At 50.1% G+C, this 57671-nt stretch carries 53 protein-coding genes (1 of these 53 running past the window's edge); 24 read left to right on the forward strand and 29 right to left on the reverse strand.

What is annotated here, in order from left to right:
• Positions 1 to 181: 181 nt before the first annotated feature.
• Positions 182 to 1465 carry a DUF2130 domain-containing protein gene (locus QLH52_RS04390; RefSeq protein WP_319960679.1) on the reverse strand — a complete coding sequence of 428 codons (1284 nt, stop codon included), beginning with the start codon at positions 1463 to 1465 and terminating at the stop codon, positions 182 to 184.
• 127 nt (positions 1466 to 1592) lie between these two features.
• Positions 1593 to 3185 (reverse strand): SulP family inorganic anion transporter, encoded by a 1593-nt coding sequence (locus tag QLH52_RS04395; RefSeq protein WP_319960680.1) that lies wholly within the window; start codon positions 3183 to 3185, stop codon positions 1593 to 1595.
• A 336-nt stretch (positions 3186 to 3521) separates the two neighbouring features.
• Here QLH52_RS04395 and pgaB point away from each other — a divergent pair, with 336 nt between their 5' ends.
• The 16 genes from pgaB (at position 3522) to QLH52_RS04475 (ending at position 19576) form a co-directional block, all read left to right on the forward strand.
• Complete coding sequence (pgaB, locus tag QLH52_RS04400) at positions 3522 to 5441, forward strand: poly-beta-1,6-N-acetyl-D-glucosamine N-deacetylase PgaB (protein ID WP_319960681.1); 1920 nt, start codon at positions 3522 to 3524, stop codon at positions 5439 to 5441.
• 7 nt (positions 5442 to 5448) lie between these two features.
• On the forward strand, positions 5449 to 6795 hold the full coding sequence (gene pgaC / locus QLH52_RS04405; protein ID WP_205450394.1) for a poly-beta-1,6-N-acetyl-D-glucosamine synthase: 1347 nt from the start codon (positions 5449 to 5451) through the stop codon (positions 6793 to 6795).
• A complete protein-coding gene (gene pgaD / locus QLH52_RS04410; RefSeq protein WP_033156520.1) occupies positions 6792 to 7226 on the forward strand; it encodes a poly-beta-1,6-N-acetyl-D-glucosamine biosynthesis protein PgaD in 435 nt (144 codons plus the stop codon). The genes pgaC and pgaD overlap by 4 nt, the downstream gene beginning before the upstream one ends.
• A gap of 81 nt (positions 7227 to 7307) precedes the next feature.
• Positions 7308 to 7832, forward strand: coding sequence for a glycine cleavage system transcriptional repressor (locus tag QLH52_RS04415; protein WP_033156519.1), 525 nt, complete (start codon positions 7308 to 7310; stop codon positions 7830 to 7832).
• A 4-nt stretch (positions 7833 to 7836) separates the two neighbouring features.
• Positions 7837 to 8310 (forward strand): peroxiredoxin, encoded by a 474-nt coding sequence (locus QLH52_RS04420; RefSeq protein ID WP_319960682.1) that lies wholly within the window; start codon positions 7837 to 7839, stop codon positions 8308 to 8310.
• Between the two features lie 188 nt (positions 8311 to 8498).
• Positions 8499 to 8738 (forward strand): OadG family protein, encoded by a 240-nt coding sequence (locus QLH52_RS04425; RefSeq protein WP_033156517.1) that lies wholly within the window; start codon positions 8499 to 8501, stop codon positions 8736 to 8738.
• 53 nt (positions 8739 to 8791) lie between these two features.
• Entirely contained in the window at positions 8792 to 10597 is a 1806-nt protein-coding gene (oadA, locus tag QLH52_RS04430) for a sodium-extruding oxaloacetate decarboxylase subunit alpha (RefSeq protein WP_319960683.1), read from the forward strand.
• A 142-nt stretch (positions 10598 to 10739) separates the two neighbouring features.
• Positions 10740 to 11867, forward strand: coding sequence for a sodium ion-translocating decarboxylase subunit beta (locus QLH52_RS04435; RefSeq protein ID WP_033156515.1), 1128 nt, complete (start codon positions 10740 to 10742; stop codon positions 11865 to 11867).
• 25 nt (positions 11868 to 11892) lie between these two features.
• On the forward strand, positions 11893 to 13134 hold the full coding sequence (locus QLH52_RS04440) for a glycosyltransferase (protein ID WP_319960684.1): 1242 nt from the start codon (positions 11893 to 11895) through the stop codon (positions 13132 to 13134).
• A gap of 30 nt (positions 13135 to 13164) precedes the next feature.
• Positions 13165 to 14235, forward strand: coding sequence for a glycosyltransferase (locus tag QLH52_RS04445; protein ID WP_319960685.1), 1071 nt, complete (start codon positions 13165 to 13167; stop codon positions 14233 to 14235).
• Positions 14235 to 15119: a glycosyltransferase family 2 protein gene (locus QLH52_RS04450; protein ID WP_319960686.1), complete on the forward strand. Its 885-nt coding sequence runs from the start codon at positions 14235 to 14237 to the stop codon at positions 15117 to 15119. The genes QLH52_RS04445 and QLH52_RS04450 overlap by 1 nt, the downstream gene beginning before the upstream one ends.
• A 15-nt stretch (positions 15120 to 15134) precedes the next feature.
• A complete protein-coding gene (locus QLH52_RS04455; protein ID WP_319960687.1) occupies positions 15135 to 16490 on the forward strand; it encodes a flippase in 1356 nt (451 codons plus the stop codon).
• A 43-nt stretch (positions 16491 to 16533) separates the two neighbouring features.
• Positions 16534 to 17148, forward strand: coding sequence for a hypothetical protein (locus QLH52_RS04460; protein WP_319960688.1), 615 nt, complete (start codon positions 16534 to 16536; stop codon positions 17146 to 17148).
• On the forward strand, positions 17142 to 17900 hold the full coding sequence (locus QLH52_RS04465) for a DUF268 domain-containing protein (RefSeq protein WP_319960689.1): 759 nt from the start codon (positions 17142 to 17144) through the stop codon (positions 17898 to 17900). The genes QLH52_RS04460 and QLH52_RS04465 overlap by 7 nt, the downstream gene beginning before the upstream one ends.
• On the forward strand, positions 17901 to 18701 hold the full coding sequence (locus QLH52_RS04470; protein ID WP_319960690.1) for an FkbM family methyltransferase: 801 nt from the start codon (positions 17901 to 17903) through the stop codon (positions 18699 to 18701).
• 8 nt (positions 18702 to 18709) lie between these two features.
• On the forward strand, positions 18710 to 19576 hold the full coding sequence (locus tag QLH52_RS04475) for an alpha-1,2-fucosyltransferase (RefSeq protein WP_319960691.1): 867 nt from the start codon (positions 18710 to 18712) through the stop codon (positions 19574 to 19576).
• A gap of 80 nt (positions 19577 to 19656) precedes the next feature.
• Here the strand turns inward: QLH52_RS04475 and QLH52_RS04480 are convergent, their stop codons facing one another.
• The 11 genes from QLH52_RS04480 to QLH52_RS04530 form a co-directional block, all read right to left on the reverse strand.
• Entirely contained in the window at positions 19657 to 20814 is a 1158-nt protein-coding gene (locus QLH52_RS04480; protein ID WP_319960692.1) for a glycosyltransferase family protein, read from the reverse strand.
• Between the two features lie 54 nt (positions 20815 to 20868).
• A complete protein-coding gene (locus QLH52_RS04485) occupies positions 20869 to 21642 on the reverse strand; it encodes a class I SAM-dependent DNA methyltransferase (RefSeq protein WP_319960693.1) in 774 nt (257 codons plus the stop codon).
• Positions 21639 to 22748 carry a DegT/DnrJ/EryC1/StrS family aminotransferase gene (locus tag QLH52_RS04490; protein WP_319960694.1) on the reverse strand — a complete coding sequence of 370 codons (1110 nt, stop codon included), beginning with the start codon at positions 22746 to 22748 and terminating at the stop codon, positions 21639 to 21641. The genes QLH52_RS04485 and QLH52_RS04490 overlap by 4 nt, the downstream gene beginning before the upstream one ends.
• Positions 22749 to 23186, reverse strand: a complete 438-nt coding sequence (locus QLH52_RS04495) for a cupin domain-containing protein (protein WP_319960695.1) — start codon at positions 23184 to 23186, stop codon at positions 22749 to 22751. It abuts the gene before it with no gap.
• Entirely contained in the window at positions 23183 to 24094 is a 912-nt protein-coding gene (locus QLH52_RS04500) for a glycosyltransferase (RefSeq protein WP_319960696.1), read from the reverse strand. The genes QLH52_RS04495 and QLH52_RS04500 overlap by 4 nt, the downstream gene beginning before the upstream one ends.
• Positions 24095 to 24184: 90 nt before the next feature.
• Positions 24185 to 26350 (reverse strand): YgiQ family radical SAM protein, encoded by a 2166-nt coding sequence (locus tag QLH52_RS04505; protein WP_319960697.1) that lies wholly within the window; start codon positions 26348 to 26350, stop codon positions 24185 to 24187.
• On the reverse strand, positions 26347 to 27150 hold the full coding sequence (locus QLH52_RS04510) for a spermine/spermidine synthase domain-containing protein (RefSeq protein WP_101053023.1): 804 nt from the start codon (positions 27148 to 27150) through the stop codon (positions 26347 to 26349). The genes QLH52_RS04505 and QLH52_RS04510 overlap by 4 nt, the downstream gene beginning before the upstream one ends.
• A 209-nt stretch (positions 27151 to 27359) precedes the next feature.
• Positions 27360 to 27980 carry a glutathione S-transferase family protein gene (locus QLH52_RS04515; protein WP_319960698.1) on the reverse strand — a complete coding sequence of 207 codons (621 nt, stop codon included), beginning with the start codon at positions 27978 to 27980 and terminating at the stop codon, positions 27360 to 27362.
• A 26-nt stretch (positions 27981 to 28006) separates the two neighbouring features.
• Positions 28007 to 28468, reverse strand: a complete 462-nt coding sequence (locus QLH52_RS04520; RefSeq protein ID WP_101053027.1) for an amine oxidase — start codon at positions 28466 to 28468, stop codon at positions 28007 to 28009.
• 15 nt (positions 28469 to 28483) lie between these two features.
• Complete coding sequence (locus QLH52_RS04525) at positions 28484 to 29596, reverse strand: flavin monoamine oxidase family protein (protein ID WP_240618039.1); 1113 nt, start codon at positions 29594 to 29596, stop codon at positions 28484 to 28486.
• Positions 29572 to 30534, reverse strand: a complete 963-nt coding sequence (locus QLH52_RS04530; protein ID WP_319960699.1) for a hypothetical protein — start codon at positions 30532 to 30534, stop codon at positions 29572 to 29574. Before QLH52_RS04530 ends, QLH52_RS04525 begins: the two co-directional genes overlap by 25 nt.
• A 228-nt stretch (positions 30535 to 30762) precedes the next feature.
• Between QLH52_RS04530 and QLH52_RS04535 the strand changes: the two genes are divergently transcribed.
• The 4 genes from QLH52_RS04535 (at position 30763) to QLH52_RS04550 (ending at position 34452) form a co-directional block, all read left to right on the forward strand.
• Positions 30763 to 31161: a hypothetical protein gene (locus QLH52_RS04535; RefSeq protein WP_101053029.1), complete on the forward strand. Its 399-nt coding sequence runs from the start codon at positions 30763 to 30765 to the stop codon at positions 31159 to 31161.
• A gap of 308 nt (positions 31162 to 31469) precedes the next feature.
• On the forward strand, positions 31470 to 31856 hold the full coding sequence (locus QLH52_RS04540; protein ID WP_033156500.1) for a hypothetical protein: 387 nt from the start codon (positions 31470 to 31472) through the stop codon (positions 31854 to 31856).
• A 113-nt stretch (positions 31857 to 31969) separates the two neighbouring features.
• Positions 31970 to 32620, forward strand: a complete 651-nt coding sequence (locus QLH52_RS04545) for a DUF2760 domain-containing protein (RefSeq protein ID WP_319960700.1) — start codon at positions 31970 to 31972, stop codon at positions 32618 to 32620.
• On the forward strand, positions 32617 to 34452 hold the full coding sequence (locus QLH52_RS04550) for an Hsp70 family protein (protein ID WP_319960701.1): 1836 nt from the start codon (positions 32617 to 32619) through the stop codon (positions 34450 to 34452). Before QLH52_RS04545 ends, QLH52_RS04550 begins: the two co-directional genes overlap by 4 nt.
• A 115-nt stretch (positions 34453 to 34567) precedes the next feature.
• On the opposite strand, the gene QLH52_RS04555 is transcribed toward QLH52_RS04550, so the two are convergent.
• The 5 genes from QLH52_RS04555 to QLH52_RS04575 all read right to left on the reverse strand — a co-directional run bounded on the left by QLH52_RS04555 (position 34568) and on the right by QLH52_RS04575 (position 40632).
• Entirely contained in the window at positions 34568 to 35503 is a 936-nt protein-coding gene (locus QLH52_RS04555; RefSeq protein WP_319960702.1) for a YiaD family glycine zipper/OmpA-like lipoprotein, read from the reverse strand.
• 266 nt (positions 35504 to 35769) lie between these two features.
• Positions 35770 to 37059, reverse strand: coding sequence for a PepSY-associated TM helix domain-containing protein (locus tag QLH52_RS04560; protein ID WP_319960703.1), 1290 nt, complete (start codon positions 37057 to 37059; stop codon positions 35770 to 35772).
• Between the two features lie 217 nt (positions 37060 to 37276).
• On the reverse strand, positions 37277 to 39670 hold the full coding sequence (locus QLH52_RS04565; RefSeq protein WP_319960704.1) for a TonB-dependent siderophore receptor: 2394 nt from the start codon (positions 39668 to 39670) through the stop codon (positions 37277 to 37279).
• 399 nt (positions 39671 to 40069) lie between these two features.
• On the reverse strand, positions 40070 to 40351 hold the full coding sequence (locus QLH52_RS04570; RefSeq protein WP_319960705.1) for a type II toxin-antitoxin system RelE/ParE family toxin: 282 nt from the start codon (positions 40349 to 40351) through the stop codon (positions 40070 to 40072).
• Positions 40348 to 40632, reverse strand: a complete 285-nt coding sequence (locus tag QLH52_RS04575; RefSeq protein ID WP_319960706.1) for a type II toxin-antitoxin system Phd/YefM family antitoxin — start codon at positions 40630 to 40632, stop codon at positions 40348 to 40350. The genes QLH52_RS04570 and QLH52_RS04575 overlap by 4 nt, the downstream gene beginning before the upstream one ends.
• Before the next feature lie 111 nt (positions 40633 to 40743).
• Here QLH52_RS04575 and QLH52_RS04580 point away from each other — a divergent pair, with 111 nt between their 5' ends.
• Positions 40744 to 40977: an ATP-binding cassette domain-containing protein gene (locus tag QLH52_RS04580; protein WP_319960707.1), complete on the forward strand. Its 234-nt coding sequence runs from the start codon at positions 40744 to 40746 to the stop codon at positions 40975 to 40977.
• Positions 40978 to 41281: 304 nt separating this feature from the next.
• Here the strand turns inward: QLH52_RS04580 and QLH52_RS04585 are convergent, their stop codons facing one another.
• The 6 genes from QLH52_RS04585 to QLH52_RS04610 all read right to left on the reverse strand — a co-directional run bounded on the left by QLH52_RS04585 (position 41282) and on the right by QLH52_RS04610 (position 48503).
• Positions 41282 to 42259, reverse strand: coding sequence for a FecR family protein (locus tag QLH52_RS04585; RefSeq protein WP_319960708.1), 978 nt, complete (start codon positions 42257 to 42259; stop codon positions 41282 to 41284).
• 58 nt (positions 42260 to 42317) lie between these two features.
• Positions 42318 to 42863, reverse strand: coding sequence for an RNA polymerase sigma factor (locus QLH52_RS04590; protein WP_319960709.1), 546 nt, complete (start codon positions 42861 to 42863; stop codon positions 42318 to 42320).
• Positions 42864 to 43042: 179 nt separating this feature from the next.
• Positions 43043 to 44290: a PepSY-associated TM helix domain-containing protein gene (locus QLH52_RS04595; RefSeq protein ID WP_319960710.1), complete on the reverse strand. Its 1248-nt coding sequence runs from the start codon at positions 44288 to 44290 to the stop codon at positions 43043 to 43045.
• Positions 44287 to 46731 (reverse strand): TonB-dependent siderophore receptor, encoded by a 2445-nt coding sequence (locus tag QLH52_RS04600; RefSeq protein WP_319960711.1) that lies wholly within the window; start codon positions 46729 to 46731, stop codon positions 44287 to 44289. Before QLH52_RS04600 ends, QLH52_RS04595 begins: the two co-directional genes overlap by 4 nt.
• A gap of 197 nt (positions 46732 to 46928) precedes the next feature.
• Complete coding sequence (locus tag QLH52_RS04605; RefSeq protein ID WP_319960712.1) at positions 46929 to 47891, reverse strand: FecR family protein; 963 nt, start codon at positions 47889 to 47891, stop codon at positions 46929 to 46931.
• An 84-nt stretch (positions 47892 to 47975) separates the two neighbouring features.
• On the reverse strand, positions 47976 to 48503 hold the full coding sequence (locus QLH52_RS04610) for an RNA polymerase sigma factor (protein ID WP_319960713.1): 528 nt from the start codon (positions 48501 to 48503) through the stop codon (positions 47976 to 47978).
• A 267-nt stretch (positions 48504 to 48770) separates the two neighbouring features.
• Between QLH52_RS04610 and QLH52_RS04615 the strand changes: the two genes are divergently transcribed.
• Positions 48771 to 49892 carry a sensor domain-containing diguanylate cyclase gene (locus QLH52_RS04615; protein ID WP_319960714.1) on the forward strand — a complete coding sequence of 374 codons (1122 nt, stop codon included), beginning with the start codon at positions 48771 to 48773 and terminating at the stop codon, positions 49890 to 49892.
• Here the strand turns inward: QLH52_RS04615 and galE are convergent.
• The 5 genes from galE to QLH52_RS04640 form a co-directional block, all read right to left on the reverse strand.
• Positions 49889 to 50935 carry a UDP-glucose 4-epimerase GalE gene (galE, locus tag QLH52_RS04620; protein ID WP_319960715.1) on the reverse strand — a complete coding sequence of 349 codons (1047 nt, stop codon included), beginning with the start codon at positions 50933 to 50935 and terminating at the stop codon, positions 49889 to 49891. The genes QLH52_RS04615 and galE overlap by 4 nt on opposite strands.
• Before the next feature lie 15 nt (positions 50936 to 50950).
• On the reverse strand, positions 50951 to 51808 hold the full coding sequence (gene ttcA / locus QLH52_RS04625) for a tRNA 2-thiocytidine(32) synthetase TtcA (protein ID WP_319960716.1): 858 nt from the start codon (positions 51806 to 51808) through the stop codon (positions 50951 to 50953).
• A 46-nt stretch (positions 51809 to 51854) separates the two neighbouring features.
• Complete coding sequence (gene fabB / locus QLH52_RS04630) at positions 51855 to 53075, reverse strand: beta-ketoacyl-ACP synthase I (protein ID WP_319960717.1); 1221 nt, start codon at positions 53073 to 53075, stop codon at positions 51855 to 51857.
• A gap of 10 nt (positions 53076 to 53085) precedes the next feature.
• On the reverse strand, positions 53086 to 53601 hold the full coding sequence (gene fabA / locus QLH52_RS04635) for a 3-hydroxyacyl-[acyl-carrier-protein] dehydratase FabA (protein ID WP_033156420.1): 516 nt from the start codon (positions 53599 to 53601) through the stop codon (positions 53086 to 53088).
• A 76-nt stretch (positions 53602 to 53677) separates the two neighbouring features.
• Positions 53678 to 55594, reverse strand: a complete 1917-nt coding sequence (locus QLH52_RS04640; RefSeq protein WP_319960718.1) for a transglycosylase SLT domain-containing protein — start codon at positions 55592 to 55594, stop codon at positions 53678 to 53680.
• A gap of 103 nt (positions 55595 to 55697) precedes the next feature.
• On the opposite strand from QLH52_RS04640, the gene QLH52_RS04645 reads away from it, so the two are divergent.
• The gene (locus QLH52_RS04645) at positions 55698 to 57494 is read left to right on the forward strand and encodes an ABC transporter ATP-binding protein (protein WP_319960719.1); all 1797 of its coding nucleotides are present in this window, start codon (positions 55698 to 55700) and stop codon (positions 57492 to 57494) included.
• On the forward strand, positions 57494 to 57671 hold the 5' end (the start) of the coding sequence (locus QLH52_RS04650) for a PHP domain-containing protein (protein WP_319960720.1). The gene runs 653 nt beyond the window's last position; only the first 178 of its 831 coding nucleotides appear in the window; it begins with the start codon at positions 57494 to 57496; the stop codon falls past the right edge of the window. Before QLH52_RS04645 ends, QLH52_RS04650 begins: the two co-directional genes overlap by 1 nt.

Consider the following 57671-nt stretch of genomic DNA (forward strand, 5'->3'; position numbering starts at 1 on the left):
CTTCCAAATCAGCGGTTTGTACTTCTTCTTCGGCCCAATTGCTCATCGCTGTTCTCCATCATCTATATGCCTCATGCCTCCTGGTAGTTTAGTCGTTGGGAGACTTGTGTATAACGATGAGAGCCGGAGCTTGGGAACCAGACAAAACCAGACCGACCAGTTCGACCGTCGGGTTGATAGCTCAGTCCAACTCATCATCCATTCCAAGCGCCCGCATTTCCAAGCCCTCGATCTCTTGCAAGGATTTGCCTGCAATGCCCTGTAAGTCGCCGTACATGCCGACCGTGGCGTTCATCACCCGCTCGATTTGCGCTTCGCGCTTGGCCCATTGTTTGGTGATGGCCTTGCGCTCCTTGTCCAAGTCTTCCTGCATCGTCGAGAAGGCTTCGACGATGGCTTCGACCCGTTGCCGAAAGCGCGGGCCGGTTAAATATTCGTAGACCAAAGCAGTTTTGCCGTGCTGGCCTTCGGCGGCGAGGCGGGCCAAACCGATTTCCAGCAGGGTGTGGCGCAAGATGGTGGCGACCGGTAGGGCGGCGCGGGGGCTGGTGACCCAAACGCCGTCGATGACGTCGAAGGTTTCCACTTCCTTGGGCAAGGCATGGCTGACGATGACCGCCAATTCGGCTTTGGCGGCGCGCTGGTCTTCGCGCAGCTTCACTAACCAGCCGTCGCTCCAGTTTTTGGTGCGCTTGGATTCCCACAAGATGTTGCCGGCCGGGGTGCCGTTCGGGCCGTTGACCCGTTGCAACACGTCGCCGCCGAATTCGCCCTTGGCAACGGGTTCGATACTGTCGAACGGAAATTTGGCGCGCAGCAGGTTTTCCAATTCCAGTTCCTGGACTTCGCCTTGCAGTTGCTGCGAGCCTTGTTCGGCTTTTTGTTTCAGTTCCTCGATTTTTTGCTGCATCGAGGCGATGGTTTGGTCCTTTTCCATCACCCGCAGTTTCAGGCCTTCCTCGGCTTCGCGTTTAGCTTGGCTGCGCACTTCAGCCAGATTGGTTTGCACGCGCTTTTCGATGGTCAGGTCCAGCTCGCGTTTGGCGTCGTCCAGTTCGCGCTGCTTTTTGATCAGCTTGGCTTGGGCTTGCTGGGCTTCGGCCAGTTTGGCGTCGCGGACTTTCAAGACTTCGTTTAACTCCGCCAGTTCCCTGCTTTTATGCTCCAGTTCGGCGGCGGCAGCTTGTTTTGCTTTGCGGGTTTCTTCCTCAATGACCCGCTGGCGCTCGGCTTGCAGTTGCTTGGCAACTTGCTCTGCGACTTGATCGTCCAGGCCGCGCTTGGCTTCGGCCAGCTGTTTTTCCTGATCTTTGATGCCCTGTTCGCGCAAGGCAATCGCTTGGTCTTTCTGTTGTAGCTGCTGCTCAAACTGTTTACGGGTGGCAGCAATTAGCGGCGCGGCCAGCGATTCGGTCAACGGTACTTGCGTGCTGCAATTGGGGCAGGTGATGGTGGCTTCGGTCATGTTTAGGGGCTTTATATAGAGATTCAGGATATGCAGGTATTGGCGTCAGACACACTTGGCATTTTGACCCCGGCATCCGTGCCGGGTGAGGATTTACTGCGTTTGATGGATGGGCGCAAGCCGATATTTATCTGCGCTGTCTAGCGGCTAAAGCATGGTCGCCCAAGGATTCCAAGTCGGCCAGCCCATGAATTTCGCAGCGTCCGCCGCGAGCGATGTAGTCTTCTCGGTAATGGGCGATAAACTCCATCACGGTGTGGTCGATCAAGTCGGCGGCGCTTAAATCGAAGATCACGGTTTGGCCGTCGGCCAAGTTGGCGACCTGGCTTTTTAGCGCCAGAAAATTGGAGAACAAAGCAGCGCCGCTGACTTTAACAATCCAGCTGTTTGGTCCGTTGGCTTGCAGTTTAAAAGATATAGACAGTAAGTTGCCCAAGGGCACGCCGCGGCCGATGTGTAGCAACAATTTGGCGGCGATGCCGATCAGCACGCCGACCAATAGATTGCTGGCCAGAATCGCGCTTATGGTAATCACGAACAAAGCCAGTTGTTCCTTGCCCAAGTCCATGCTTTTGGCAAAGGCTTGCGGCGAAGCCAAGCGATAGCCGGTATAAACCAGCAGCGCGGCCAACGAGGCTAAGGGTATTGTCGAGATCAAGTCCGGAAACAGCACCACAAACAGCAAGACGAAGCCGCCGTGGAAGAAATTAGCCCAGCTGCTGCGGCCGCCGGCGTCGATGTTGGCTGAGCTGCGGACGATTTCGGCAATCATCGGCAAGCCGCCGATCATGCCGGACACCACGTTGCCGATACCGACCGCGCGCAACTCCTTATTCAAGTCGGAATAACGTTTTTCCGGGTCGAGTTTATCGACGGCGGCGGCGCTGAGCAGGCTTTCCAGGCTGCCCACCAGGCAGATTGAAATCACGCTTTCCCAAAACGCCAAGGCGCTCAGTTTGCTGAAATCCGGCAGGTAAAAACTGGCCAACAGACTGTCCGGGAAAGTCACCAGAAAGTGCGATGCAAACAAAACATCTTTAGGAACGATGAACGCTTCGCCCGGCTGCAATTGGTCGAGCTGGAATAGATGGCCCAGCAGGATGCCGGAGGCGATGACGATAATCGGCGCCGGAATCTTGCGCAGTAAGGGCAGCTGGATTTGCGGCCAGCCGATCAGCACCACAATGCCTGCCAATGCGATCAAGCCGATTTGTGGCATGAAGTAAATCAGGCTATGCGGCAAAGCCACGATGCCGGACAGGATGCTGGCACCTTGGCTTTGCACGCCGGCCATCACCGGTAATTGTTTGCTAATGATGATAATGCCAATCGCCGCCAGCATGCCGTGTACTACCGAGGCCGGGAAAAACGCCGCCAAGCGGCCGGCTTTGAAGTAACCCAGCACGGTTTGCAGGGCGCCGGCGATGACGATGGCCGCCAAGGTGTAGCGGTAGCCGGCCATTGCATCGCCGTCGCCGAGGGTTTGCACCGAGGTCAGAATCACTACGATCAAGCCGGCCGCCGGGCCGGTAATAGTGAGTTGCGCGCCGCCGATGCGCGATACCAGCAAGCCACCGACGATGGCGGAAATGATGCCGGCCATCGGTGGAAAGCCGGAGGCGACGGCGATACCCAGGCACAAGGGCAAGGCGATCAGGAATACCAAAAAGCCGGCGGTAAGGTCTTGCCGCCAAGGATTTGCTAGCGAGGGTTTTTGCATGAATTCTCCGGGTAGGTCGCATGGCCCGATACGCACGCAGTTAAACGGGCAATGAATTGGATGAGGTTTTTATTCAATCATAACCAGTTTTTTCCGAACGTTATGAAGTTTGTGGGCGGATGCCCGTTCCGGCTTTTTGTTACGGGTATGGCTAAGCGGGTATTGAAGGCCGCAGTGGCAGGTTGGTTTTAACGTTTGCCTAGGCCTGCGACAGTGTGTCGCACGGACAAATAAAACGGGCCTAGCCTGATGATTCGGGTAAAATGCGCCGGCCAATTCTGGTCTTTTTTAACACTGAGAACCAGCTGTTTCCAGTTTCTTTTCCCGCTTAAATTAATGAATATGCACATTGTTGCTCGCGTAATTTTTGTCTTTTTCTGTTTGTTGTCAGGGCCCTTGCTGGCCGCCGATTCGGGTAACTCCAGCTTTCTGGTATTAAATTATCACGACATTCTCGAAGAAGAAGAGCGGGTGCCGCCATTTGATCGCATCGCAGTCAATAAAGACCATTTGGCCGATCATTTTGCCTGGTTGAAGCAGAACAACTACCACGTTATCAGCGTCCAGGATTTGCTGGATTGCATGAAGGGCGACAAGGTGTTGCCGACTAAAGCCGTGATGTTGACCTTTGACGACGGCTACCTGAGTTTTTATACCCGGGCCATGCCCTTGCTGAAAAAATACAAGTATCCGGCCACCTTGGCGGTAGTCGGTTCTTGGCTGGAGCAGCAGAATGTGCCCGGCGTTAAACCGTTAATGACGCCTGCGCAGATTCGCGAAGTGGCGGAAAGCGGTCTGGTCGAGATTGCCTCGCACACCTATGATTTACACCACGGCATCGTCGCCAATCCGCAAGGCAATCAACAAAGCGCGGTGACTTCGCGTTTGTACAGCAACGAGTACGATGAATACGAGAAAGACGAGGACTATCGCAAACGGATTTTCCAGGAAGTGGATAAAAGCTCTGAGCGCTTGTTTCAGATTTTGGGCAAGCGGCCGCGGGTGATGGTGTGGCCTTACGGCGAATATAACGCCATCGCGCTGGAAGCAACGAAATTGGCGGGCATGCGTCTGACCATGGGCCTGAACGACGGCGCCAATACCCTGGCCGATGCGTATGTGATGAAGCGGATGATGATCACCGACGACGTCAACGCCAAACAGTTCGGTGAAATCGTCAAAAATCAGCGCGTGGGCCAGGAATTGCGGGTCGCGCACGTGGATATGGATTACATCTACGACGATGACGAGGAACAGACCGAGAAGAATTTGGCCCTAGTGGTAGAGAGAATTAAAGCCAGCGGCGCCAATACCGTTTATCTGCAAGCCTATTCCGACCCGGACGGCGACGGTAATGCCGACAAGCTGTATTTCCCTAACCGGCATTTGCCGGTACGCCGGGACATGTTCAATCATGTGACCTTGCAATTGCGCACGCGGGCAGGCGTGAGAGTGTATGCCTGGATGCCGATCATGGCCTATAAAGCCGATGTGCCGCTGAAATGGTACGTGAAAGAATGGCGCGACGGCGAACCGCAGTTGTCCCGACATATCTACACCCGTTTGTCGCCGTTTAACCCGGAAGCCCGGCAGTTTGTCGGCGAAATTTACGAAGACCTGGCGAAACATTGCGACTTTAACGGCATTCTGTTTCACGACGACGGGATTTTGTCGGATTTTGAAGACGTCTCGCCGTTGGCGATGGACTTCAGTCGCAATGTCTGGGGCATGCCGGCCGAGTTCGACAAGATCCACGCATCCAGCGAGTTACGCTTGCGTTGGGCGCAGCATAAAACCGAGTTGATTGGTCAGTTCACCGATTATTTGACCGACAAGGTCCGGTTCTACCGGCCTTACATCAAAACTGCCCGCAATTTTTACTCCTTGCCGCTGTTAAAGCCTTATAGCGAAGAATGGTATGCGCAGTCTTTCCCGGCGTTTTTAAAGCACTATGATTATGTGGCGGTGGAAGCGATGCCTTTCATGGAAGAGGCGGAAAATCCCAAACAATGGTTGATAGAGTTGGTGGAAAAGACCGCGCAATATCCGGACGGATTGGACAAGATGGTGTTCGAATTGCAGGCGGTTAATTGGAAAACCAAGCAGGATATTGCGATGCCGGTGTTTACCGAGCAATTCGAGTTATTGAAAAAACACGGCGCCAAGCATATCGGTTATTACCCGGATAATGTGTTTAACGATCAGCCGAAGTTGGCCGAGCTGAAAAAATTCTTCCCGGTTTCGAGAAAGGATTAAACGATACATGGAAAACTTGCTAGATCAAGCCTGGGTGCAGCAGTTTATCGACTGGTGGTTGATCACCCTGGAATATTTGCAGGAAGTGCCGTGGTGGCAGTTCAACGAATGGCTGTCGCGCTTTGTGTTTTATTATCCGTTGCTGATGGCCTATGTCTGGATGTTGGGCGGCATGATTTATTACGTGCGTTGGGAGCGGAATCGCGGCAATGTGTTGTCCGATCTGCCGCAGTTACCCGAATATCCCTCCGTGTCGATTCTGATCCCTTGCTATAACGAGGGCGAGAATGTCCGGGAGACCATCGAATATCTGCTGCATCAGGAATATCCCAACTACGAAATTATTGCGATCAACGACGGCAGCAAAGACAACACGCTGGAAATTTTGCACGAGCTGGCCGACCAGCACCCACAAATTCGAGTGGTCAATTTAGCCAGCAATCAAGGCAAGGCGGTGGGTTTGCGCACCGCAGCATTATTAGCCAATAGCGAAATTTTGATCGGCATTGACGGTGACGCCTTGCTGGCGCCGAATGCGACGGCCTGGATCGTTCGGCATTTTCTGGAAGATCCGCATGTCGGCGCGGTGACCGGTAATCCGCGTATCCGCAATCGTTCTACCTTGCTGGGTAAAATTCAGGTCGGGGAGTTTTCCGCCATCGTCGGCATGATCAAGCGTGCGCAGCGTTCTTATGGGCATGTATTTACCATTTCCGGAGTGATTGCCGGTTTCCGGAAAACTGCCTTGCACGATGTGGGCTATTGGAGTCCGGACATGGTGACCGAGGACATCGACATTAGCTGGAAACTGCAATTGGCCGGCTGGGCTATCCGTTTTGAGCCCAATGCCTTGTGTTGGGTGTTGATGCCGGAAACGCTAAACGGCTTGTGGAAACAGCGCAGCCGCTGGGCGCAAGGTGGAGTTGAGGTCTTGCTGCGTTATTTCCGGCCGCTGTTTAGCTGGCGTTCCCGTGGTATGTGGCCGCTGTATCTGGAATGCTGCATCAGTTTGACCTGGGCGTTTCTGGTGGTGGCGATGCTGGCGCTGGTGCCGATCGAGTGGCTTAGCAGCGAACCGCAGGAGGCGCTGGAAGATTTATCGCCGCATTGGACCAGTATGTTGTTATGCGTCACCTGTTTGATTCAGTTTGCCGTCAGTTTAACTATCGATTCCAGTTACGAGCGTAAGAGCGGCGGCTCCGCGCAGCATTACTATTGGATGATTTGGTATCCGATTGTCTATTGGCTAATCAATGTCGGGACCACGATTAACGGCTGCATCAAGGCCTTGCGCAAAAAGCGCGGCCAGCGGGCGGTGTGGGTAACCTTGGATAGAGGCTTGAGGCAAAAATGAAAGACATCATCATCAACCAACCGCATCTACAAAGTTTCCGGCAAAAATGCGGTTCGGCGTTTATGTCGGTATTGAGTTGGGTGCTTTGGTTGTATTTTTTGTGGCCCCTGTTTACGCTCGGCGCCTGGTTGATGGGTTTGAAAAGCCTGTCCGACGAGATCCGCTGGTTCGGGGGTTATAAAACGCTGTTGGAATTGTTGCAGTTGTACGGCGAGATCGTGGTGATCATTGCCGGCATCTGGTTGTTTTGGACTTTGTATTTGTCCTGGTTGCATGCCAGCGTCGCTCCGAAGCGGACCGCGCCTGTCACTGATCAACAGTTGGCGGTGGCGTTTAAGGTCGATGAAGCCTTGGTATTGAAGGCTCGGGCCGGCAAAAAAGTAACCGTGCACTTCGATAATCACGCGGTGATTACCGAGATAGATTCATAGTAGTCCGGATTGCTGGGTTGTGGTTCTGCTTTTCGCGGCGTTGATGTTACACTGCGCTAGGCGTATTCAAGGACTTACATTATGCAACTTGCAATCACAGTGTTGGGCGGCAAGTCCAACGGTTTTATCGCGGAAATCCTCTCGGCCCTGAGTGCCTGTCAATGCAGTGTCGTGGAACTGCGCACGTCCAACCTGACCCAAATCACTGCGGCTTATCTGCTGATAGCCGGCAATTGGAATCATATCGCCAAGCTGGAAGGTATGCTGGAAGCGATAAAAGTTCGATTCGAAATTCAGATGAGTTTTTTACGGCCGGATGAAATCCCGCCAGTATTGGAGGGGGTGCCTTACACATTGGAAACCATTTCCATGGATAAAAATGACGTGCTGTTCGCGGTGACATCGTTTTTATTGGACAGGGGCATTTCTATCGAAGAAGTGACTGCCAGCCGCCATCAAGCGGCGTTTTTTAACACGCCGGTGTTCTCCACCAAATATGTATTGCTGGTACCGCCGGAAGTGCGCATTTTATCGTTGCGTGAAGAGTTTCTGGATTTTTGCGACAGCTTGAACATCGACGCTATTCTCGAACCCATTAAAAGGTGATCTGATGACTTTAGCTACTCTCGGCTCCGCCGTTCCCGATTTTGAAATTGCCGCCACCGGCGAAAAAACCGTCAAACTGAGCGACTATCGCGGCAAAAAAGTCGTTTTATATTTCTATCCCAAGGACAACACCCCCGGCTGTACCCAGGAAGGTCAAGGCTTTAGGGATAATATCGAACGGTTTAATCAATTAAATGCCGTTATCCTCGGTGTATCCCGCGACAGCGTGAAAATGCACGAGGGATTTAAATGTAAACAAGAGTTTCCGTTTGATTTGTTATCCGATCAGGACGAGAGCCTTTGCAATTTATTCGATGTCATCAAAATGAAAAACATGTACGGCAAGCAAGTGCGTGGCATAGAGCGTAGCACTTTCCTGATCGACGAAGCGGGTGTGTTGGTCAAGGAGTGGCGCAAGGTGCAGGTCAAAACCCACATTGCCGAAGTGTTGGATTATTTGCAATTGGCTGCTGAATAAATCGGCGCCAATCCATCCTCATTGATGAGGCTATTCAGTTAGCGTCAGACTACTTAAGACGACAGTCTAATAATCTTGTTTTGCCTTACGCCGGCTAGGGCAATTAAACCCTGCGCCCCGCTCAGGATTGTTTAATCCGGCGGTTTTGGCGATAATGAACACAGTTTTTAATCATTTGGACGAAACACATGAACGAAATGCTGTCCTCAGGGATTGAGCTGATGTTGATAGGCATGGGTATGGTCTACGCATTTTTGGCCATGTTGATCGTGGCTATCAATGTGATGTCCCGGCTGGTACGCCGCTACTTTCCGGAAATGCCTGCCAAGTTTTCGGATCAACCTGTCGTGGCAGGCAACGATAAAGCCGTCATCGCTGCTATTACCGCAGCTGTTCATCAGTACCGCAAAAAACATAAACACGGATAATCATACCCAAAAGGTAGCAGTGCTCGGCCCAAAAACGTCATTAGGAGAAAAGAGTGGAAAAGGTAAATAAGCCCCTGGGAATTACTGAGGTGGTATTACGTGACGCCCATCAGTCAATTCTGGCGACCCGGCTACGTATCGAAGACATGCTGCCAATTTGCGAGCAGCTTGATCAAATCGGTTACTGGTCTATCGAATCCTGGGGGGGCGCCACCTTTGATGCGTGTATTCGCTATTTGGGCGAAGATCCTTGGGAGCGTTTACGGCTGTTAAAAAAAGCCATGCCCAATACCCCGCAACAAATGCTGTTCCGCGGGCAAAATATTTTGGGCTACCGGCACTATGCTGACGATGTGGTCGATAAATTTGTCGAGCGTTGCGTGGTCAACGGTATAGACGTATTTCGGATTTTCGATGCGATGAACGATATGCGCAATATCGACCGCGCCATCAGAGCCGTGCTACATACCGATGCCCATGCCCAAGGCACTATTTCCTACACCACCAGTCCGGTACATACGATCAAGAAATGGGTTGAGCAGGGCAAGCAAATTGAGGACATGGGTGCGCACTCTATCTGTATCAAGGACATGGCCGGTTTGTTGACGCCTTACGATGCTTACGAGCTGATCAGCAAACTAAAAAAAGCCGTGGCGATTCCAATCCATATGCAATGCCACGCTACCACCGGTTTAAGTGTCGGTACATACATCAAGGCTGTCGAGGCCGGTGTCGATAATGTCGATACCGCCATCTCGTCGTTGAGCATGACCTATGGTCACAGCCCCACCGAAACCATGGTGGCGGCGTTGGCCGGGCAAAAGCGGGATACCGGTCTGGATTTAACCAAGCTGGAAAAGATCGCTGCTTATTTTAGAGAAGTACGCAAGAAATACGCGCAATTCGAAGGCAGCCTGAAAGGCGTGGATGGCCGGATTTTGGTCTCGCAAGTGCCGGGCGGTATGTTAACCAATATGGAAAGCCAATTGCGGGAACAGGGCGCTGCGGATCGTTTTGACGCGGTGCTGCAGGAAATTCCGTTAGTGCGTAAAGACCTGGGTTACATCCCGCTGGTCACGCCCACTTCGCAAATTGTCGGCACTCAGGCGGTGTTAAACGTGCTGTCCGGGGAACGCTACAAAACGATTAGCAAGGAAACCGCCGGTGTATTGAAAGGCGAATACGGCGCAACGCCAGCCCCAGTCGATAAAGAATTGCAGGCGCGCGTGCTGAACGGCGCCGAGCCTATCACATGCCGACCGGCGGATTTGCTGGAAGCCGAGATGGACAAACTGGTCGCCGAAGTAAAAGCCAAAGCCGCGGCAGAAGGTGTGAAACTGGCCGATAGCGTTGAAGAAGATGCGCTTATTGATGGCTTGTTTGCGCAAGTCGGCTGGAAATTCATTCAAAACCGCGGTAACCCGGAGGCTTTTGAACCTAAACCGGGAGCAGAGAGCGCGACAGCGTCAGTGCCCGCCGTTACCCAGAAAGCCGTGGTCGCAGAGACCTACACTGTTAACGTCGACGGCAAAAACTATCACGTAGCGGTGGCTTCCGGCGGTGCCGACTTAGTCGTTAAACCGGTTACAGTACAGTCCGTTTTGGACAGCGGCCCCATGTTGGCAGCCACTGCGCCTATCGTTAGCGGCAGTGGTGTTGTGGAATCGCCGCTGGCTGGCGTGGTGCTTAAAGTCAATGTCAATGTAGGCTCTCATCTCTCCGAAGGCGATGTGGTTTTGATTATGGAAGCGATGAAAATGGAAACAGAGATTCGCGCCAAAGTCGCCGGTATCGTCAGCGCGGTAAACGTTCGTCAGGGGGATTCCGTGGCGGTCGGCGATGTTTTGGTCACCTTATAATATTTCTTATCGTTTAATGTGGTCTCGGGCCGTTAATTTAGGCCCGGGATCTAAGTAATTCTCTGCTCAGCGATTCGCGCCACGGTGCTGGCGGGTGTGATGGCGGTGATTCTGATCAAACAACCGATTAAATACATAATCCATGGAAAATCTTAGACTGTTGTGGGAAAGCACGGGTATCTATAACGTTACCGGGCCGCAAGTCATTATGATGGCGGTGGGATTTTTGCTGTTGTATCTGGCTATCAAGAAAGGCTTTGAACCTTTGCTGCTATTGCCGATAGGATTTGGCGCGGTGCTGAGCAACATTCCGGTGGCCGGCATGATAGATGAAGGCGGCATCCTTTATTACCTGTATGGTGGTATCAAGGCCGGCATCTTTCCGCTATTGATTTTTATGGGCGTCGGGGCGATGACCGATTTCGGCCCGATGTTGGCTAACCCTAAAACTTTGTTTTTAGGGGCCGCCGCCCAATTCGGGATATTCGCGACTCTATTCGGCGCGTTGGCGTTGAATGCCGTTCCAGGTATGGATTTTACGCTTAAGCAGGCGGCGGCGATTGCCATCATCGGTGGTGCAGACGGCCCCACTGCGATTTATGTGGCGTCCAAATTGGCTCCGGAATTGTTGGGAGCGATTGCGGTGGCCGCGTATTCTTACATGGCATTAGTACCCTTGATTCAACCGCCCATCATGCGCGCGCTGACCAGCGAGCAAGAGCGGCGGATAGAAATGCAACAGCTTAGAGTGGTTAGCAAGGCCGAGAAAATCGTATTTCCTTTGATGTTGCTGGTGTTGACCGCCATGTTGCTGCCTTCGGCGGCACCGCTGGTTGGTATGTTTTGTCTGGGTAACTTGATGAATGCCAGCGGCGTGGTCGAAAGACTGAGCAAAACCGCGCAAAACGAATTGATCAATATTGTCACGATATTCCTGGGTTTGTCGGTTGGCTCCAAACTGAGCGCCGAGGCGTTTTTAAAAATGGAAACGCTGGGTATTTTAGGCTTGGGCGCAGTCGCTTTTTCTATCGGTACTGCAAGCGGTGTGCTGATGGCGAAAGTCATGAACCGTTTCAGCAGTACGCCGATCAATCCGTTGATTGGTGCTGCCGGCGTTTCCGCAGTGCCCATGGCAGCGCGGGTGGCTAATAAAATTGGTTTGGAAAGTAATCCGCACAACTTCCTGTTAATGCACGCGATGGGGCCGAATGTCGCCGGTGTAATAGGCTCGGCGGTGGCTGCGGGTGTGTTGTTGAGTTTGGTGCGTTAGGCCTTCCCAGATAGCTAAACTCTGTATGAGTGCCCAGTCAGCCAAGGACAAACCGATCAAGGTGCTTTGGCTGACATCAAGTTATCCTCGCAGTAAAGACGACAGTGCTTCGGTTTTCTTACGCTATTTGGCGGAAGCTCTGGCAAACCAGAAAGTTAATCTTTATATCCTCTCGCCGGATCATCCGGAAATACACCCAACTAACCACCCTGACGGCATAGTTTCTCGCCATTTTCGTTATTTTTGGCCGCGTAGGTGGCAAATGTTAGCTTACGGCTCCGGGATTTTACCCAACTTGCGGGCTGCGCCTTGGTTGTTGTTGCAGGTGCCTTTTTTCGTTCTATCCATGTTTATGACAGCGGCCGCGATTATGGTTGCCCGCCGGCCGTCGTTGATACACGCCCACTGGATTTTCCCGCAAGGCACGGTAGCGGTATTGTTAGGCAAGCTGTTCAAAATCCCGGTGTTGGTGACCGCGCACGGCGGTGATGCCTTCGCGTTGCGAGGTAGCGTTTTAGGAGCTATCAAACGCTGGACCATAAAGCATTGCGCAGCTTGGACCAGCAACACCGAAGCCACTGCCGATGCCGTAGGCCCGGATTTGCCCAAGCCGCAGATTATTCCCATGGGCATAGACTATGAAAAATTTGCGGCCGGCAATGCTCAAGCGGTACTCAAGCCAAGCAATACGCAAAAAATTATTCTGTTATTTGTCGGGCGCTTGGTTGAAAAAAAAGGCGTGGCCGATCTGATAGTGGCGGTTGCTGATTTGCCTAAAAACCTACTTGATCGCGTTGAATTATGGATTATTGGCGATGGCGTCGAGCGTGAACGTTTAAAAATGTTAGCGGTTGATTTAAAGATTGAAGATAAGGTGGTTTTTTACGGCAGATTTCCGAACGCCATCTTACCGGACTACTATGCGGCAGCTGATATTTTCATCGCTCCATCAATTGTCGACAGCAATGGCGATACGGAAGGCCAAGGTGTAATTTTATTGGAAGCGATGGCTAGCGGTACTGCTGTGATAAGTACGCGCACTGGTGGCGTTGCCGAAATAATTGAGCATGGAAAAACGGGGTTGTTAGTTGATCCTAAGCAAACAAAGTCGCTTTCAAAGGCGATTGAGCAGCTATTGGTGGATGAAACTTTAAGAAAAGGACTGTGCGCATTTGGGAGGCTGACCGCAGAACCTTATGATTGGAAAGAGATCGCCAGTAAGTTTGTCGCTATTTATAGCCGACAATTATGCCGTGCTAAGCCGTGAGCAATGGGTTGAATTTAATCGTTTGCTGTAATGAACATCTACTTCCTGTGTAAGCGGTATTACACCAACAAAGATCTAATTCATGATCGCTTTGGGCGGCTTTACCATTTGCCGAAACAATTGGTGACCCATGGTAGCGATGTTCTTGTTGATGCCATTGACTATCGAAATAACGCAGAAATAAGCGTTAACGAAGCGGGTGTTTCTTTTCATACCATTCCAGCAACGGCAAGCAAGATACCTCGATTTCTTCTGGATGCCTATCGCAATGCTTGTATTGCCAAACCGGATGTTCTCATCGCAAGTGGGGACATTTACATTGGTTACCTAGGGCTTTGGATAGCAAGAAGACTTGGAGTGCCATTTGTCTACGATGTGTATGATTATTACCCGTCTTTTCGGATCAACCGATTTAAAGGACTCGCTTTGCTGTTTGATCATACGGTCAAGAACGCCGATTTGGTTTTATGTGCGAGCCAGCCTCTGTTACAAAAAGTCCTTAACGGACTTAGCCAAAATGCTTTATTAATTGAAAATGGAGTTGATACAAGCTTATTCGATAAAGGCGATGACTTGCTGGCCAGACAGGCGATGAAGCTGATGGCCAATATTCCTTTGGTTGGATATTTCGGTTCCATTACGCCATCCAGAGGACCGCTTCTGATCGAAGCCTGTCGAAAGATCAGATTGGCTCTGCCGAATTTACGTCTTGTAATGGCCGGACGAGTAACAGATGTTTGTCTCGATGAGTCGTGGATAGACTATTTTGGCGAGTTGGGGCAATCTGACATACCAAAACTTATTCAGGCTTGTGACGTGGTATGCGTGCCGTATGCCGATGACACATTTAATAGTATGTCAGGCGCGTGCAAGATTGCGGAATACCTCGCTTGCGGAAAACCAGTAGTAGCTACACGGGTTTCCAATCACGAACAGATCTTTAAATATGCACCATCATCTATTTGTGATCCTGATCCTAACGATATGGCTAAAGCAATCCTCTCACAGCTTCAAAACCCGGAAATAGCTTTATTTCCAGAAGAGTTGGCTTGGCAATCAATAGGCCAAAAACTTTATGAAGCTTTGACTAAGCTTGTCTGATGAAAAATCTTTATATCGTCATTACCGATTTCAATGGCTACACGCAGACTCTACATTGTCTAGAGGCATTGGCGGTTAGCCAATTTCAGGAATTCACTATATTGCTAGTCGATCACGGTACTACTGACACGACAAAAATCGGACTGGCCCAGGATTTTCCGCACGTAATTCGTTTGAAAGGCTCATCCGAGCTTTGGTGGACTGGCGCAACCAATCTGGGTATCCGTACAGCTATAGAGCGTGGGGCGGACTATGTCATGTTGTTAAACAACGATTGCTATGTGACGCCTAATACCGTGGGTCACTTGGTAAAATTGACCGAAGCGCATCCTGACGCCATCATCGCTCCAGTCCAGCGCGATTGGCAAAGCGGACAAATCACCTCTATCAGTCCAAGCACGTGCTTTTTGTTAGGCTTTTCCACTATAGCCGGTCCGAAGAAACTTAGCGCCAAGATGATTTCCAGAGACGTTATTCCAGTCACGCTAATCGTAGGCGGAAGAGGAGTGTTAATTCCTAATTCTGTATTTAACAAAATAGGGTTTTTCGATGAAAAAAACTTGCCGCACTATGGTGCAGATCATGACTTTTATTTGCGAGCACTCAAGAAAAATATAGCTCTATATGTCGCTCCAAAAGTATTCGTGCAAATAAGTAACATACATACATCGCTCGCGGATAATTCAGAGAGTTTAGATATTCTCAAATTCACGAAAACTTTGAGAAGCGTCAGGTCTCATCGTAATCTATCTGATGTGAATGCGTTGTTCAAAATACATTATCCGATTTCAAGCCTATACTCTTTAGGCGTGACATTATATGTCATTCGTTATGTTTTTTTTTATTGTTTACGGCGCATCTTTTACAAAATAAAAATCAGTTAATTATTGAACCACTAAATGACTACTGACTTATCGTGGATAAAATTTCTTCCAAAATTTATAAGTAATCGATTAATTGGGAGGTCCGAACTGCAGTTAATTGTAGCTAATACCAGTTGGTTATTCATCGATAAAATCATTCGGATGGGCGTAGGCTTATTCGTCGGAGTGTGGGTTGCGCGATATCTGGGCCCTGAACAGTTTGGTTTGTGGAGTTACGCTATCGCTTTTACATCATTGTTTAGCGCATTCGCCTCGTTTGGAATAGATAGCATAGTGGTGCGTGAATTGGTAAAAAATCCCGAGCGTCAAAACGAGCTTTTAGGAACAGCGTTTGTACTCAAACTAATTGGCGGAACGTTGACGCTGTTGATTGCTATTGTTGCTATTTTATTATTACGCAATGGTGATACGCTAACTCTATGGATGGTGGCCATTTCTGCAGCGGGCTTTATTTTTCAGTCGTTCAATGTAATAGAATTCTATTTTCAGGCAAGGGTAAGGTCAAAATATACTGTTTTAGCAGCAAGCAGTGCATTTATATTTGTGACGATAGTTAAAGTTATTTTGATTTTGAGTTTTGCTCCTCTAATTTTATTTGCATGGGTGGGATTGATTGAAGTTGGGTTAACTTCATTATTTTTAATAGTTTCATATAAGAAAGACCATAATAATATTTGTTCTTGGAGTTGTAACAAGAGTACAGCTATAAGCCTAATGAAAAATGGCTGGCCACTCGTTTTCTCAAGTTTGGCAATCATGATACAGGCTAGAGTTGATCAAGTTATGTTGGGTGATATGATTGGTAATGCTGAAGTTGGACAGTATTCGGCAGCAATGCGACTTATAGAAGTGTTTTCATTTTTGCCGACAATCATAGTGAGCACATTGTCGCCATATATAACAAAAGCTAAGTTGATTAGCGAAACGCTTTATCATGAAAGATTGTTGGAAATATATAGATTAATGTTTATTTTGTTTTTAGTGGTTGCTATTCCTATATATTTTTGGGGCGGGGAGTTTGTGTTATTTGTGTTTGGTGATGAATATAAAAGAGCAGGAGGGTTATTGTCACTGTTTGCCATAAGGCTTTTTTTTGCAAATTTTGGTGTTGCTAAATCTTTATTTACTGTGAACGAAAGTCTTTTTAAATATGCTCTAATAACGGCAGTCATAGGTGCAATAGTTAATATTCTAGGAAATTATTTATTGATTCCGTATTATGGTGCTGAAGGGGCAATTATTTCGACAATAATTTCTTTTTCAATTACTATATTTATGGTTGATTTGTTCTACACTCCGACTAGGTTAAATTTTTATTTGATGGTCTACGCAGTATTTATTCCATATAAGTTAATAAGAGAGAAGGAGTAATAGGGTGGGGATAGTTCGTTTCGGAGTACCAGAGCAGGAGGTAATGCATATTGCAAAATTGATGAATCTGTCAATTTTTTTTGAGGGAGGTACATATAAGGGACAGACTGCTTTAAGGGTCAGTCGAATGTTCAAGAAAGTTATCACAGTCGAGCGCTCAGAAACAATGTTCAAAATGGCGCAGGCGAACATTGGATATGTTGAAAATATTCAGATGTTAAAAGGCGATACCAGAGACTACATAAAAATAGTTTTAGAGAATAATAATAATGTTCTTTTTTGGTTAGATGCTCATTGGAGTGGCGCGGCAACGTATGGTGATAATGACGAATGTCCGTTGTTAGAGGAATTAAGCTTAATATTTAAATATAAAAAGGATTATGCCATTCTAATAGATGATGCAAGATTATTTATGTCTCCACCACCTAAGCCGCATAAACTAGAGAGTTGGCCAACGCTTAAGGCAATTATTATGATTCTTCCGCATGATTGGGAGTTGGTCATATACGAAGATGTTATCTATTTGTTGCCTGAAAAAATCAGTCTAGTGTGTCGAGAGTATTTTCAGCAAAAAGCATCAAACAAGTGGTTGGCAGCAGAAAGTGATGGTTCATTATTCGCTAGGGTAGGAAAAGCAATAGGAATAATGCGGTGTTAAAATCGGTTTTGTCGAAAAATAGATTTATTAAAAATTTATATGTTATTTTAAGGTTGGTTACGATTGATTTTAAGTTGTCAAATTTAAGAGGATTTATATGGTTTTTCAGAGACTTTATCTCATTAAGCAAGACACAAAACCGTAATTTTAAAAGTGCGCAGCTTCATCCTTGTCTTGATGATAAAAATTACAAGACTCCAATTGATCCAACTTATTTTTTTCAGGACAGTTGGGCAGCAAAGAAAATATTTGAAAATCATCCGAAACACCATTTTGATATTGGTTCAGCGGTAAAAACTATAAGTATAATATCTCAATTTACGCCTACGACTATGATCGACATACGGCCAATTGATTTAAAGCTCGATAACTTTGACTTTGTTCAAGGCTCGATACTCTCTATTCCTTTTGCAGATAATTCCATAATCAGCCTTTCGAGTCTTTGCGTTATAGAACATATAGGTTTGGGAAGATACGGGGACCCGATAGATGCGTTCGGAAGCGAAAAAGCCGCAAGAGAAATTCAGAGAGTCTTGGCGAGAGGTGGAAATTTTTATTGTTCCTTGCCTGTGGACAAGGAATGTAATATTTATTTCAATGCACATAGGGCATTTTCAAGGAGCTATGTGTTTGAGTTATTTTCCGATTTAATCTTGCTGGAAGAGAAATACCATTATGGCCGCGCTATGTATGATAATTACGACGCTCAAAAAGGATTTGGAACAGGATTATTTCATTTTATGAAAAGGTAAATGAGAATGTTGTCGCGACCTGGTCTTTTTCGAAAAGTCTTGAAGCTTGGTTTATTGCGCTTATTTTCGATCATTGAAAATAATAATAATTGCGAATTTTCAACTAATGGAGAAATGCGCTTTCTTGATAATTTGCTGGATTATTTCTCCGGAATAGAAGAGCTTATAGTATTTGATGTTGGTGCTAATGTTGGAGATTATTCGCAAATGTTTGTAGATATGGCGAATAAACGTAAAACAAAATTCTCACTACATGTTTTTGAACCAACTATGAAATGTTTTTTTACGTTGCAAGAAAGGTTCGGATGCATGACAAATATAGTATTGAATAAAAAAGCGCTTTCTTATCAGGAAGGTGTATTAAGTATCTACTATGACAAAGAGCAAAGTGGACTTGCATCATTACATAAGAGAAATTTGACTTATTATGAAATAGAAATGTCTGAATCTGAAAAAGTAGAGGCAGTTTCTGCTGAAAACTATATCCATACCAATAGTGTTAGACACATTAATTTCTTAAAAGTCGATGTTGAGGGGCATGAGCTACAAGTGTTACATGGCTTTGGTGGCTATTTGTCTGGCGATTTTATTGACTTTATTCAGTTTGAATATGGGGGGGCGAATCTAGATTCTCATACAAGTCTAATGGAAATCTATTTTGTTTTGCAAAATAGAGGCTTTACGCTAACAAAAGTTATGGCGAATGGCTTGGAAGTAAGAGAATACTATCCTTATATGGACAATTTTAGCTATGCTAATTACGTTGCAATTTCTAATTCAATTATAAAATCATTCCAATGATTGTATTTATGGCTGATGGGCGGCTAGGTAATCAGATTTTTCAGTTTGCTTTTTTAACGGGATTTGCAAAAAAAAATGAAATTATTTTTTGTATAAACATGAAAAGGTTTTTTGATGCTTTCGATTGTGATTCAGGAAATGTCATAAATTGCTGTAATCGATACGTTATTTATTTAATGAGGCAAGTGGTTATTCCATATCTTATAAGGCCTCTGGCGAATTTGCGTGTATTTGGATACGTTGAGCAAGTAAAGTATGAAGATGGTATTCCTCATGCTAGCTATGAGTATAAAAAAGGAGGGGTGCCACTTAGTTTTGTAAATACTGATTTTTTTCAATCGGAATCTTTTTTTAATCTGGATTCATTTTGTAATAAGGTTAAAATTAAAGCTCAATATTTAACAACTGCTAGTCAGTTTTTGTCTGATATTCCTCTGGAGTATTGTAGGGTGTTTATTCATGTTCGTCGCGGCGATTACTTGAATGAAAAATTTATGGGGGAAAGAGGGATTGATTTGCCAAATAGCTATTTTTTTTACGCTATAAAGTTAATAAAGAGTAAAGTTAAGAATCCGTTTTTTATTTTTTTAACAGATGATCCATCGTATGTTGAGCGGAGCTTTAAGGAGATAAACTCTAAAATTATATCAAAGAATTCCGCAGCAGTGGATTTAGCGATTATGTCTTTATGTGATTCAGGAATAATTTCAAATAGCTCATTTTCATGGTGGGGTTCGGCTTTAATGAAGGATAAGCATGTTGTTGTTGTTCCGAAATATTGGTACGGGTGGAAGCAAAAAATCGATTCGCATCCGAATATTTATCCGTCATGGGGGGTCGTAATTGACGTAAAAGGAACTCAAAGTGCTTTTTGAAAAAATTTCTTTCTATAGGTAAAAGCGATAATCAGGAAAAAAGATAGTCAGGATGTCAACAATGTTCTGAATTTAGAGTTTTATTCTGCATGTGGTATTTGTTTCTCGGCGAAAAATTCGCGTATAAATAAATTAAACCGTATCCCAAAGTCGTATTTAATTGATGCTTCTGTTGCATTTTTTGAATAAAAATTATAGTTATTCATGATTTGAGTAATGGCTTGACTTATTTGTACACTATCAACAGAAGGAAGTAACACTCCAGAGTTTGTTTCGGTGATCGGTCTAAAGCCTATGATGTCGTTCGCGATTACTGGAATCCCTGCTGAAAAATAATTAAATAATTTTCCAGAAGGCGAAGAGATATAATTGAAATCTCCTTTGCTAATAAGTTCAAAATCATAGAAACAAAAACCGATTGAAAACTCGCTAAGATATTCGGAGATATTATTTTGATCTATATATGAAAAATCAAATAAAATTCTGTTTATTTTTATTAAATTTTCGTAATTTTTTAAAAGTTCTTGATAATAGGTGTTGTTGTGGCTGGAAGGTATTCCTTTTATGGTTAATGTATAGTCGTTGTCCAAATAATATAATGCGTTTATACAGGCTTCAATGCCGTGTTTTTTGCTAAGCGTTCCAAAGTATATTAGCTTTTTATTTTTATTTTTATTTGTTATCTCGATTTTTTTCAAAATTGGCGAATTTTGTATTAAGAATGTTTGGGTTGAGCGGGCAGGATTAAAAAAATCTTTCCTTTCTTTTGATTGAATCAATAAATAGGTAATAGGAAATAGGCGGGAGACAAAATTAAGAAAGCCAGTTTGCAATTCAAGAGATAAATAAATTGCGTTTTTGTAGGCAATTGAGGCTAAAATATGACCAAGTGAGTCGACGCCTATTATCAAATCAAATCTTACGCCACATAGTTTGTATTTTAAGATCCTTGTCAAGCATAAGGCCGAAAAATATAGGTTTGCAAGTTTTAAGCGGAATATCAGATTTTCTAACTTTTTAGGGAAACTAATCTGATGCTCACTTAGGCTTTCGGGGCTTATGTATCTGCTTGTATGGGGATATATGAGATATGGCGTAATTCCATTCTGGCTCAGGATTTCTACAGCATTCAATACAGTTGGTGAATAATAAACCCAGTCATTTGGGAAAATAATTAAGGCATTTTTCATTTTTGTATTAAGTTGATTGCTGTAACATACTTTCTCTTTTTTCAGCATTTATAATTAGTGGAATTCTCGCCAGAGAAAATGAATCGTTTTATCCATCCATTATCATAATTTAATAGCAACGATTAGTCCTGCCCAACTATCCGTGCCCAGTTGCTGTTCAGTCAACCAAGTGCTTGATGAGACTTCTAAGAATCCAGCTGAGGCAAGATAACTCCGCAATTCAGGCAAAAATAAATAACGCATCTCATGTGTTTCTTGAAGTTGTTCAACTTGTCCCGTGGCCTTTGACTCAATAAAAACGCTGTAATTGACTTCGACGACATTCTCATTGATTCGCATTTTAGGCTCGGCTATCCGAGTGACTTTGATTTTTTCATCTTCCAGTCGTTTGACGCGTACCTCGGGCCTTTGGGTCAAAACTGCCGGCCCGTACCAGAAATCAAATATAAACAATCCGCCGGGATGTAATTGCGTTGCGGCGTTATTGAATACGGCGCTGAGGTCGATATTTGTTGTCTGGTAACTGATAACATGGAACAAGGCAATTACTGCATCGTATTGTTCACTAGTTTGGATGTCGCGGATATCCCCACACTCAAAAGTAAGGCGTTGGGCTATATGCTTGACGAGCTTTGATTTTCGGTTTGCTGCACGTTTAAGCATGGTTTCACTTAGGTCAATTCCGTGCACGAAATAACCAAAATTAGCTAATTGTTCAGCGTGTGCTCCTGTCCCGCAGCCCAATTCCAACAAGCGCTCCGCTTTCGGCAACTTCTTGCTGAGAAGGTTTGCGATATATTCGCTCTCGGCGCGATAATCTTTGTCTTGATAAAGCAGGTCATAATATCGTGCGTAGCTATCGAACACTGGCTTCATACTAGCACCTTGTGCAAGACTTTCGCGACCTCTCTAATTTGCTCTTCTTTAAGCGCCAGGCCGCTAGGAATGTAAAAACCTTGTCGGTAAAGTCGATCAGCCTCTGGATAACTCTCTTCGGCGAATAAACCCAGCCTTTTTAGTACCGGTTGTTGGTTCATGGGGCAAAAAAACGGTCTGGTGCCGATGCCATTTTCGCCGAGCATACACATAACTTGCTCGACATCTAAAGATGAGTTGTCGGCTAACACCAATCCGAAGACCCAGTAGATATTGTCAGCATACTCGGTGCTTGCCAATGGCAATTGGACATTAGAAAGGTCAGCGAGTAATTCAGTATATAGACGCCCCATGTTTCGCTTTCGGGACACAAATTCTTCCAGCCGTTCCAATTGCGCCAAACCTAGTGCGGCTTGCAGATTAGTCATTCGGAAATTCCAACCCAATCGTTCATGCACAAAGCGTTTTTTAGCTTGAAAACACAAGTTACGTAAACTGCGACAGTCCTCTGCCAATTGTTCATCGTTGGTGACGATCATGCCTCCCTCGCCGGTGGTAATGTGCTTGTTCGGATAGAAGCTGAATGTGCTGATGTCACCAAAACTGCCGCAGGGTCTGCCCCTGTAGGCTTGTCCGTGCATTTCGGCAGCATCTTCGATGACTTTCAATTGATAGTGCCGGGCAATTTCAAGTACAGGGTTCATGTCAACCGGCAAGCCGTAAATATGTACCACTAAAATCGCTTTGCTTCGTGATGTGATTTTCCCCTCAATCTGTTTGATGTCCATGTTCCACGTAAGCGGTTCGCTGTCTACCAGCACTGGTATCGCTCCGGCCCGCACAATTTGTCCGATGCAGGATATGATCGTAAACGCAGGCATGATGACTTCGTCGCCTGGACCAATGCCCAGTGCCTCAATCGCTGCATCGAGTGCTGCGGTGCCGTTACTCACTGCAATGGCGTAACTGCGTCCGACTTTTTCGGCAAATTTGTCTTCGAACTGCTTTATGAATGGACCTTCGGAAGAAATCCAGCCGGTTTCGATGCATTCCAATAGGTAATTTTTTTCATTCCCGTCGAGCAATGGTTCGTTAACAGGGATCATTTACAGATGTTCCCGTATTCTAAGTTGATTGAGGGCTATAGGGTCAAAACGGGTCTTATCATGATCGCCGGCATAGGGCCCCTGCTTTACCTCGATAATCTCGGTAGGCTCCAGCATTTCAAAGCCATGACCACCTAACGATAACAAAATTACATCACCGGCCTCCAGTACGGTGCTTTCCAAATAAACCTGTTCTTCGCTGTAAAAGTCTACTCGTAACCTTCCACTTTTAATAAACAGAACTTCCTTGGTGTATTGCACTTCTCTGGTTACGGGATTGTGCACGTGAGGTGCAATCACATACCCAGTGGGGCGGTTCATGTAGCCAATTTGTTGCGAATAAGTGCCTGGTGTGAAGAACTCGATACCGTCTTTTTTGAAAGAACGCCGAATAATAATGGCGAGTTCGTTATCGTTTTGAACGATTCTACTAATCATTTTATCACCCGAAATTTTTGAAATAATTTAGTGGCTAACTTAATGGGGCTATATATTTTTTTCAACAAGTAAAATTGCTTTATGCGCTTTAACGCAATGGTACTTTCTTCAATACAAATAGGCCAAGAATTGACCTGATTTTTAGATAAATTTACATGAAAATCAGCAGAGACACCGCAATTTTCACCACTACCATCAAATCCAATGTTATTGACTAAAGACACTGTTGGACTCAAGCATAGACCATTTCTGTCAAAAATAGTCGCATACCAAAAAATTGCCCATGTATTTATATTATTCGAAATATTGTCTTCGACTTGACGCCATAGATTGTCAGCGCCATCTATGTTGAATCGAAATATTTTATCCCTACTCCAAGTAGATTTAAGTAGGTGGGGTTTTTTTTCAAAATGGGCCCATCGATCCGCCCAAGTTGCCCAGCCCCAACAATCCATGCCGCGCCAAAAATAACAGTCCGCTAATCCATCAGGTAAGATCGGATGAGACCACCCGCTAATATGCCAAATCTGATCATTACTTTCGAATCGGCTTAAGGATTCATTCATGAATTTAAGAAAATAAGGGCCTGTGACAATATCATCTTCCAAAACTATAATATTTGGGTGCTTACTTAAAATTTCACTAACACCATCTATAATATTAGCTGACAAGCCATAGTTTCGAGTTCGTTCAATAATGCTAATTTTTTTGAATCCTTTGATACTTTTTATGTAGTGTCTAACTTCATCAACAGCATGTCGGTCATTTTCTGATTTTGCACCATCGGCATAAAAAAATACCTCGGAATATTCGGCAAGTAAGTTTTTCTGAAGGGATTCTACAGTTCTCCTGGTATGTGCTGGTCTGTCATAAGTAAAAATTAGTATTGGAGCCGTGATTGGTGTCATTTTTTTTACGTAAGTTTAAGCGGCTGTAAATGGCATTTATTCCCAAATAAATATTAAGAACAAAGGCTGTTTTCATACTTACTTGGTATTCTATTTATGCTTTCTACCGGCTCCGCCAAACGCGATATATTTTGTTTTAAAAGTATGAGTTTTGCTTGTTTTACTCATAGGTAAACCATCACTTTTCGGCTGAAAACTCGGCACCAAATGCTGCTTACCGTTGCCGATTAAATCGGCACGCCCCATATCTTTTAAGGCTTCTCGCAACAAAGGCCAGTTTTTCGGGTCGTGGTAGCGTAAAAATGCCTTGTGCAAGCGCCGTTGCTTGATGTTTTTCGGAATTGCTATGTCCGGGCTGTTTCGGGCGACTTTGTGCAAGGTGTCTTTCCCCGAATGATACATAGCCGTAGCAATCGACATCGGCGACGGTAAAAAGGCCTGGACTTGGTCGGCTCGGAAGCCGTTGCGTTTCAGCCATAGGGCCAGATTCAGCATGTCTTTATCTTCTGTACCCGGATGGGCGGCAATGAAGTAGGGGATTAGATACTGTTCCTTGCCGGCTTCCTTGGAGTACTTATCAAACATCGCTTTGAAGCGGTCGTAAGTGCCCATGCCGGGTTTCATCATCTTCGACAGCGGGCCTTGCTCGGTGTGCTCCGGGGCAATTTTCAGGTAACCGCCGACGTGGTGGGTCACCAACTCTTTCACGTAAGCCGGTGTCTCAACCGCGATGTCGTAACGCAATCCCGATGCGATGAAGATTTTTTTGATGCCCGGCAAGGCGCGAGCGCGCTGGTAGAGTTTGATCAGCGGTGTTTGATCGGTATTCAGGTTCTGGCAAATCCCCGGATAGACGCAGGAGGGTTTGCGGCACGATTCTTCAATCTTCGGGTCTTTGCACGCCAGCCGCCACATGTTGGCAGTGGGGCCACCCAAGTCCGAGATATGGCCGGTAAAATTCGGCGAGGTATCGCGGATGGCTTCAATCTCACGAATGATGGAATCTTCCGAACGGTTTTGAATGATACGCCCTTCGTGTTCGGTAATCGAACAAAAACTACAGCCGCCAAAGCAGCCGCGCATGATCAACACAGAATGCTGAATCATCTCAAACGCCGGTATGTTGGCTTTGCCATAAGCGGTATGCGGCAAGCGCGAGTAGGGTAGGTCGAATACGCCGTCCATTTCCGGCGTGGTTAGCGGCAGTGGCGGCGGATTGATCCACACTTCGCGGTTGCCGTGGCGTTGAATTAACGCGCGGGCGTTGCCGGGGTTGGTTTCGCCGTGCATCACCCGGGAAGCGTGCGCGTATAAAATTGGATCGTCTTTTACGGCTTCGTAGTCCGGCAAGCGAATCACGGTTTGCGTGCGCTGCTTGTTGGCGATAGGTTTGAATTGAATCACCTGCTCGTTTTCAGCCAGTGCCGGTTTATCCGCGGCGGCAAGGGTTTCCGACCCGTCGCCGCACTCCGACCGTCCCTGATCGTCGCACGCCGGTTGTTCTTGATAGGGATTCACGTGAGAAATCACCGCCCCCGGTTTATCGATGTCGGTCGAGTCTTTCTCCATCCAGCCCTGCGGAACCTGTTTCACAAAATGCACAGTGCCGCGTATGCCTTTCAAATCGGCGATGGTTTCGCCTTTTGCCAAGCGTTGGGCGATTTCCACCACTTGCCGCTCGGCGTTGCCGTACACCAGTAAATCGGCCTTTGAATCCAACAAAATGGATTTCCGCACTTTATCGGACCAATAATCGTAGTGAGCAATGCGGCGTAGGCTGGCCTCAATGCCGCCGATGACGATAGGTACGTTTTTAAAGGCTTCGCGGCAACGATGGGCGTAAACATTCACTGCTCGGTCCGGGCGTTTGCCGGCCGCCCCATCGGCGGTATAAGCGTCGTTGGAGCGGATTTTCTTATCCGAAGTATAGCGATTGACCATCGAATCCATATTGCCGCCGGTCACCCCAAAAAACAGTTTGGGTTGGCCCAGTCGTCTAAAATCCTCGGCACTATGCCAATCCGGTTGCGAGATGATGCCGACCCGGAAGCCCTGCGCTTCCAACACTCGTCCGATCACCGCCATGCCAAAGCTGGGATGATCGACATAGGCATCGCCGGTCACCAAGATGACGTCGCAGGCGTCCCAGCCCAGCGCTTCCATTTCTGCGCGGCTCATCGGTAATTCCGGCGCCGGACCGAAGCGGTGCGCCCAGTATTTTTTGTAGCCGAAGATGTTGGGAGCGTTGTGTATCACGATTTTATAATCCGGTTGAAGACGTTGGGGTTGTGGCGTTTTAAATCCAGCAAATAGATGGGGAATTCCAGTTGATACATCTGTTCCAGCCGCTTGGCCTTGTCGATCAATTGTTTGATGCCTGGCTTTGCCATGGCTTCACCGAAGGCAAAGCCGATGACATTACCGCGATTGCGTACCGGCAAAAACAGCATGCGCCTTTCAAACACACGGCCCAGATTCCAGGCCACTTGCTGGAACATGTCCTTATCGGTGCCCCACAAATTGATCACCAGCAGACCGTTCTTGGTCAGTAAGGTTCGGCAGTTGTCGAAGAAAGTTTCGCTACTCACTTCCGGGGCCATGCCGTCGTGGTCGTAAGCGTCTATGACGATCAAGTCGTGCTGTTCGCTCTGGACCTGGCTGGCTTGGCGTACATGTTGCGCGCCGCAGCCAATCTTGATTTTCAGGCGCGGATCGAATGGCAGGCCAAAATGGCTGCGTGCGACTTTTAACACACTGCTACGAAATTCCACCACCTTGAGCCGGCAATCGGCAAATTGGCGCAGCATGAATTTGGCGATAGTGCCTCCGCCCAAACCTATCATCAGGATTTCGTTGGGAGTGTCGTGGAACAGCAGGCCGGCCATCATTGCCCTGGCATACAACGAATGTAGCCGGTCGGGTTCCATCAGTAGCATACTGCTTTGCCGGGCATGCGAACCAAAGTGCAAGGCCCTGACGCCCTCCTTATCAACGATTTCTATGATGCCTTCGTCGTCGTGGCTTTGGTGTACCACCAGGCCTTCATATTTGTACATGCGCTGTAGCGAACAGAAAAGAGGACGCTATTTTCCTTGAAAATCCAGCGCTTGTCTTGTGAATAGTGTGCGGATGACGATTTAGTCACCTTGTAAAAATGAAGGGATATTGGCTTAACTCGGCTGATTGATGGATATGAGTGTGAATGGCTTCACATCGCGAATCTCCGGACAGGAGAAGGCAACAACAGATAGTGTGGCGATAAAAGTCAGTCCACTCGATAACCTTCCTCCCTCAGTACCCGTTTAACAACCGGCCGCGACAGCATCAAACGATAGTGTTTCAAGCAGTTTTCCGGCAGCGTAATACCGATTTTATCCGCCCAAAATTCCACGTAAAACAAAGCGGCATCGGCGATGCTGAATGCGCTCAATGCATAGCCTTCGGCTGGTAGCAACTCGTTCAGGATCGCAAAACCATTATTCACAATATCCAAGCCTTGCGCCTTAACCGCGTCGTGATCGGCGGGATTGGGCGCGAATTTCTCCGTGGTAAAAATGCGGGCAAAGCCTTGACCATGCAGCGTGCCGACCGCATAGTCCATCAACTCGATAGCTTTCGCATCGCCATCCGCGTCGCCTGGCAATAGTTTTGCTTTGGGGTAGCTGCGCGCCAGCCAGTAGGCGATAGCTTGGAATTCCGTCAGGGCAGTACCGTCGTTACGGACCAGGGTAGGAATGCTGGCTTTGGGGTTGATTGCCAGATAATCGGCTTGATGTTGATCGCCGGCCATTAAATTGACCAGATGCGCTTCAAAAATCAGATCCAGCTCTTCCAGTAAAATATGGATACCGGTCGTGCAGGAGCCGGGTGTCATGTAGAGTTTCATAAATTATCCTATCGGAAAAGTTTTGCTTAACGGCATTCCAGAAAGTAAGCATTAATGTCCAGCGCAAAATTCCGCCACAGTAAGGCGATATCGCTACGCACCGCGCTCAGGTAAACCTGATCGGGTTTATGCTCGTCTGGGAAATTGGATAAGGCGCAGGAAGTGCGATGTTTATCCACTACCATCAACAAAAACTCGTCGATAAAGCCATCAAATACCGCCAATACTGATTTGGTAAGATCCGCCAAGCCCTGATTGACGGTGCTGCCCGTGTGATCAAACGGCAAGGCCTTTAATTGAGCCAGGGCGTCTTGATAGGTTTTTTCCAAGACGATCAAGATATTGCGCTGAAAACAACCATCCCATTGTTGGTGTGATAGGTCATGGGCCAATAATTGATCGTACTGCTTCTTCATATTCGCTTTCTGCTCGATTATGAATCGACTAAATTCGCCGATGCTGTTCGCGTTAAGCGTTGGATTGTTCATGTCAAAGTCCTTTAGTTAGAGTGTTAATGCGCTAAAAACCCGGTCGCTGGCTGCCAATGCGCCTTCCAAATAGCCGCCGGACCTACTGGCTGTTTCCGTTCCGCAGAAATACAGTTTGTCTTGCCAATGGTCCAATTGCAGCGCGCGATGGCCGTAGGCGGGATGTTCGAACACCGGTATGCGATCTACAGAAGTCGCGGTAAATGGTTCCCGGCTCCAATCCTGAATCACCACACTTAGTGGATTGGCGGCGGCAGGACCGAGTAAGCCGACCATTTGCCGCACGATCAGGGCCGGCAGACTGTCTTGATACTGTTCGCGAATCTGGGCTGGCAAACCAAAGAAACCAAACAGGGCAGATGTTCCAGCATCGTCGGAGCAGGCGTCATAGACTTCGGCCAAAACCGCGCCGGGGTAGGATGAAATGGCGTTGCCGGAATAGCCTTGTTGGCGCCAGAAAGCTTGTTCGTAAACCAGAACCGCCTTGGCGTGCCCGGCCATCCAGGTGGGCGTGTCTTGCATTAGTGATAGCAAACCGGGTGCTAGAGCCGGTTGAAAGGTAATGCTGTTAGCCAGTAATCGCGGCGGAGCAGCCAGCACAACTTGGCGAGCCTGTATGGTACTGACGGTGCTATCGCATGCGAATGTTAAATCGACATAACTACCGTGATCGCTAAGTGATAGCAAATTGTATCCAAGGCGCAACACCCGTCCCGGTATCCGTTGCAATAAACGGTCAATTAATTGCTGGCAACCGCCGGCAATCCGTCTGGCTTCAGCGTGAGTCTGAGTATCGATGTAAGTCACCGGACGGGAGTGTGCTTGCACATGATATAAGCTTTGGCCGCAGTCCCATTGCGGAAATAGCGTCAATCCCAAGCGCTTTACTAATGCCGAAATACGCGGTTGCTCGGTAGGCCACAGCCAAGTGGGGCCCAAGTCTGCGGTAAAACCCAGGGTAGGGTCAGCTGCGGATAGAATCCTGCCGCCGCAGCGTTCGCGGGCTTCAAATACGCCAATGTTAGGTTTGTATGTCAGCAGTTTTTCTGCCAAGGACAAACCGGACAGTCCGGCGCCAACAATCGCCACGTCCAGCATGGTCATCACGCCATCTGCATCGTTTGGCATAGCAAGGAGTTACTCTGCCATAGGGGTAATTTCGGCGCTTCGGTCGACGCGCTGGGCATGATCAATTTCTTGCGAAAAATATCCCAAACGCCGTCATAGCGTTGTTGTACCCGGATGCTCCATCCCCAAACGATAGGTAAATGTACGGGCACCCAAATATAAAGATCCGGCCTATCCGGTCCGGCGTTTTGCATGAAGTACACGGTGTATTTTTCCAAAACGCTCATCGACGCGACAGTATTACCGGCAATTTCGGACGGAATGGCTTGCGTCACGGCCTGCCTGAACAGCAGTTTTTGCTGCCGGCCTTGCTGTTGAAACCCGCCAAGCGGTATGACCGGCACAGGCCTGTCTTTCACAGATAGATACAAAACCGGGTCGCCTTCTTCACTTTCGGTATCCAATAAAGTCATCGTTTTGCCGTCGGCGAAGTGTGCTGTTCGAGTAGACTCCAGCAACTGCAAGACGCCCAGTTGGCTGCAAAAACCGGCGGTGTCCCATGCCAGTTCAAAATGAGGTGAGATACTTAGGGTTGGCATATCGTCCGCCAAGCTTACGGTCGGCGCGGCCATGCGGGCGTCAAGCAAGGTCAAACGATTCTGCTTGGGTTGCTGCGGGTGAGCTGTGGTAAGGGCTAAGCAGCTTTTGAGCGGCGGGCTCAGTAAATCGCTGTTCCAAACGAATGCGTGTATGGGTGTTCGTTTCGTATCCACGGGCACTACCGCAGCCCGTTCGATGCTTAGCGGATAATCGCCGAGTAAGCCGTTTTGCAGATCATGCTCCACATCACCGAGTGGGTTGTCCGCTAATTTTTGGGTGTCGATGCTGTAGCGATGGCCTGCTTGCAGCACTGGATGCTTGGGTTTGGGCGGCGCAGGCATCGGGCGGGGCAGAGGGAAAATGTGTTCCATCGTTGGGTTGCTGATGACGAAAGTCATCAAGCAATCAAGAATGATGCCAATTTAGCAAATCGCCGCATGCGTGTGTAGGTTGTAGATTGATAGGGATTATTGCTCTGAGGCAGCTTAGCAAACGATGTCGTGGGTGCGACAAAATCGGCGATCTTGTCACGACAACACCATTAAGTCGGCGTTATCGTCCGCGCTTGCTATCCAGGTAGAACACTTCTACAGTTCCCAGGTATGTTCATTATTTTGAGGAAAGTCATGCGAAATTTATTGATAACCCTGCTGTTACTACTCCCCATCGCCGCTGCCGCTGAAAACGATGCGTTTAAAAATATGGATAAAGCGCAAATGCAGCAAGTGATGCAGAAAATGAAAGCCATGCAAGACTGCGTGAAGCACATCGATAAGACCGACATGCAAGCCTTTCAAGCGCAGGCCAAACAAATGACTGCCGAGGTGGAGCGCTTATGCGCGGCGGGAAAACGCGATGAAGCGATGGCCAGAGCGATGGAGTTTGGTAAGGACGTATCGGCCAATAAAGCTATGCAGCAAATGAAACAATGCGGCGACGGAATAACCGAAGCCCTGCCTTTATTGCCTGATACCACTCAAGGCCAAAATCAGGCCGGTTCGTCTCGGCATGTTTGCGATCACTAAGCTTTAGAGCACCAATTTGGGTGGATTTTTCGATACGGTCATTTCCAAGAGACCCGCGCCAGCCCTTATATGAGCAGCGCGTTCCTGCCGCCTTGGCGTGGCTTTTAGCTCACTGCCTGGTATCTTAGTGCTTTGGCGTTGAAAGGCGAGTTTGTCCTGAGCCTGGGTGAGTTTACAGCTGGCCGCAGTGAGCTGGCTGATCAGGCTAGGCCTGTTCTGACCGCCTGCTGCTGCCGACTGATTGTTCATTTCAGCTAGCATCGCGTAAAATCGCCAGCCATTATCACGCCCCCATTGGAGAGCAAAACATGACATACCGTTTAGTAGTTGCATTGATGATGGTCGCAGGTTTGGCCTGTGCCGAGGAAGCCAAGGAAGAATGGAACGAAACCACTCTGAAAGATGAGACCATCCAGAAAATTCAGCAAGCTCAGTACACCTATAAAAAATGTGTAGTGGATACTATGCAAAAACCCGAGTTTGCCAAGATGGAAAGCCGCAACGCCACCGATGTGATTATTAAGTCTTGTGAGCCGACCTTGGCCGAAATGCGCAAAGTTTATACCGACGCCGAAGTGCCGGGCGTGGTGGCTGACCGGCATTTGAAGAAAATGCGTATCCAGGTAACGCGCAATTTGCTGCAGCAATTAATGTACGCGGAAGCCGCGAAGAAAGCCGGCATGCCTGGTAACTGACTCCCACTGTCCGCAATGGCATTGGCGTAAAAATTTAGCGTTATCTGTTGCGGCATGCTTGAAGATTAGATGCTACAGCCCTTGTTTCAATTAACAACCATCACTCGTTTTTCATGAATACCTACACCATCGATTTATCCTTGCGCCCGACCACCTTCGATTTGTGGCACGTGTGTTTGGCCGGTACCGCAGCACTGTTGGCTTTGATTCTGATTGTGGTTTTAGTCTCGGTATTGCTGGGCATGCGCCGCTGCAAATCCGCAGCTCCGGCGGTAGTCGCTCCCAGCCCTGCGCCGCAACCGGAAGTCAAAATCGTCGAGAAGATCGTCGAAGTGGAAAAAATCGTCCAGGCCCCGGCGCCTGAGCCCGTGGTATTAAAGGAAGCGACTCCGGATGCCGCCTTGCAACTATTGAGTTTGCTGCAAAAAGAAGCCCGCTTTATCGACTTTATCAAAGAAGATGTCAGTGCTTTTTCCGATGCCGAAATCGGCGCGGCGGCGCGGGTGGTGCATCAAGGTTGCAGCAAAGCGGTCAGCGAGCATTTCACCCTGGCCCCTGTCAGCAAAGATCCCGAAGGCAACCGGGTCACCTTAAATAAAGGCTTCGATGCAGCGTCGTTCCGTTTGACAGGCAATATTGTCGGCGAAGCGCCGTTTACCGGTACTTTGGTGCATAAAGGTTGGCAAGTCACCGATCTGCGCTTGCCAAAATTAACCGAAGGCCATAACGCCAAGATCGTCGCGCCGGCCGAGGTGGAATTATGACCGCACGTTATTCGGTCGGTATCGATTTAGGTACCACGCATTGCGTATTGTCTTATGTCGATCTGGAAGCCGGCGACGACCAAGTGGTCCTGGGTGTGTTGGCGATCCCGCAGTTGACCGGTCCCGGCACGATAGAAGACAAGGCGCAATTGCCGTCCTTCACTTATTTGGCTCATCCGGCCGAGATTGCCGAAGGCGCGACTGCGTTGCCGTGGACAGCTAAACCGGAATATTTGGTCGGCGAAATCGCCCGTAATCTGGGTAGCAAAACGCCTATCAGATTAGTGTCCAGCGCCAAGAGCTGGTTGTGCCATGCCGGTGTCGATTGCAAACAAGCGATTCTGCCGGTCGAAGCGCCGGAGGATGTCACCAAGATTTCCCCGTTTGCCGCCAGCAAGGCCTATCTGCAACATTTGCGCGACGCCTGGAATCATCGATTCCCGGAGCACAATTTACAAGATCAAGATGTCACCATCACTGTGCCGGCGTCGTTTGACCCCGCCGCTCGCGAATTGACGGTCGAAGCGGCTCGCGCGGTGGGACTAGGCCAGGCCGTATTGCTGGAAGAGCCGCAAGCTGCTTTGTACAGCTGGATCGAAAACAGCGAAGGCGATTGGCGCAATCATGTGCAAATCGGCGACGTGATTTTGGTCGCCGACATCGGTGGCGGCACCACCGACTTATCCTTGATTGCGGTCACCGAACAGGATGGCAACCTACAATTGACCCGGGTGGCGGTCGGCGACCATATCTTGTTAGGCGGCGATAACATGGACTTGGCGCTGGCCTATACCGTTAAAGCCAAACTGGAACAAGACGGCGGCAAGCGCCTGGAATCCTGGCAACTACAAGCCTTGACCCACGCCTGTCGGGAAGCCAAAGAAAAACTATTCAACCAATCCGAGTTGGGCAGCATACCTTTAGTGGTAGCGAGCCGTGGATCGTCCTTGATCGGCGGCACCTTGCGCACCGAACTGACTCGCGACGAACTGAACCGCGTCTTGGTCGAAGGCTTTTTGCCGTGGGTACCGATCGAAGAAAGACCGGTGGTCAGACCGCGCAGTGGTTTGCGTACCACCGGCTTGCCTTATGCGCAGGATGCCGGCATTACTCGCCATCTGGCTGCATTTTTGTCGCGGCAAAAAGAAGCGACCGGCGAGCTAGCCGATCATGTCTTGCCCGAACACGCCAGTTTCTTGCATCCGACCGCGGTATTGTTCAACGGCGGAGTGTTAAAAGCCGGTTTGATGGCCGAGCGCTTGATGCAGATATTAAATAGCTGGTTGCAAGCCGAACAAGCCGCGCCGGCCAGACTGTTACAAGGCGCCGACTTGGATTTGGCGGTCGCGCGTGGCGCGGCCTATTACGGCTTTGTCCGCAAAGGCAAGGGCGTCAGAATCAAGGGCGGCACGGCGGCCGCCTATTATGTCGGCATCGAAAGTGCTATGCCGGCTGTACCTGGCTTGCCCGCCGAAATCGAAGCACTATGCATCGCGCCGTTTGGGATGGAAGAGGGCAGCGAACAGGAATTGCCTAATGACGAATTCGGTTTGATCATCGGCGAACCGGTACGCTTCCGCTTTTTTGGCTCAAAAACCCGCCGCGACGATGACGTGGGAGTACGTTTGGAATATTGGCAGGACGACGAATTGGAAGAACTGGACGAAATTGAAATCACTTTGCCGGAAGAGGGGCGTCATGCCGGCGACATCGTCCCGGTGCATTTGTCGGTAGCAGTAACCGAAGTGGGGACTTTAGAGTTAAAAGCGGTTTCCAAACGCGATCAACAGCGCTGGAAAATTGAGTTTGATGTCAGGGCTGGCGACGCTTGATATTAATAATAGCTAGCGGCTGAACCAAGGCCGAATTTGCAAGGGCTAAACTGAAACCCGCTTCTTTCAAGAAAAGAAGCGGGTTTTTTATGATAGCTGGCTTGTATCTAAAGCTTTATTGTTGTTGGTAATAAGGCTGTGGATACTGTTGCTGGTATTGCTGGTTCTGTTGCGGATAAGTTTGCTGTGGATACCCCTGTTGCTGAGGGTAACCTTGGTATTGCTGATTCTGCTGAGGGTAACTTTGCTGTTGCGGGTAACCCTGCTGATACGGTTGGTTTTGCTGCGGATAACCTTGCTGCGGGTAGTTCTGCTGCGGATAACCGCCTTGTTGCTGATAAGGCTGGGTTTGCTGTTGCGGGTAGCCTTGCTGCGGTTGTTGCGCAGCACCGGCGTTTTGATTGGCGTTGATCGCCAGTTCCACCCGGCGATTGATTGCCCGATTGGCATCGCTACTGTTCGGTACTTTCGGCGAACTTTCGCCCATGCCCTGCTGGGAGATACGCATCCGGTTCACACCGCGTTGCGCCAAGAAGTTGGCCACGCTGGTAGCCCGTGCTTCAGATAAACGTTGATTGTCGGCATCGGAACCCACGTCATCGGTGTGGCCGGTGACGGAAATCGTCGACTCCGGGTAATTGGTCAACACTCTGGCGATGGGGTCGAGTGCGTGCTGGGCTTCCGGCGTCAAGTCGGCCTTGCCGAACGCAAACGTTACATCACTGGTGCTTGGCATGTTCAAGGTCAGCTGGTTTTGCGCGGTGCGCTGGACTTCAATCCCGGTGCCTTGCAGCGACTGCTGCATCTCTTCTTGTTGTTTGTCCATGTAATAACCGACCCCGGCGCCAACCGCGGCACCGGCTAATGCGCCCAGACCGGCGTTTTTCCAGTCGTTTCCGCCGAATAAAGTACCGGCGCCTGCTCCCACTGCCGCGCCGACACCGGCGCCCTTGCCTAGGTTGCTCATGCTGGACTGGCCGGTATAGGGGTTAGTGGTACAGGCTGTTAACAAGCTGGTACCGATGGCGATAGCAAGTAATTTTTTAGTCATTATTTTTCATCCTGGATGCTGTTCATAAATACGTTGAGTCGGGAGGCGTATAAATTCTATGGGTATTGCCAATAGAAGCCGGTCCCGGACCGCGTGGCGATTAAAACCTTAAAGGCTTAACTCGCACTTAAAATGGACCGGCAGGCGGGGGAATGGTTTCCTGAATGGCTTAGTAACCCTGCCCTATTTATCCCGGATGTGCCGCGGGCTAAGCGCATCGCAGCCCAAACGAGCGTGCCCTTCGACAGACCAAGCGCGAACGGGATTTAAGGGCGGGGGCAATAAATTGATTCAGCGGCCTGTGGCGGTTGTTTTTGGCTAAGTGACTTTAGAGGTTGTTTCGCCCGCCGTTTTTGCAGCCAACGCACGACGCCGGTGATATACAACACCGGGCAAGCCAAACCCGCCAGCAACACCAAAATTCGTCCCGGCCAGCCGAAAGCGTGGCCACTATGCAAAGGCCATTGCCAATCGTAAAAGACATCGGCGTTCGAGCCGGTGCCGGAATCGTAGACTTTCAGAATTTCGCCGCTGTATTGATCGACGGCAATATCCCGGTAGCCGACGAAGCGGCTTAATTCTGCGACGTCTCGTTTCATCACCCTAAACACATCCAGCCGGTCCTTCGGTGCGTTCAGCATCCATAGTCGGCCGGCAGGGTAGCTTTGCTGCACTATTGTTTCCACTTGCGCTAGGCTAATCGGCTGTTGTCCCGCTTTGGGTGGGGCGCTATCAATCGTTTCCGGAATGCCGTTGTACGCATTCGGGCGGGTGATAGTCGAGAACGGCTTGACTAAAACGTCTATTCGCTCCGGCTGCGTCATATAAATACCGGAAAACAATACCGGTATTAACACGATGCCGGAATAGAAACCGACTATTTTATGCAGATCGAAGTTGAACCTGACCGATCCCGAACGGCGCTTGAAGGTCAGCGCCTGCCTAAATTTACCGGTCAGCGGCCACCAGACGATCAAGCCGGTCAATACCGATAAAATGGAAAATGCACCGAGAATCGAGACGATAGTGCCGCCGGTTTTACCCAGCAGCAAACACCAATGCAACTGCATGATGAAACTGACCAAAGGCCGGCCCCAATATCGATCTTTGGGATGCCAGAGCTGCAAGCCCTTGACTTGAGTCGTATAGGGATCGACGAAGATATAGTAGCCGTCGCCATTGTTCGTTTGGCTTTCGTCCCGGATGTAATATAAAAATTTATAGGCAACTTCGGCTTTACGCGGGTAATACACCTTAAAAAAACGACTACCTGGCGGTTTGGCGTTTTCCGCCGCGGCGACGATGTCGTCTAACGACCGCAAGTGTCGTTGTTCTACGGCGGGTAAGGAAACGACGGACAATTCAGGGTTCAGTATTTCCTGCATTTCCAGATAAAACACTAGTATGCCGCCGGTCAGACCGACGACCGCCAACAGCAATCCGGCACTCAAACCTAAATAAAGATGAACGGCCAGCCACCTTTTACGACGGGATTTCAGCTTCGTTAACCGGCTAGCACTGGCATTTGGCGCGAGAGGCTTTGCGCTGCGGGACATTGAATTCTCAAGAGCTGGTTTCATAACGATTTTTAAAAACAACTTCGGTTAATGAACACAAGGCGGTTCCTGATTAAAAAGCGGCTTCAGCAACAACGTCATCTCGGCTGTCCCTGCCGAGATGACGATACTTGACATAGCTGGCGCAGCTTCACGATCAGGGGGCGGTTCGATCGCAAAGAACGGGAAGGACTCCCGCTTTTTGCGACTTGCCCGGTCAAAACTCAACCTTGACCGAACCCAAGAACGAACGGGGCGTACCCCACGTGGCGCGCGTGCCGGACACTAACGCAAAACCGTCGTGGACGTATTCCTTATCCAGCAAATTGGTGACATTCAGTTGTAAAGTAACGTTGGTTTTTGCCACTTTGCGGGTATAGCTAGCCAACAGGTCCACGACGCCATAGCCATCGAAGTTGAAATCGTGGAAATCGAAAGTCGCCTTCCTGTCGCTTGCTAGTTCCAGGCCGGCACCGACTTTTAAACCTCGCAAGTCTTCCTGCTGAAAGTCGTACGTGGTCCAGAAAGTGGCGGTATGATCCGGCACGCCTCTCAACCGGCTACCGACCGGGATATTATTCGGATTGTTTTCCTTCAACACTTCGGTGTTGGTGTAAGCATAGGTAGCGATGGCATTCCATCCGGGCAGAATTTCCCCTTTGATATCGACCTCGACGCCCCGACTTCGGGCCTCGCCGGTGGCTACGCTAAAATTCAAATTGGTCAAATCGGTGGTGGGAATGTTTTGTTTGGTTAAGTCGTAGTAGGCGATAGTACTGGTCAATCTATCGTCGAAAAATGCGGTTTTAAATCCCACTTCCCACTGCTGCGCGGTCTGTGGCGGTAAAAAGGTATTGCCTTGTCCCATGCCATTGGTGGTGCCGAAATTCTCGACATAATTACCGTAGATGCTCAGCCATTTCTCCGGTTGCCACAGCACGCCCACCTGAGGCGTCACCGCATCGGCTCTTTGCCCGACCTGTTGCGACACCACATTGAACTGCTCGACATTTTGGTAACGAAAGCCGCCCATGACATGAACGTTATAAGGCAGTTTGATTTGATCCTGCAAATAGATGCCGTACAGGTCGGTAACGGTATGAAAGGAATTGGCGGCTCGCGTCGCGAGATTGATAGGCGGATTGCCGGTATGGATGGGATTGTAGATATCGATAGTGCTGGCAACAGTACTGCTGTAGCCGACGGTGTTTTCGTCTTGCAGATAATAATCACCGCCAATCAGCAGCGTGTGTTGTAAGCCCCAGGTGTTGAAATGGCCGGTCAAGTTGGTGGTCGTAAAATAACTTTCGTTGCTGTAAAAATCGCTGGTCACTAAACGTCTGTTCAGCGTGCGTTGATTCGCTTGCAATGTGGTGGGCAATAGGGCGGTTCTGGTTCTATCCAATAAATTGATGCCTAGTTGTTCGCTGATCTCCCAGTTGTCGTTAAATTGGTGTTTCAGATTAAAGCCGACGAATTTATTTTCGACCGGATTCGGGTTAGCCTCCATCAAATTCCGTTCGCGCGGAATTTCCACCAAGCGTGGGTTGATCCAGCTACCGTCGGCACGGGTGCCGTCTATCATTAGGGGCCTGGAGTGTAGGTCGTAGTCGTTATTTTCATGGCGGTATTCCATCTCCAACAACGCCGTGGTTCGCGGACTGATGTTCCATTGCAGCACCGGGGCGACGAATACTTTTTCGTAGTCCACCAGCTCGCGAAACGATCCGCTGTTTTCATAGGACACATTCATCCGATACAACAGATCGCGATTTTCAGTCAACGGCCCGGTCGCATCGATGCTGGTACGGTATAAGTCGTAAGAACCGAATTGTTGTTGCAGCGCGTAATACGCCGTATCCAGTGGCTTTTTGGTCACCACGTTAACCATACCGCCTGGTTCGACACGTCCATATAACATGGCGGCCGGCCCTTTCAGAACCTCGATGCTTTGTACATTGGCCATGGCTCGCGTGCCGTCCGCACCACCAAAAGTATCGATCCGGAAGCCGTTGCGGAAATAGTTAAAATTGAAAAATCCGCGAATTGTCACTTGGTCGCCCAAACCGCCAGCGCCCTGGCCGGTGGTCACGCCGCTGACGTATTTCACCGCTTGATCGAGTTTGATGGCTTGGCGATCATCCAAAACCGCTTTGGGAATCACCTGAACGTTTAATGGCGTCTCCATAATGGGCGTATCGGTTTTAGTGGCGAAACGGGTGTTGGGAACCGAGTAATCCTTGTTATAGGGATCGGTGGGATCGTAACTGCGTTGTCCGGAGACGGTGACCGCCGGCAAACTGTTCACTTCTAGCGGCTTAATCGATACGGCATTATCAGCGGTGAAGGTGTAACTCAAGCTGGCGCCGCCGACCAGAATCGCTACCGCCTGCTTGGCGCTGTAAGTGCCTTGCAGCGCGGTACTGGTTTTACCGGCTAGGGTTTGCTCCGCGTAGAACAGATGCAGGCCGGTCTGCTGTTTGAGCGTTTCTAGCGCGCCGGACAGGGCTTGCGCCGGAATGTTCAATTGATAGCTTTGTTCCTGAGCCGCGGCAACCAGCGTGGTGCCGGTCAGCAGGCCGCCGACTAGCGTTCTAGAAAGTGAATACATTTGCCCTCCCGTGGTGTGTGGTGATTTCACTACCCAGTAAGAGCGGTTTTCGAGGGCGGAGGCGCCACTTTTTTTCGATGGGTTAAAAATATTTTAAAGGCGCGGACAGCAAACGATTCAATCGTTAGTTTTAACGGTAACCCGAAAATCAAAATCTTGGATAATTGCTGCGGGTATCCGCGTACGGGATTAATTAATAAGCGGCATGTCAGAGGGTGCCCTGCATGTTGTGTAAGCGAGTAAATTTTCGATTTCGCATCCGGTCTTCAAACGGACTGCTAAACCGATACAAAGCGGCTTTTCAGGCATGCGGTGACATAGTCCATTTTTGCCTGATATTCAGACTTGAGTGATGGAGGGCAGATTATTGAATGGGCTAAACCTCTGCTGAGGCGTTTCTTACAGCTTGAGCAATTGATGGCCTTCAAACACCGTTAATATCGATATGCCGTCTGCTTCGATACGATAAACGATTCTGTAATGGTCGACAAAAACCTCGCGAATATCGGCTTGGCCAAGTTCCGGTACCATCCGGCCAATCATTGCGGAGTCGGCGGCATTCCTGGCGCGTATTCTCAATTTATCTATCCATTGCCTGGCGTTTTGGGGATTGTTCTGCGCGATATAGGCATAGATAGCCGCCAGATCGTCCGTGGCTCGGGCAGTCCAACGCAACTTCATAGCTTGGCTATTTTACCTGCCAGGACTTCATCCAACATCTCGTCATCGATTACCCGGCCGGCCTGTACGTCATTCAAGCCTTGCTGCACGGCGGATATGAATCGGGCTTGGGTATTGAGCCGGTCGAATTCGCTGGGCGATAGCACCACCGCTGCCGGTTTGCCGTTTTGGGTTATCACGATGGAACGGTTGCTAGTATTGATGCTTTTTAACAGCGCGGAGGCCTGCGTTTTGAACTGGCCCAACGGCAATATGTCTTCGGAAATGTGTAAGGTAGACATGTTAAATGCTCATAACGGATCTGAATTAAGGGCTGAATATAGGTTTTTTATCGACCGATGGCAAGCGCTTTTGACCAAACCTTTATTTCCTTTATAGAGGAGCAATCTCTCATGTTACAAGCTTGCCAACTGACTAAATCCTGCGACTCAAACTGCACCCGGCACGCATTGAACCGGCACGTCGCCCTCAGCCGGATTTTCTGCTTGCTGGGTGCCAACGGCGCCGGCAATACCTCGACGATTAGTCTGTTTTTGAATTTCATCGCTGCCAGTTCCGGTACCGCCAAAATCGGCGGTTTCGTTGTCAGCGGCGGTACCGAGCAAACTCGGCGGCTGCTGGCTTAGCTGCCGGAGACTGTGGCGCTGTATCCGTGCTTGTCCGGTCGAGAATCCGGATTATTTCAGCCGCTTGTCCGGGTTGCGTTAGACAAAACAACCATTGCGCAATTTTCTGCTGACGGCGGGGTTGTCCGAGGAAGCCGCCGACCGACCCATCTCCGGATACTCCAAAGGCATGCGGCGGAAGGTTGCTATTGCCATCGCTTATGCCAAGGAAGCCAAGGTGTTGTTGGGGGAACCGACTTCCGGCCTGGGCTCGCAAGCGTCATATGTGTTTTCCAACTTGCTGTTGAACCTGACCATCTCTCGGTCAGCGTTCGAATTCGATCAGTCGCTCGTTTTTTCTCACAGCCTTGATCGGCAGCGCGGCGCCGATGGCATTGAGGGCAAGGTTTAAGTCGTCGGTGGGAAAGTCGCCGCTGACTTTAAGGTTTTGCAATTGCGGGTCGGCGACGCGGAGTTCGATGTCGTGATAGCGACTTAGTTGTGCCAGAACCTCGGCCAGCGCAGTCTTTTTAAAGACCAGCACGCCGTCCCGCCAAGCGGCGACAGTAGTGGCGTCGAAACGGGTAGGCGCGGACGCCAGGCCCCGCGTATCGTATCTAATTTGCTGGCCCGCCAACAGAGTTTGCGGGTCGGGCCGCCGCTCAGTGGCAACGGCGACTTCGCCTTCCAGGACGCTGACCGTGGCGGCGTTATTCAGCATGCACACGTTGAAGCGGGTGCCAATGTCGTGGATCTTGCCGTGACCGGCGACGACGTCGAAGGGTTTGGTTTCATCGTGCGCCACGCTGAATAAGGCTTCGCCACGATCCAACACCGCTTCGCGGCCGCGCCAGCCGTAGCGGACTCGCACCTGGCTGTTGCTGTTGAGTTCTATCGTTGAGCCATCGCGGAGCGCGATGTGTTGCCGCTGGCCTTTTAGTGTCGAGTAACAGTCGGTGTTTATCCAGTCCCAGGCTAGCGGCATGCCTATTGCCGCAATCAGTAACGAGGCGGCTATCGACAACCGTAGGCTGCGGCGTGCCCGGCGGCGCTCGATTTGCGCGCGGCGTAAACCGTCCCTGGCCGCCATCAGCCGGGGGTCGGTTTGTACGTCGGCGCCGCTAAATTCCCGCCAAATCGCTTCGGCTTTTTGATAGCTCTGGCGATGCTGAGGACTTAACGCCAGCCAATCCTGAAACGCCCGGCGTTCGCTAGCCGAACAATCGGGCGAGCGCAGTCTGACCACCCAATGACTGGCTTGTTCGTGCAACGACGATGGAATTGGCGGGGTAGTTCGGTTCATGGTGTTAGTGTATCGCATCCACAACCGGCTACGCTGGCCGGCGGAGAATTTGGCGGTGTTAATCGATGTCCTGGCTGATGGATTTGCTACAGTGGGCCAACGCCTTTATGCAATAGCGCTCGACGGTGCGCGGCGGGATCGCGAAAGCCTTGGCGATTTCGGGATAGGTCAGGCCGTCGACGCGGTGTAACAGAAACACGGTGCGGACAATTTCCGGCAGGCTGTCCAGCGCTTGCAGGCATATTCGCAGGCGTTCCCGGCTTTCGGCGACGGCATCGGGTTGCGGCTTCGGGCAGGTTAGGGTGTCCGTTTCCGATTCCTCGTCGTTGACGAAAGGGACGATTTGCTCGCGTCTGTATAGATCGCCGCTCAGGTTGGCGGTGATGCGATACAGATAGGCGCGGTGGTTGTCGATGGCATCGGTTTTGCCGTGCTGTAAGAGTCTGAGATAAGCATCCTGAACCAGATCCTCGGCATGTTGGCGGCCGGCCCGTTGTTCGGCGAACACCAGCAGTTCCTTGTTGTGTCGTTGGAACAGAAAGTCCAATAGGCGAATATGGCGATTGGGCATGTCGGCGTGAAGTTCAATGGTGCGCAATGGCAAGCCGGAATCATGCCCGATTTCCGGCTGATACTATTATTCAATGGCTTAAGCGGTTTGATGAGCTCGAGCATACGGCCGATTTAATTGAACTGTGTTATATGCCAATGGCAAACATCGGGAAATCGCCGACATTTCACGCCGAAGGGCGTATCCGCCGCCAATGCTCCGGCAGCGGTGACTTAGCAGCGAACTTTGCCGGGATTTTTCTGGGCCTGAATAACAGCGGCGGCCGATTTTGCCCGGCGTTTTTGCAGCCAACGAATCACGCCCGTTACATACAAAACCGGGCAAGCCAAACCGCTCAATAACACCAAAATCCGACCCGGCCAGCCGAAGGCATGGCCGGAATGCAAGGGCCATTGCCAGTCCAGAAACAAGTCGCCGGCTGAACCGCTACCAGCGTCATACCTTTTCAGTATTTCGCCGCTGTATTGATCTATCGCGATTTCCCGGTAACCGATATAGCGGCTCAGTTCTCTCACATTGCGTTTCCAGACATAGTAAATACCTTGCCCATCCGCCGGCGCGCTTAGCATCCACATCTGTCCGTTCGGATACTGGTGACGGGCGACCGCTTCGGCTTGACCCGGCGTAATGGCGGTGGTGCCGGGTATAGAACGGGAATGAATTTTTGCCGATTCCATGCCTTCCCAGGCATTCGGCCGCTGTAGTGGCGAAAATTGCTTCACCAAAACATTGACCTGCTCCGGTAAGTTGAAATACACCCCCGAGAACACCACCACTAACAACACCGCAGCCGAATAAACGCCGACGATTTTGTGCAAGTCGAAGTTGAAGCGGACCAAACTGGCGCGAGGTTTAATCGTCAGGGCTGTTCGGAAATTGCCGGTGAGCGGCCACCAGACGATCAGGCCGGTGAGGATTGAAATAATGGCAAACGCGCTGACGATACCGACGAATATCACTCCCGGTGTATCCAGCAATAGGCAATAGTGCAACTGCATGATGAAGCTGATCAAGGGCCTGCCCCAGTAACGGTCGCGGGGATGCCAGAGCTGCTTGCCGGTGGCCCGTGCCGTGTAGGGGTTGACGAAAACGTAATAGCCGTCGCCCTGCTCGCCCGATTCGGCGTGCGCCGGCGCCGGTTGGTGATACAGCAATTTGTAGGCGGTGTCGGCATGGCGCGGATAATACAGTTTGTCTAACCGGCTGCCGGGCGGTTTGATGGTCTCCGCCGCCGCGATGATGTCATCCAGCGGACAAAGCTGTCTTTGACTAGCCGGCGGCGCTTGGATTCGAATCTGCTCGGCATTCAGCACGTCCTGTAATTCCTCGTAAAACACCAGAATGCCGCCGGTAAAACCCACCACCGCCAATACCGCGCCCACGAACAATCCCAGGTATAAATGCACCCGCAACCAGATTTGCCGCCGGGATTTCAGCCGTCGTAAGCGTGCCGATGTCAAAATTCAACCTTGACCGAACCTAAAAAAGTCCGCGGCATGCCCGGTTGCGAGCCGAAACTGCGGGTTTCCCAGGTCGAGGCCGAGTAATAGCGTTTATCAAGCAGGTTATCGACATTAAATTGCAGGCTGATTTTGGACGGTCCGGCGTTGAAGGCGTACCCCAGGGCGGCGTCGACGCGAGCGTATCCGGGCAGTTGAAAGCTGTTGGCGCGGTCGCCCTGGCGCTCGCCGGCCAGATAAACCCCGGCGCCCGTCCAAAAGCCTTGCCAGCCGAGGCCGGCGAAATCGTATTTGGACCACAGGCTGGCGGCTTGCTCGGGCACATTGGCGAACTGCTTACCCTGAATGTCCGTGACGTCCTTGGTAAACATCGTGCGGGTAAACGAATAGCTAGCGATCAGGCTCCAGAACTCGGTAATGCGTCCGGATACATCCAATTCGATACCCTGGCTGCGGCCCTCGCCGACCAGCACGTTGAAGCCCTGCGCCGCCAACGCGGCATCGGCGGCTGAGTGGCTGATGTTCTTCTTGGTCAGCTCGTAGTAAGTCAGGCCGGCATTCAACTTGCCGTCCCACCATTCGCCTTTTACGCCGGCTTCCCAGCCCTCCGACATTTCCGGACGGCGTTGCGAACCTGGAATCAGGCGGCTGGTGTTGGCGGCATTCATGGCTTTGACGTAGTTGGTGTAAAGCGAGAGCCAGTTCAATGGCCGGTAGAGCAGACCAGCCCGTGGACTGAATTCGCCGTCGTCGGTGACATCCGCGCCGTCGCTACTGCTGTGGGCTTGGTCGTAACGAGTGCCGAACAATAGATGCCAATCCTCGGCGATAGTGACTTGATCCTGAATGTACAAGCCCCACCAAGAGGTACGACTGGTCGATACCGGGCTGGAGGTTTCCGCCGCCAGATTGATGCCGGGCCGGTCGTAGGTAATCGGCTGAAAAATATTGATGGGTGATGGGAAACTGGTGCCGCAGGTGTCGCACAGGAAATAACTGCTGTTGGTGCGGCCGTCGGTCTTATAAAGATCGCCGCCGACGGTCAGGGTATGTTCCAGGCCGAACGTTTTGAAGTTGCCGGTGAGATTGACAATACCTTGGATGCTGTCCTCGGTGTAGTCATAGTCGCTGTAGAACAGGGAGGCGTCGCCGGTGGCTTCGTCCAGGGTATTGATGAAAGTGCCCGCCGAGAATTGGTGTTCGTAATTGTAGCCGACCTTGGCGTTCAGTTTCCATTTATCGGAAAAAGCATGGCTAAGGCTCAGGCCACCGTAAAGCAGACTGGAATCGCCATCGTCGGTAGCTCGCTCGCCTATGAAGCGGCTAATTGGCAGGTTAGCCGGTCGATTGCCGACGGCCGGAACGCCGAAGGTGGTGGGGCCGTTGACGTCGTGGTAGCGAAAATCCAGATCGAGTTGGGTGCGGGGTGAAATTTTCCAGGTCAGGGACGGGGCGATAAAACCACGTTCCTTATTGACGACGTCTATATAAGAATTGCTGCTCAAATATTCCATGTTCACCCGATACAACAAACTGCCGTCTTTGTTAATCGGCCCGCTGGCATCGGCAAGCGTGCGGTAGAGATCGAACGAGCCGAATTGCTGTTGCAACGAATAGTACGGCGTATCCAATGGCCGTTTAGTGACGTAGTTGATCAAGCCGCCTGGTTCCATGCGACCGTACAATGCACCGGCAGGACCTTTCAACACCTCAACCCGGTCGATCATCGCGAGGGAATGCGACTGCGGCAAGTCCCGAAGGCCGTCGATATATTGGCGGCTGTCGGTGGCAAAGCCACGTAAATAAGCGGTGTCATAGACATATTCTTCACCGCGCGAATCGAAATAGCCACTGACGTTGCGCAAGGCATCGCCGACACGGATGGCTTGCTGGTCGTCGAGAACCGCTTTGGGAATCACCTGAATCGATAACGGCGTATCCATGATCGGCGTGTCGGTTTTAGTAGCCGAGCTGGCAATGGTCCGGTTATAGAAAGGATTTCGCGGGTCGCTGTCGGCATAGCTGACTTTGCCGGTCACTGTGACTGGGGGTAAGGTGGCGGCGGATTGGGGTTCGGTAATTGCTTTCTTCTCCAACATTACATTGCCGGGACCGGTAAGCCGGTAACCAATGCCGGTACCTTGCAATAGTTTGTCGAGCGCCTGTTGCGGCGAAAAATGGCCGTTCACCGCACTGGAACGTGCATTTTGGGCAATTTCCGCTGGAAAACCGACTTGCCAATCACTAGCGGCAATGAAGGCGTTCAATGCGTCGGTCAAGGCTTGGGCCGGGATGTTGAAGGTTCGCGTGGCGCCGGGAGTATCGGTTTGGCCGGTCTCGGCGGCATAAACTGGTAGCGGCCGAATAGCCGGCAAAGCCAAAGCGATTGCCATGGCGAGTTTGCGTAATGCGGCGGGTGGGATGGGTGGTAGCCGATACATGAATACTCCTGGTCTGTGAACTTAATAGTCAGTGCAAAAAAGCACATGGCTACCGAGACGTTTCAGAAAACGGGATACACAGTCAGTTAAGCGATATTTTTACCGGCAAGCGTAGCGTTGCCTAATACGCAGGTAATTGGGCTGAGGTTTGAAACGGCGTAAAGCCGGAGCGGCAAACGGTTGGCGAGGTTTTGGACTTAGCTTTTTAACACCGTCAGATAAGGCGAGATATTGATGGTTTTGGCTCCCGCAATGTCCGCTAGGGTTCGGATCAGGGCTGCGGTATCTTCCAGTTTGTAATTTCCGGTTATCCGGGTGTTTGCCAATTTGGCGTCGGCGATGACGATGGCGCCTGGATGGTAGCGATCCAGTTCCGTTATCACGTCTGCCAAAGTTCGATCTTGAAAGATCAGGCGGCCTTTTAGCCAGGCAAAGGTCTTACCGGTATCTATGTTGCTGATTTCCGCAACGCTGTGGGTATCGATCTCGGTATGTTGGCCGACGCTTAATTGTCGGTTTTGGCCTTGTTCGGCGCTACAAATCACCAAGCCGCTTTCGACATTCACTTGGGTAGTATCGCCGGTTTTGACGCTGAAACGGGTGCCGACCACCCGCACTGTTCCCTGTGCTGTCGTCACAATGAATGGCCGGTGTTTGTCGGCTTGCACCTCAAAATACGCTTCGCCGCTTATTAAGATTACGCCGCGCTGTTGGCCGGCGTAATCCAGTTTTACCGCGCTATCGGTATTGAGAACCAGCGCGGAACCGTCTGCCAGTATTACTCGGCGCTGTTCGCCGGTGGCGGTGGTAATGTCTGCTTGCCAGCGTTGCAAGCAGCCGCTTGAAGCCAGGAACCAGCCGCTAATCAAGGTAATGCTGGCGGCTGCAGCCCAGCGCCGAATGGTCGATTTACGCTGCGCGGGCGGCCGAAGTGGGATACTGGCGTATTGGCTTAGGGCGGCGTTCAAGGCCGGCGATTGCCAGAGTTGCACCACTTTGTCGTAAGCGGTTTGATGCGTGGGGTCGGCGGCTAACCAGCAGGCAAACTCGGCTTGATCGGCCGCACCGCTTTTATGGTCTTGTAAGCGGGCAAACCAGGCAAGTGCTTGATCTTGGACATTACCCGGCGATGGAACTTCCTGATCAAAACGTAAAGGCATGGCGGTTGGCGGATTAGGTAATGGGGCGAATTTTATCAGTATTGGTGCTGTGTTCAGGAAAATCAGTATGGCCTAAGGTAATGGCTAGTCTTGCCGGCTGGCTAATAAATGAGTTAGAGCTGCCTGTACATTCTTCTCTACCGCGCTACGCGATATGTCGTAATAGGCGGCGATCCGCTCGTAATTCCAATGGTGAAATTTGTGCAACACCAGAATTTGCCTGCGCCGTTCGGGTAATTGCTCAAGCGCTGCCAGCATCAATGCCAGTTCTTGTTGATCGGATGCTTGCTGCTCGGGAGTCGGGGTATCGTCCGGCAAATTGTCCAGCAGCGATATATCTTCGTCCGTATCGGCCGTTTTTGAGTCGTCGGCGCGTTGGCGAATACGTTCTTTACGCAGATGATCCAGTGCCAGGTTTTTTGCGATTTGGTATAGAAACGGCCGCGGGTAACTGATGTCTTGGATTTCCAGGGCGTGCAGCATTTTTATGTAAGCTTCATGCGCCAAGTCTTCCGCGGTTTGCGGGCAGCCGACAATGCCGAAAATAGTGTGAATCAACGAATCGCGATGGCTCAAAAATAAATCGTCGATGTTGAAGGTGAGGCTGTTCATGGCGAAGACGTGTTTGGCGTGCTTGGAACCCGATAGAGCCGATTTACAGCAATATTTGAACCAATAAACAAGTGTGTTGATTTTGAAAGACAAAATCACATGGCACCCGGCGGCAGGGTATGGCATATGCCGTTTTAATAGGTGAAATGCCTGATTTATTTGCAATCAGAGTGGACGGGAGATGTGTGCTGGAAGTGCCCACAACTACACACTTTTTCTGCGAAAACTGCTAGTCTTATCACCTCGATTAAGCGGGTGGGGCCGAGCTTGGAACAGGATATAACAACAGATCTGCGGGTGTTGGAAAGTCATTTGGACGGTATGCTCAACCGCGTCCAACACAACAGCTTGACCTTGAAGCGATTGCAAAGCTTTGAAATGCGTTTACTGGGGCTTAGTTCGCTGGCGGAAATGATCGAGTTTATTCTCGGTGAAGCCAAGGCCTTGTTCGATTTGGACGTGATCAGTTTGTGTTTGATCGACCCTAAAAACGAAATCGCCGGTTACCTGGAAGTGGATAATTATAATTTTCGGGACCGGGAAGGGCTGTTTTTAGCCAGTAGCGAATGGCAATTGCGGCATAGTTTTGGTCTGTCCGACCAGCCGTTTCTGGGTAGCTATCAAACCACGATTTGCGAGAAGTTTTTCTCCGAATCGAATCAACAAAAACCGGCGTCGGTGGTGATTGCGCCGCTGATTCGCCGGGATCGGTATTTGGGCTCGTTGAATCTGGGCAGTTATCACAACGAGCGTTTCATGCAAGGTATGGCGACCGATTTTGTCGAGCACATCGCCTCGGTCATCAGTATTTGCCTGGAAAACAATCTTAATGTCGAAACCATGCGGCGCACCAGTTTGGTCGATCCCTTGACCGGCGTGAATAATCGGCGGTTTTTGGAGCAGCGTATCGAGGAAGAGCTGGATCGCAGTCAACGCAATCGCGAACCTTTGTCCTGTCTATTTCTGGATATTGATTTTTTCAAGCGCATCAACGACGGTTTTGGACACCAGGCTGGCGATCATGTCTTGGCTGTGGTGGCCGGAATCATCAAGAAATTGCTGCGCAATAATGATGTGCTGGCGCGTTACGGTGGCGAGGAATTTGTGGCCTTGCTGTCGCAATCCGATGAAAGTACGGCCTCGGAAATTGCCGAGCGGATTCGTTTGAGTATTGCTAATTTGCAGGTGGAGTATGGCGACCAAGCCATCCCGGTGACTATTTCGATTGGTGTGGCGACTTACCAGCCTAACCGGGCGCAGAAAAAGCTTGTCGCCGAGATTGCCTTGCAATTGGTGCAAACCGCCGATGCTGCCTTGTACGAAGCCAAACGTAAAGGCAGAAACCGTATTGAGAATGGCGGGTTGGTGTTAGTAACCGAGCCAGCTTAGTGGTAGCCGTTGGGATTATTTTTCTGCCAACGCCAGGTGTCGGTCATCATTTGTTTTAAATCCCGCTCGGCTTTCCAACCTATTTTTGCTTCGGCCAAGCTCGGATCAGCGTAGCAGGCCGCGACATCGCCGGCTCTGCGTGGTGCGATTTTGTAGGGTACCGCTTGGCCCGTCACCTCAATGAAGGTATTGACCATTTCCAATACGCTGTAGCCGTTGCCGGTTCCTAAATTAACCGCATCGCAAATAGCGGTATCGGCCGATTTACCGAGCAGGTATTGCAAGGCTTTGATATGGCCTTGCGCCAGATCGACCACATGGATGTAATCGCGCACACCGGTGCCGTCCTTAGTGGGGTAGTCGTCGCCGAACACCGACAGGACCGGCAATTTGCCGATGGCGACTTGCGATAAAAACGGCATCAGATTATTAGGGATGCCGTTTGGGTCTTCGCCGATCAAGCCGCTACTGTGCGCGCCGATCGGGTTGAAATAACGCAGTATTGCAAATTGCCAGGGCTGGCTGTTGCCGTTCAGGCTGTCGGCATTGCTGACATCGCGCAGGATTTCCTCGATAAATAGCTTGGTGCGGCCATAAGGGTTGGTGGCTTGCAGCGGGAAGCTTTCCAGAATCGGTACGCTGTGTGGATCGCCGTAAACGGTCGCCGACGAGCTGAATACCAATCTTTTCACCGCAAACTCTTGCATGGTCTCCAGTAACACTTGGGTGCCGTAGATGTTGTTGCGGTAATAGCTCAAGGGTTGCTGGCAAGATTCGCCGACGGCTTTCAGGCCGGCGAAATGAACCACCGCATCGACTTTATGTGCTTTAAAGATCTCGCGTAGCGCGGCTTGGTCGGTAATGTCGGCTTGATAGAAACCGGGTTTTTGTCCGGTAATGGTTTCGATACGTTTCAGCGACTCGATTTTGCTGTTACTCAGGTTATCGACAACGATAACCTCGAAACCGTTATTCAGCAGCTCTACACAGGTATGGCTACCGATATACCCGGCGCCGCCCGTCACTAAGATGGTGTGTTTCATCGTTGTAATTCCTGGTTAGCGCTCTAAGATGTCCAGCCCGGCTTCATCGGATACGATGCGCGGAATAGTGGATTCGGGGTCGCGGCGCAGGCCGGCAAAATCGAACAAGCTGGTATCGGCCATTTGCGACGGCGCGATATTTTGCAGGCTGGCGAAAATCGTCTCGATGCGGCCGGGGAATTGTTTATCCCAACCGTTGAGCATTTGTTTCATGGCTTTGCGTTGCAGGTTTTCCTGCGAACCGCACAGATTGCAAGGAATGATCGGAAACTGTTTGAAAGCTGCGAAGCGGTTGATGTCTTTTTCCCGGCAGTAAGCCAGCGGCCGAATCACGATGTTTTGTTTATCGTCGCTCAGCAGTTTCGGCGGCATGGCTTTTAGTTTGCCAGCGTAGAACATGTTTAAAAAGAAAGTCTCGATAATGTCGTCGCGGTGATGGCCGAGGGCGATCTTGGTGATCTTATGTTCCTTGGCAAACCCGTACAGCGTGCCGCGGCGTAGCCTAGAGCACAAGCTGCAGGTGGTTTGGCCTTCCGGAATGATGCGTTTGACGATGCTGTATGTGTCGTGCTCGATAATGTGGTAGGGCACGCCTATCGATTGCAAGTATTCCGGCAGTACGTGTTCTGGAAAGCCTGGCTGCTTTTGATCCAGATTGACGGCAATAATCTCAAAATTGATCGGTGCGGTTTTCTGCAAGTTCAGCAGAATGTCCAACATGGTGTAAGAATCTTTGCCGCCGGACAGACACACCATGACCTTATCATCGGGCTCTATCATGTTGAAATCGGCGATGGCTTCGCCAACGCAACGTCTCAGGCGTTTTTGCAGCTTGTTAAACTGGGTACGGGATTTGTGTTCTGGATCGGACATGGGTGCAGGGAAGGGCGGCTGAACCAAAGTTGCAGCCGCGCCAAAGTTAGCCGTTATAGCGTTGGAAAATCAGCGTGGCGTTGGTCCCGCCAAAGCCGAAGCTGTTGGACATAATGGTGTTCAGCGTGACGTTATCCCGATATTCTCTAACGATAGGAATGCCGGCCGCGCCTGGATCGAGTTGGTTGATATTGGCGGAGGCACTCAAGAAGTTTTCTTGCATCATCAGCAAGGAATAAATGGCTTCGTTGACGCCGGCCGCACCCAAGGCATGTCCGGTTAAAGATTTGGTTGAGCTGACTGCCGGTACGCCGTCAACACCAAACACTTCGCGCATCGCTTCCAGTTCGCGGGTGTCGCCTACCGGGGTGCTGGTGCCGTGCGCGTTGATATAGTCAATTTTTTCATTAACGGTAGCCAAGGCTTGTTGCATGCAGCGCACTGCGCCTTCGCCGGAGGGCTGTACCATGTCGTAGCCATCGGACGTGGCGCCATAGCCGACCAACTCGGCATAAATTTTAGCGCCGCGCGCTTTGGCGTGTTCCAGTTCTTCGATTACCAGAACGCCACCGCCGCCGGAGATGACGAAGCCGTCGCGGGTTTCGTCGTAAGGCCGTGAGGCTGTGGCTGGCGTGTCATTATATTTTGAAGACAATGCGCCCATCGCGTCGAACATCACCGACATAGTCCAGTGCAGTTCTTCACCGCCGCCGGCGAACACAACGTCTTGTTTGCCTAATTGAATCAATTCCATGGCGTGGCCGATGCAGTGGGCGCTAGTGGCGCAAGCGGAGCTGATGGAGTAATTGACGCCTTTGATTTTGAAAGGCGTCGCCAGACAGGCCGTGTTGGTACTGGACATGGCGCGTGTCACCATGTACGGACCGACTTTTTTCACGCCTTTCGAGCGCAGAATGTCGGCGGAATCGACCAGATTGGACGTTGACGGCCCGCCTGAGCCCATCACTAAGCCGGTGCGGATATTGGACACTTGCGACTCTTCCAGGCCGGAGTCGGCAATAGCCTGCTCCATAGCCAGGTAGTTGTATGCGGCACCGTCGCCCATAAAGCGTTTAACTTTACGGTCTATCGCTTCATCCAGATCAATATTAACCGGGCCGTGTACATGGCTGCGAAAGCCCATTTCGGCATAGACCGGTGCGTGAACGATACCGGAACGGCCGGCGCGTAAAGAATCAACCACTTCGTCCCGGTTGTTGCCGATGCTGGAAACTATCCCTAAACCTGTTACAACGACGCGCTTCATGATGGTTTCCTTAGAAATCTTGGGTGGAAGTGAATAAACCGACTCGTAAATCGGTCGCCTCGTAGATTTGTTTGCCATCGACTTCCATCGTCGCATCGGCGATGCCCATGACCAATTTGCGTAGAATCACACGCTTCAAGTCGATTTTATAAGTCACTTTTTTGGCTGTCGGCAGCACTTGGCCGGTGAATTTAACTTCGCCGCAACCCAGCGCGCGGCCTTTGCCAGGGCCGCCCAGCCAGCATAAATAAAAACCGACCAATTGCCACATCGCGTCCAAACCCAGACAGCCCGGCATGACCGGATCACCTTGAAAGTGGCAATCAAAAAACCATAATTCGGGGGTAATATCCAGCTCGGCGATGATTTCGCCTTTGCCGTATTTGCCGCCTTCATCGGAAATATGGACGATGCGGTCCATCATCAGCATATTGGGAAGCGGTAGCTGCGCGTTGGTCGGACCGTATAATTCACCTCGGCCGGACATTAATAATTCTTCGCGCGTGAAACTGTGCTGCTTCTCCATCTTGATTTTTACCTGGTTGGTGGGTTCAAAAACTGCGGCATTATCTAATAATCGGCTTAAAAAATCAGCTCAATTTTTAGCCGGGCATGACCTCGCGCATTAGATCGTCGATCTTTAAGCTGTCGCGTTGCAGCCGTTGTTGGTAGATCAAGCTATACATTAACACCGATGCAACATACCCCCGAGTCTCCTTGTAAGGGATGTTTTCAATCCAGATGTCGGCCGGCAAAGCTCGGTTTTCCGGTAGCCAGCGCTTCACTTTATTGGCGCCGGCGTTATAGGCGGCCGTGGCTAGTGCGACGTGGCCATTGAATTGGCGCAAGAGTTTTTTGAAATAAAACGTCCCGTATTTGACATTGAGTTCCGGTTTAAACAGGCTGTAATCGCTATCCCAACTATCGCGCATTTCGGCGGCAATTTGCCGGCCGGTGTTTGGCATGATCTGCATCAAACCTTTAGCGCCAGCCGGCGAATCGGCCAATTCATCGAACGCGCTTTCCTGGCGGATCAAGCCCAAAATTAAACCCGGGTCCAATTGTTGTGCGGCGGCGTTACTTTGGATGGGCTGGATATAGGTCAGCGGAAAGCGTAGATTGACGTCGTCCCATTGATTAGCTTTGGCTATAGTGGCAATCGCCAAAGCCGGACAATTGGCTTGTTTGGCCAGTTTTGCGGCGACGGGTAGCTGGCGACTATCCAGTTTGGCTATCGCGTACCACCATTGGCGTTTGGCTTCCGGTTTTCTGTCGATAGCGAGTAGTTCGGAAAATACCTGGAAATCCGGTCGATTTTGTAAAGCCGCGAGGTCGCTGCTTGATATCGTCAAAGGCCTGTCCACCAGTTCAATGGCTTGCCTTAATCTGCCGGCGGCCAGAAAACCGTAGAAACTGCGATTTTTTGCCAATTGTTGGAACAAGGCATTGGCTGCTGCGCTCTGGCCGGTTTCCGCCAAGCCGCGAGCTTGCCAGTACTGCCATTTTTCCTGAGATTTTTCATCGTCGTTAAGGCCGGTAATCGCCACAGCGACGTCTTGCCAGTTCTGCATATTCAATGCGGCTCTGACTCGCCATTCCCGGGCCGATTCGTCGCTGTTTTCAAGTTGCGACAAGCGGGCGTAAGCGCGGCTGTCGTGTTTTAAGGCCAAGGCGATAGCGATACGTTTTTCGATAAAAGCGGCGATTGCCGGCGTAATGGCGATTTGCGATTTATGACTGTCCCAAGTCGTCATGGCCGTTTCGACATTGGTTTCCAGCCAGCGGTCAATCGCATGGGCAAACAGGTCTCCGGCTTGCTGAGGGTTCTCGCGCCAGCCTGTATCAGCAATAACGGTTTCCGGCTGTCGGTGCAGTTTTAACCAGATATTGGCCTGCTTGAGTTCCGCGTCGCTGAAAAATCGGGTCAAGTAGCTGGCCAGGCTTTGATTGTCACGTTTGAGGGCGGCGTGAAATCGTTGGTTGATCAGCTCTTTATTAAAATACGGCGATGATTTATAAGCTTCGAACAGGACATCGCAATTATCCGGCTGCGATTTACCGCTTAACCATAAAGTGCGGGCTTGATTAAAGGCTTCCAAGGCTTGGCCGGTTTGCAATTGAGCCAGGCCGGCGTAGCATTGCAGCTCGGGATCGTCACTGCCTTGATAATTATTCAACAGCACTAGCCACTGCTGCTTTTTACCCAAAGCCAGCAACCACTTTTGCCGCAGCCCGGCCGCGTAACGACTGGCGGCGTGCTCGTTTAAAAACTGTTTGATGTCGGCGTCGGCGTCCAAATGATTTTTTAACCATTGGTATTGCAGATAAGGATATAGCGGGTAGCCTTTTAGGTTTGAAGCCAGCGCGAAATATTCGGCATCGCGATTCTGGTCAAGTGCTTGCTCGGCACGCAAAAATAGCTGACGTTGGCTGGCCAAAGAGATTTCATCCGCCTGGGCACTGTTCGGTAAAACGCCGGTCAGAGCGGCAAGCAGTAAAAAACACGGGATAACATGCATATCAATTTCCACGACAGCCGAGACTAAACACCAAGCAAGAAGTTTTTGCAAAGTGGGTCGGACCATTATAATCGTTAAACTTCATCGAATTTGTTTCATTACCTTGAAAACCTCACAGCGCGCGGCGCAAGCCGAATATTCCTGGCAGTATATTTACAGCATCGCTAAGCAGCATAAAAAACAACTGATCAACGGGCATTTGGTCGCCATCTTGGCAACGGTTGCCAGCGTACCGGTACCCTTATTGATGCCGTTATTGGTGGACGAAGTTCTGCTTAACCATCCGGGCGTGGTGCTGAATAGCCTCAACCCGTGGCTACCCGGCGAGTGGCAGCAACCTGCCATTTACATTGCCATTATTTTGCTGCTGAGCTTGCTGTTGCGCTTGTTTGCCTTGGTGCTAAACATTATGCAGACTCGGCAGTTTTCCAATATTGCCAAGGATGTGATTTTTCGCATTCGCGAAAGTTTGGTGAAACATTTGCAACACATTTCGATGTCCGAGTATGAAAGCCTGGGCAGCGGTACGGTCAGTTCGCACATGGTGACCGACCTCGATACGCTGGATAATTTTATCGGCACCACGATCAGTAAATTATTGGTGGCAGTTCTGACCGTGTTCGGTACCGCTTTAATTCTGCTGTGGATGCACTGGCAATTGGGTTTATTCATTATCTTTTTGAACCCGCTGGTAATTTACCTGGCGAGGGCCGTTGGTTCCAGGGTGAAGGAACTAAAGGCTAACGAAAACAAAGCCTACGCGATATTCCAGCAAGCTTTGAGCGAAACGCTGGAGGCGATTCATCAAATCCGCGCCAGCAACCGTGAGGGGCATTATTGCCGGCAGTTGATCGGCAGCGCGTTAGCGGTGAAAAACCACTCGACCATCTATGCCTGGAAAAGCGATGCGACGGTGCGTTTGAGCTTTTTGACCTTCTTATTTGGCTTCGATATTTTCCGCGCAACAGCGATGCTGATGGTGCTGTATTCCAATCTGACCATAGGCGAAATGCTGGCGGTATTCGGTTATCTGTGGTTCATGATGGCGCCGGTGCAGGAGATATTAAGCATTCAGCAGTCTTTTTATGCCGCCAAAGCCGCGTTGGCCCGCGTCAACCAGCTGACCCTGTTGCAGCGCGAACCTTATTATCCGCATTTGCAAAACCCGTTTATCGGGCGTAAAACCGTGTCGGTCAGCGTCAAGAATCTGCATTTTAGTTACAAGGACGAACCGGTACTGAACGGTATTAATCTGACCATACCGGCCGGCGAGAAAATCGCACTGGTCGGCGCCAGCGGCGGTGGCAAGTCGACGCTGGCGCAAACTTTGATCGGTTTATATCCGCCGGGCAGCGGCATGATTTATTTCGACGGCGTGCCGCTGAACCGGATAGGCTTGGATGTGGTGCGCGAACATGTCGCGACCGTTTTACAGCATCCCGCTTTGCTAAACGATACGATACGCGCCAATCTGACCTTGGGCCGGGAGATTGCCGATGCTGAATTGTGGCGAGCTTTGGAGATTGCGCAAATGAAGTCCACCGTTGAAGAACAGCCGCAGGGTTTGGACACCGTGGTGGGTAGGCAGGGTATGCGCTTATCCGGCGGCCAACGGCAACGGCTGGCCATCGCCCGGATGATAGTCAGCCAGCCGGCAGTGGTGATTCTCGACGAAGCCACATCGGCGCTGGACAGCGAAACCGAGTATAAACTGCACCAAGCCTTGAGCACCTTTCTGGAAGGCCGTACTACCATCATCATTGCGCATAGGCTCAGTGCGGTGAAACAGGCTGATCATGTGTATGTCTTTGAACAAGGCCAGATTTGCGAACAAGGCAAACACGATTCCTTGATTCAACAAAACGGCTTGTACGCCAAACTTTACGGTGATTATCAATAGTGTCGGAATTATACGATTTACACAGTCATTCCACCGCGTCCGACGGCGCGTTGTCGCCCACCGAACTGGTGTTGCGTGCTCAACAGCAGGGCGTTACCGCGCTGGCTTTGACCGACCACGATACAACTGCCGGTTTACAAGAAGCGACCGAAGCCGCCGCGCAAGCCGGCATCCGCT

The sequence above is a fragment of the Methylomonas defluvii genome (assembly GCF_033949435.1).
Classification (GTDB): Bacteria; Pseudomonadota; Gammaproteobacteria; order Methylococcales; family Methylomonadaceae; genus Methylomonas; species Methylomonas defluvii.

Excerpts from the sequence above, each read along its gene's own strand:
- QLH52_RS04550 (WP_319960701.1), top strand. The coding sequence starts at position 32,617 with ATGACCGCACGTTATTCGGTCGGTATCGATTTAGGTACCACGCATTGC.
- QLH52_RS04510 (WP_101053023.1), bottom strand. The coding sequence starts at position 27,150 with ATGTACAAATATGAAGGCCTGGTGGTACACCAAAGCCACGACGACGAA.
- QLH52_RS04495 (WP_319960695.1), bottom strand. The coding sequence starts at position 23,186 with ATGATTAGTAGAATCGTTCAAAACGATAACGAACTCGCCATTATTATT.
- QLH52_RS04605 (WP_319960712.1), bottom strand. The coding sequence starts at position 47,891 with ATGCCTTTACGTTTTGATCAGGAAGTTCCATCGCCGGGTAATGTCCAA.
- QLH52_RS04535 (WP_101053029.1), top strand. The coding sequence starts at position 30,763 with ATGCGAAATTTATTGATAACCCTGCTGTTACTACTCCCCATCGCCGCT.
- QLH52_RS04640 (WP_319960718.1), bottom strand. The coding sequence starts at position 55,594 with ATGCATGTTATCCCGTGTTTTTTACTGCTTGCCGCTCTGACCGGCGTT.
- QLH52_RS04475 (WP_319960691.1), top strand. The coding sequence starts at position 18,710 with ATGGCTGATGGGCGGCTAGGTAATCAGATTTTTCAGTTTGCTTTTTTA.
- QLH52_RS04415 (WP_033156519.1), top strand. The coding sequence starts at position 7,308 with ATGCAACTTGCAATCACAGTGTTGGGCGGCAAGTCCAACGGTTTTATC.
- galE (WP_319960715.1), bottom strand. The coding sequence starts at position 50,935 with ATGAAACACACCATCTTAGTGACGGGCGGCGCCGGGTATATCGGTAGC.
- QLH52_RS04455 (WP_319960687.1), top strand. The coding sequence starts at position 15,135 with ATGACTACTGACTTATCGTGGATAAAATTTCTTCCAAAATTTATAAGT.
- QLH52_RS04520 (WP_101053027.1), bottom strand. The coding sequence starts at position 28,468 with ATGAACAATCCAACGCTTAACGCGAACAGCATCGGCGAATTTAGTCGA.
- QLH52_RS04525 (WP_240618039.1), bottom strand. The coding sequence starts at position 29,596 with ATGCCAAACGATGCAGATGGCGTGATGACCATGCTGGACGTGGCGATT.
- fabB (WP_319960717.1), bottom strand. The coding sequence starts at position 53,075 with ATGAAGCGCGTCGTTGTAACAGGTTTAGGGATAGTTTCCAGCATCGGC.
- QLH52_RS04490 (WP_319960694.1), bottom strand. The coding sequence starts at position 22,748 with ATGATCCCTGTTAACGAACCATTGCTCGACGGGAATGAAAAAAATTAC.
- QLH52_RS04600 (WP_319960711.1), bottom strand. The coding sequence starts at position 46,731 with ATGTATCGGCTACCACCCATCCCACCCGCCGCATTACGCAAACTCGCC.
- QLH52_RS04515 (WP_319960698.1), bottom strand. The coding sequence starts at position 27,980 with ATGAAACTCTACATGACACCCGGCTCCTGCACGACCGGTATCCATATT.
- QLH52_RS04570 (WP_319960705.1), bottom strand. The coding sequence starts at position 40,351 with ATGAAGTTGCGTTGGACTGCCCGAGCCACGGACGATCTGGCGGCTATC.
- QLH52_RS04560 (WP_319960703.1), bottom strand. The coding sequence starts at position 37,059 with ATGTCCCGCAGCGCAAAGCCTCTCGCGCCAAATGCCAGTGCTAGCCGG.
- QLH52_RS04420 (WP_319960682.1), top strand. The coding sequence starts at position 7,837 with ATGACTTTAGCTACTCTCGGCTCCGCCGTTCCCGATTTTGAAATTGCC.
- QLH52_RS04460 (WP_319960688.1), top strand. The coding sequence starts at position 16,534 with ATGCATATTGCAAAATTGATGAATCTGTCAATTTTTTTTGAGGGAGGT.
- pgaB (WP_319960681.1), top strand. The coding sequence starts at position 3,522 with ATGAATATGCACATTGTTGCTCGCGTAATTTTTGTCTTTTTCTGTTTG.
- QLH52_RS04440 (WP_319960684.1), top strand. The coding sequence starts at position 11,893 with ATGAGTGCCCAGTCAGCCAAGGACAAACCGATCAAGGTGCTTTGGCTG.
- ttcA (WP_319960716.1), bottom strand. The coding sequence starts at position 51,808 with ATGTCCGATCCAGAACACAAATCCCGTACCCAGTTTAACAAGCTGCAA.
- QLH52_RS04445 (WP_319960685.1), top strand. The coding sequence starts at position 13,165 with ATGAACATCTACTTCCTGTGTAAGCGGTATTACACCAACAAAGATCTA.
- QLH52_RS04470 (WP_319960690.1), top strand. The coding sequence starts at position 17,901 with ATGAGAATGTTGTCGCGACCTGGTCTTTTTCGAAAAGTCTTGAAGCTT.
- QLH52_RS04450 (WP_319960686.1), top strand. The coding sequence starts at position 14,235 with ATGAAAAATCTTTATATCGTCATTACCGATTTCAATGGCTACACGCAG.
- QLH52_RS04585 (WP_319960708.1), bottom strand. The coding sequence starts at position 42,259 with ATGAACCGAACTACCCCGCCAATTCCATCGTCGTTGCACGAACAAGCC.
- QLH52_RS04610 (WP_319960713.1), bottom strand. The coding sequence starts at position 48,503 with ATGAACAGCCTCACCTTCAACATCGACGATTTATTTTTGAGCCATCGC.
- QLH52_RS04425 (WP_033156517.1), top strand. The coding sequence starts at position 8,499 with ATGAACGAAATGCTGTCCTCAGGGATTGAGCTGATGTTGATAGGCATG.
- QLH52_RS04545 (WP_319960700.1), top strand. The coding sequence starts at position 31,970 with ATGAATACCTACACCATCGATTTATCCTTGCGCCCGACCACCTTCGAT.
- QLH52_RS04480 (WP_319960692.1), bottom strand. The coding sequence starts at position 20,814 with ATGCTGAAAAAAGAGAAAGTATGTTACAGCAATCAACTTAATACAAAA.
- QLH52_RS04555 (WP_319960702.1), bottom strand. The coding sequence starts at position 35,503 with ATGACTAAAAAATTACTTGCTATCGCCATCGGTACCAGCTTGTTAACA.
- QLH52_RS04485 (WP_319960693.1), bottom strand. The coding sequence starts at position 21,642 with ATGAAGCCAGTGTTCGATAGCTACGCACGATATTATGACCTGCTTTAT.
- pgaC (WP_205450394.1), top strand. The coding sequence starts at position 5,449 with ATGGAAAACTTGCTAGATCAAGCCTGGGTGCAGCAGTTTATCGACTGG.
- QLH52_RS04540 (WP_033156500.1), top strand. The coding sequence starts at position 31,470 with ATGACATACCGTTTAGTAGTTGCATTGATGATGGTCGCAGGTTTGGCC.
- QLH52_RS04395 (WP_319960680.1), bottom strand. The coding sequence starts at position 3,185 with ATGCAAAAACCCTCGCTAGCAAATCCTTGGCGGCAAGACCTTACCGCC.
- QLH52_RS04435 (WP_033156515.1), top strand. The coding sequence starts at position 10,740 with ATGGAAAATCTTAGACTGTTGTGGGAAAGCACGGGTATCTATAACGTT.
- pgaD (WP_033156520.1), top strand. The coding sequence starts at position 6,792 with ATGAAAGACATCATCATCAACCAACCGCATCTACAAAGTTTCCGGCAA.
- QLH52_RS04530 (WP_319960699.1), bottom strand. The coding sequence starts at position 30,534 with ATGACTTTCGTCATCAGCAACCCAACGATGGAACACATTTTCCCTCTG.
- QLH52_RS04500 (WP_319960696.1), bottom strand. The coding sequence starts at position 24,094 with ATGACACCAATCACGGCTCCAATACTAATTTTTACTTATGACAGACCA.
- QLH52_RS04390 (WP_319960679.1), bottom strand. The coding sequence starts at position 1,465 with ATGACCGAAGCCACCATCACCTGCCCCAATTGCAGCACGCAAGTACCG.
- QLH52_RS04580 (WP_319960707.1), top strand. The coding sequence starts at position 40,744 with ATGTTACAAGCTTGCCAACTGACTAAATCCTGCGACTCAAACTGCACC.
- fabA (WP_033156420.1), bottom strand. The coding sequence starts at position 53,601 with ATGGAGAAGCAGCACAGTTTCACGCGCGAAGAATTATTAATGTCCGGC.
- QLH52_RS04575 (WP_319960706.1), bottom strand. The coding sequence starts at position 40,632 with ATGTCTACCTTACACATTTCCGAAGACATATTGCCGTTGGGCCAGTTC.
- QLH52_RS04565 (WP_319960704.1), bottom strand. The coding sequence starts at position 39,670 with ATGTATTCACTTTCTAGAACGCTAGTCGGCGGCCTGCTGACCGGCACC.